The organism is Nocardia sp. NPDC049935, from assembly GCF_055586645.1.
In genome coordinates, this window is the sequence record NZ_JBVJHV010000001.1 from 1704503 (window position 1) to 1762173 (window position 57671).

The 57671-nt window shown below is 70.5% G+C and carries 36 protein-coding genes and 2 pseudogenes (1 of these 38 cut by a window edge); 17 read left to right on the forward strand and 21 right to left on the reverse strand.

The window, feature by feature from the left end:
- Positions 1-74 precede the first annotated feature (74 nt).
- Positions 75-965: an alpha/beta fold hydrolase gene (locus ACZ6SF_RS07780; RefSeq protein WP_466061185.1), complete on the forward strand. Its 891-nt coding sequence runs from the start codon at positions 75-77 to the stop codon at positions 963-965.
- A 164-nt stretch (positions 966-1129) separates the two neighbouring features.
- Positions 1130-2020: an alpha/beta fold hydrolase gene (locus ACZ6SF_RS07785; RefSeq protein WP_466061186.1), complete on the forward strand. Its 891-nt coding sequence runs from the start codon at positions 1130-1132 to the stop codon at positions 2018-2020.
- Here the strand turns inward: ACZ6SF_RS07785 and ACZ6SF_RS07790 are convergent.
- Entirely contained in the window at positions 1968-3011 is a 1044-nt protein-coding gene (locus ACZ6SF_RS07790) for an MsnO8 family LLM class oxidoreductase (protein ID WP_466061187.1), read from the reverse strand. The genes ACZ6SF_RS07785 and ACZ6SF_RS07790 overlap by 53 nt on opposite strands.
- 226 nt (positions 3012-3237) lie before the next feature.
- Between ACZ6SF_RS07790 and ACZ6SF_RS07795 the strand changes: the two genes are divergently transcribed.
- From ACZ6SF_RS07795 to ACZ6SF_RS07820, 6 genes are all read left to right on the forward strand, one after another.
- On the forward strand, positions 3238-3573 hold the full coding sequence (locus ACZ6SF_RS07795) for a histone-like nucleoid-structuring protein Lsr2 (protein ID WP_466061188.1): 336 nt from the start codon (positions 3238-3240) through the stop codon (positions 3571-3573).
- Positions 3574-3846: 273 nt separating this feature from the next.
- Positions 3847-4908, forward strand: coding sequence for an alpha/beta hydrolase (locus tag ACZ6SF_RS07800; RefSeq protein ID WP_466061189.1), 1062 nt, complete (start codon positions 3847-3849; stop codon positions 4906-4908).
- 142 nt (positions 4909-5050) lie between these two features.
- A complete protein-coding gene (locus tag ACZ6SF_RS07805) occupies positions 5051-6043 on the forward strand; it encodes a fused (3R)-hydroxyacyl-ACP dehydratase subunits HadA/HadB (protein ID WP_466061190.1) in 993 nt (330 codons plus the stop codon).
- A gap of 74 nt (positions 6044-6117) precedes the next feature.
- The gene (locus tag ACZ6SF_RS07810) at positions 6118-6570 is read left to right on the forward strand and encodes an SgcJ/EcaC family oxidoreductase (RefSeq protein WP_466061191.1); all 453 of its coding nucleotides are present in this window, start codon (positions 6118-6120) and stop codon (positions 6568-6570) included.
- Between the two features lie 88 nt (positions 6571-6658).
- On the forward strand, positions 6659-6961 hold the full coding sequence (locus ACZ6SF_RS07815; RefSeq protein WP_466061192.1) for a hypothetical protein: 303 nt from the start codon (positions 6659-6661) through the stop codon (positions 6959-6961).
- Positions 6951-7280 carry a hypothetical protein gene (locus tag ACZ6SF_RS07820; protein WP_466061193.1) on the forward strand — a complete coding sequence of 110 codons (330 nt, stop codon included), beginning with the start codon at positions 6951-6953 and terminating at the stop codon, positions 7278-7280. Before ACZ6SF_RS07815 ends, ACZ6SF_RS07820 begins: the two co-directional genes overlap by 11 nt.
- An 80-nt stretch (positions 7281-7360) precedes the next feature.
- On the opposite strand, the gene ACZ6SF_RS07825 is transcribed toward ACZ6SF_RS07820, so the two are convergent.
- The 4 genes from ACZ6SF_RS07825 to ACZ6SF_RS07840 all read right to left on the reverse strand — a co-directional run bounded on the left by ACZ6SF_RS07825 (position 7361) and on the right by ACZ6SF_RS07840 (position 11550).
- The gene (locus tag ACZ6SF_RS07825) at positions 7361-8191 is read right to left on the reverse strand and encodes a hypothetical protein (protein WP_466061194.1); all 831 of its coding nucleotides are present in this window, start codon (positions 8189-8191) and stop codon (positions 7361-7363) included.
- A 201-nt stretch (positions 8192-8392) separates the two neighbouring features.
- Entirely contained in the window at positions 8393-8725 is a 333-nt protein-coding gene (locus ACZ6SF_RS07830; protein ID WP_466061195.1) for a hypothetical protein, read from the reverse strand.
- 76 nt (positions 8726-8801) lie between these two features.
- Positions 8802-10838: an ATP-binding protein gene (locus ACZ6SF_RS07835; protein ID WP_466061196.1), complete on the reverse strand. Its 2037-nt coding sequence runs from the start codon at positions 10836-10838 to the stop codon at positions 8802-8804.
- A gap of 271 nt (positions 10839-11109) precedes the next feature.
- Positions 11110-11550, reverse strand: a complete 441-nt coding sequence (locus ACZ6SF_RS07840; RefSeq protein WP_466061197.1) for an ATP-binding protein — start codon at positions 11548-11550, stop codon at positions 11110-11112.
- 325 nt (positions 11551-11875) lie between these two features.
- On the opposite strand from ACZ6SF_RS07840, the gene ACZ6SF_RS07845 reads away from it, so the two are divergent.
- Positions 11876-12238, forward strand: a complete 363-nt coding sequence (locus tag ACZ6SF_RS07845) for an STAS domain-containing protein (protein WP_466061198.1) — start codon at positions 11876-11878, stop codon at positions 12236-12238.
- A 13-nt stretch (positions 12239-12251) separates the two neighbouring features.
- Here the strand turns inward: ACZ6SF_RS07845 and ACZ6SF_RS07850 are convergent, their stop codons facing one another.
- The 3 genes from ACZ6SF_RS07850 to ACZ6SF_RS07860 are packed head-to-tail and all read right to left on the reverse strand — an operon-like array spanning position 12252 to position 15600.
- On the reverse strand, positions 12252-12695 hold the full coding sequence (locus ACZ6SF_RS07850) for a response regulator (RefSeq protein ID WP_466061199.1): 444 nt from the start codon (positions 12693-12695) through the stop codon (positions 12252-12254).
- Entirely contained in the window at positions 12692-14353 is a 1662-nt protein-coding gene (locus ACZ6SF_RS07855; RefSeq protein WP_466061200.1) for a sensor histidine kinase, read from the reverse strand. Before ACZ6SF_RS07855 ends, ACZ6SF_RS07850 begins: the two co-directional genes overlap by 4 nt.
- Positions 14350-15600, reverse strand: coding sequence for a PP2C family protein-serine/threonine phosphatase (locus ACZ6SF_RS07860; RefSeq protein WP_466061372.1), 1251 nt, complete (start codon positions 15598-15600; stop codon positions 14350-14352). Before ACZ6SF_RS07860 ends, ACZ6SF_RS07855 begins: the two co-directional genes overlap by 4 nt.
- A gap of 722 nt (positions 15601-16322) precedes the next feature.
- On the opposite strand from ACZ6SF_RS07860, the gene ACZ6SF_RS07865 reads away from it, so the two are divergent.
- Together ACZ6SF_RS07865 and ACZ6SF_RS07870 are read left to right on the forward strand one after the other, a co-directional pair.
- Entirely contained in the window at positions 16323-17072 is a 750-nt protein-coding gene (locus tag ACZ6SF_RS07865) for an MHYT domain-containing protein (protein ID WP_466061201.1), read from the forward strand.
- A 274-nt stretch (positions 17073-17346) separates the two neighbouring features.
- Positions 17347-18084, forward strand: coding sequence for an SDR family oxidoreductase (locus ACZ6SF_RS07870; RefSeq protein WP_466061202.1), 738 nt, complete (start codon positions 17347-17349; stop codon positions 18082-18084).
- A 15-nt stretch (positions 18085-18099) separates the two neighbouring features.
- Here ACZ6SF_RS07870 and ACZ6SF_RS07875 read toward each other — a convergent pair whose 3' ends face one another.
- Together ACZ6SF_RS07875 and ACZ6SF_RS07880 are read right to left on the reverse strand one after the other, a co-directional pair.
- A complete protein-coding gene (locus tag ACZ6SF_RS07875) occupies positions 18100-18600 on the reverse strand; it encodes a flavin reductase family protein (RefSeq protein WP_466061203.1) in 501 nt (166 codons plus the stop codon).
- Between the two features lie 38 nt (positions 18601-18638).
- The gene (locus tag ACZ6SF_RS07880) at positions 18639-19052 is read right to left on the reverse strand and encodes a DUF302 domain-containing protein (RefSeq protein WP_466061204.1); all 414 of its coding nucleotides are present in this window, start codon (positions 19050-19052) and stop codon (positions 18639-18641) included.
- A gap of 271 nt (positions 19053-19323) precedes the next feature.
- Between ACZ6SF_RS07880 and ACZ6SF_RS07885 the strand changes: the two genes are divergently transcribed.
- On the forward strand, positions 19324-20397 hold the full coding sequence (locus ACZ6SF_RS07885; RefSeq protein ID WP_466061205.1) for a class I SAM-dependent methyltransferase: 1074 nt from the start codon (positions 19324-19326) through the stop codon (positions 20395-20397).
- 22 nt (positions 20398-20419) lie between these two features.
- Here the strand turns inward: ACZ6SF_RS07885 and ACZ6SF_RS07890 are convergent, their stop codons facing one another.
- Genes ACZ6SF_RS07890 through ACZ6SF_RS07915 form a run of 6 tightly spaced genes read right to left on the reverse strand, consistent with a single transcriptional unit; the run spans position 20420 to position 27257 of the window.
- Positions 20420-21673 (reverse strand): allantoate amidohydrolase, encoded by a 1254-nt coding sequence (locus ACZ6SF_RS07890; RefSeq protein WP_466061373.1) that lies wholly within the window; start codon positions 21671-21673, stop codon positions 20420-20422.
- 11 nt (positions 21674-21684) lie between these two features.
- A complete protein-coding gene (locus ACZ6SF_RS07895; RefSeq protein ID WP_466061206.1) occupies positions 21685-23010 on the reverse strand; it encodes an FMN-binding glutamate synthase family protein in 1326 nt (441 codons plus the stop codon).
- A gap of 19 nt (positions 23011-23029) precedes the next feature.
- On the reverse strand, positions 23030-23758 hold the full coding sequence (locus tag ACZ6SF_RS07900; RefSeq protein ID WP_466061207.1) for a protein glxC: 729 nt from the start codon (positions 23756-23758) through the stop codon (positions 23030-23032).
- On the reverse strand, positions 23743-24642 hold the full coding sequence (locus ACZ6SF_RS07905) for a class II glutamine amidotransferase (RefSeq protein WP_466061208.1): 900 nt from the start codon (positions 24640-24642) through the stop codon (positions 23743-23745). The genes ACZ6SF_RS07900 and ACZ6SF_RS07905 overlap by 16 nt, the downstream gene beginning before the upstream one ends.
- 27 nt (positions 24643-24669) lie before the next feature.
- A complete protein-coding gene (gene glnT, locus ACZ6SF_RS07910; RefSeq protein WP_466061209.1) occupies positions 24670-26025 on the reverse strand; it encodes a type III glutamate--ammonia ligase in 1356 nt (451 codons plus the stop codon).
- A gap of 41 nt (positions 26026-26066) precedes the next feature.
- Positions 26067-27257 carry an NAD(P)/FAD-dependent oxidoreductase gene (locus tag ACZ6SF_RS07915; protein ID WP_466061210.1) on the reverse strand — a complete coding sequence of 397 codons (1191 nt, stop codon included), beginning with the start codon at positions 27255-27257 and terminating at the stop codon, positions 26067-26069.
- A gap of 247 nt (positions 27258-27504) precedes the next feature.
- On the opposite strand from ACZ6SF_RS07915, the gene ACZ6SF_RS07920 reads away from it, so the two are divergent.
- Positions 27505-28863, forward strand: coding sequence for an ammonium transporter (locus ACZ6SF_RS07920; RefSeq protein WP_466061211.1), 1359 nt, complete (start codon positions 27505-27507; stop codon positions 28861-28863).
- Between the two features lie 51 nt (positions 28864-28914).
- Here ACZ6SF_RS07920 and ACZ6SF_RS07925 read toward each other — a convergent pair whose 3' ends face one another.
- Positions 28915-29589: a helix-turn-helix domain-containing protein gene (locus ACZ6SF_RS07925; protein ID WP_466061212.1), complete on the reverse strand. Its 675-nt coding sequence runs from the start codon at positions 29587-29589 to the stop codon at positions 28915-28917.
- 203 nt (positions 29590-29792) lie between these two features.
- Here ACZ6SF_RS07925 and ACZ6SF_RS07930 point away from each other — a divergent pair, with 203 nt between their 5' ends.
- From ACZ6SF_RS07930 to ACZ6SF_RS07945, 4 genes and pseudogenes are all read left to right on the forward strand, one after another.
- A complete protein-coding gene (locus ACZ6SF_RS07930; protein ID WP_466061213.1) occupies positions 29793-30176 on the forward strand; it encodes a cupin domain-containing protein in 384 nt (127 codons plus the stop codon).
- 6 nt (positions 30177-30182) lie between these two features.
- Positions 30183-30710, forward strand: a complete 528-nt coding sequence (locus ACZ6SF_RS07935) for a dimethylamine monooxygenase subunit DmmA family protein (RefSeq protein ID WP_466061214.1) — start codon at positions 30183-30185, stop codon at positions 30708-30710.
- On the forward strand, positions 30707-31654 hold the full coding sequence (locus tag ACZ6SF_RS07940) for a PDR/VanB family oxidoreductase (protein WP_466061215.1): 948 nt from the start codon (positions 30707-30709) through the stop codon (positions 31652-31654). The genes ACZ6SF_RS07935 and ACZ6SF_RS07940 overlap by 4 nt, the downstream gene beginning before the upstream one ends.
- Positions 31651-32655, forward strand: a pseudogene (locus ACZ6SF_RS07945) (heme-dependent oxidative N-demethylase family protein); the annotation flags it as partial. The gene ACZ6SF_RS07940 and the pseudogene ACZ6SF_RS07945, both read left to right, overlap by 4 nt.
- 29 nt (positions 32656-32684) lie before the next feature.
- On the opposite strand, the pseudogene ACZ6SF_RS07950 reads toward ACZ6SF_RS07945, so the two are convergent.
- The 4 genes and pseudogenes from ACZ6SF_RS07950 to ACZ6SF_RS07965 all read right to left on the reverse strand — a co-directional run.
- A pseudogene (locus ACZ6SF_RS07950) lies at positions 32685-34447 on the reverse strand (penicillin-binding transpeptidase domain-containing protein).
- Between the two features lie 40 nt (positions 34448-34487).
- Positions 34488-34703 (reverse strand): MbtH family protein, encoded by a 216-nt coding sequence (locus tag ACZ6SF_RS07955; RefSeq protein WP_466061216.1) that lies wholly within the window; start codon positions 34701-34703, stop codon positions 34488-34490.
- A 56-nt stretch (positions 34704-34759) separates the two neighbouring features.
- Complete coding sequence (locus ACZ6SF_RS07960) at positions 34760-35560, reverse strand: FkbM family methyltransferase (RefSeq protein ID WP_466061217.1); 801 nt, start codon at positions 35558-35560, stop codon at positions 34760-34762.
- Positions 35554-57671 carry the 3' portion of a non-ribosomal peptide synthetase gene (locus tag ACZ6SF_RS07965; protein WP_466061218.1) on the reverse strand. 2317 nt of this gene lie beyond the right edge of the window, so only the last 22118 of its 24435 coding nucleotides appear in the window; its start codon lies off the right edge, out of view; its stop codon occupies positions 35554-35556. The genes ACZ6SF_RS07960 and ACZ6SF_RS07965 overlap by 7 nt, the downstream gene beginning before the upstream one ends.

A 57671-nucleotide genomic window follows, 5' to 3' on the forward strand; every position in this document is an offset into this window, starting at 1 on the left:
CGGCACGCCGACACCCCCGCCGACGCGCCCGCGACGTCCTCGACCGGCGCCCCGCGGCGGTGCATGCTGTGGGGATGGACGAGTTCGCGAACTGGAGGTCGAACGGGCAGCGCTTCACCCATCGCGGGCACCAGATCTTCTGGCAGACGGGCGGAACCGGTTCCGGCGGCGCGCTGCTGTGCCTGCACGGGTTCCCGACCGCGTCCTGGGATTGGCATCTGGTCTGGCCCGATCTGTGCGAACGTTTCGCCCCGGTGCTGGCGCCGGACCTGATCGGCTTCGGCTGGTCGGCCAAACCGCAGCAGTACGACTATTCGATCGCCGACCAGGCCGATCTGTCCGAACAACTGCTGCGGGAGCAGGGTGTCGGGCGATTCCACATCCTGGCCCACGACTACGGCGATACCGTCGCCCAGGAACTACTGGCCCGCGATGCCGAACGCCGGGCGGCCGGGGACACCTCGCTGGTCGTCGAATCGGTCTGCCTGCTCAACGGCGGCCTGTTCCCCGAGGCCCACCGGCCCCGGCCCATCCAGCGCCTGCTCGCGAGCCCCCTCGGACCACTCGTCGGCCGGTTCGGCAACGAGAAGACCTTCGCGCACAGCCTGGCGGCGGTTTTCGGGCCCGACAGCCGGCCCGACGACCAGCAGATGCACCGCTTCTGGCTGCTCTGGTGCAGCAAACACGGAAAACGCAACGGCCACAAGGTGATGCACTATCTCGCCGAACGCCGCGCCCGGCGGGAACGGTGGGTCGGCGCGCTGGCCCGGCCGCAGGTCCCGGTCCGGTTCGTCGACGGCGTCCTCGATCCGGTGTCCGGTGCGCGCATGGTGCGCCGCTACCGGCAACTGGTGGCCGAACCCGATGTGGTCGAACTGGACGCGGTCGGGCACTATCCGCAGCTCGAGGCCCCCGCCGAGACCATGCGCGCGTTCCAGGAGTTCCACGGCACCCGGGTGGGCTGACCGAGTGCCGTTCCGGCACACCACCGCAACACGTGACCGGTCCGGGCGCCGCGTGCGTGCGGCAGGCCACCGGCGCTGCTAGCGTCGCGGGCAGGTTCCATCCGATCGCCGGGGGTGCGGGGGCGCGTTCGCGGCGGCGATCCCGCAGTGAGGTGACACCGGAAGTGGTCGATATACAACACGGGCCCGGGGCGGCCCGGCATACCCAGGGCGTACCGGAATGGGTGACCACCCGCGACGGCCGGCGCCTGCACACCATGGTCCTGCCGGGCCCGGACGAGGGCGGCGGCGCGACAGTGGTGTTCGAGGCGGGCGCGGCGGCGACGCGTTCCTCGTGGGGGCTGGTGCAGCCCGCGGTCGGGCGCTTCACCCGCGCGGTGGTCTACGACAGGTCGGGGCTGGGTCTCAGCCCCGCCGACCCCGGCGGCCGCGACCTCGACCGGATGGCCGCCGATCTGGTCGATGTTCTCGATCATTTCGGCGAGGGCCCGTTCGTCCTGGTCGGGCACAGCGCCGGTGGACCGATCGTCCGAGCGGCGGCGGCCCGGCGGCCCGCCGCCGTGACCGGGCTGGTCCTCGTCGATCCCACCGACGAGGCAGCGCAGATGCTGTTCGGCCGGGCGTTCCGGCGCGCCGAACGGGTGATGCTCACCGTCAACGGCGTCCTCGCGCGGGCGGGCGTGCTCGGAGCGTTCTTCCGCGGGATGCGGAAAGCCGTGCCGGAGGATGTCCGAGCCGATCTGGAACGCGAGGCGTTCGAGCCCGGGATCATCCGCACCCAGGCGGCGCAGTGCCGGACCTACCTCGACGATCTCGAGCGCTGGCGCGATACCCCGCCCGACCTGGGCGATATTCCGGTCACTGTGGTGTCGGGCGGCCGCGCGGGCGACGGGATGAACACCCGGATCCGCGCGGTCGCGAACGCCTCCCATGCCCACCGGGCCGCACAGTCCCCGGCCGGGCGGCATATCGTCGCGCACGAATCCGGGCACTACGCCCCGATCACCGAACCGCGACTGCTGGCGGCCGAGATCCGGCGGCTGGCGATTCCGTGACCGGATGCGCGGTGGACCGGCCGTGGACGATCCGGGCCAGCGCGGCGTCGGAGGCGGCCAGCGCGGCACGGTCGTAGGTCGAGGTCGTGGCGAGCAGTTCGGTGGCCCCGGTGCGCTCGGCGAGCTGTTCGAGCCGGCGGCGCACCGTCGCCGGCGATCCCGCCGTCGCGGCATCCAGGTTCGCCTCCACCCGGCGCCGGGTCTGATCGCTCCACCGCCGGGATCCGATCGACGGCGCCGGTTCCAGTGGCGGGAATTCGCCCGTCCTGCGCGATTCGGCCATCGCCCATGCCTCGGGTAACGCCAGGTCCCGGGCCTGTTCGTCGGATTCCGCGACGAAGACGTCCAGGGCGACCATGATCTCGGGTCGCGGCGTGCGCGGGCCCGGTACGAACTCGCGCCGGTAGCGCGCCAGCGCGGCATCCAGTTCGGCACTGTGCAGAATCGGGCCGCCCAGTACCGCGGGTAATCCGAGCCGGGCGGCGATCTCCAGCCCCCGGGCGGTGGCCAGGACGAAGACCGGCGGGGGGCTGGAGATCGCCGGATGGGCGGTCACCGCCGCGGTCCCGTCCAGATAGCCGAGCAGTTCCGCGATATCGGCCTCGAACCGGTCGGGCTCCCCCGCGCCCTGTCGCATGGCCCGGCGCACCGGAGCGGTGAAGGCCGGGGAACGACCAAGCCCGAGATCGACACGACCCGGGTACAGCGCCTCGAGCACGAGGAATTGCTCGGCGACCACCAGCGGCTGGTGATACGGCAGCATCACCCCGCCGGAACCGATACGGATCGAGGAGGTGCGCGCGCCGAGCGCGGCCATCAGCACCGGCGGCGAGCCGGAGGCGATACCCGGTACGGCGTGATGTTCGGCCACCCAGAACCGGCGGTATCCGGATGCCTCCGCGGCGACCGCCCGCGCGACGGTATGTGTGAGGGCGGCGGTTTCCGGCTCACCGGTCCGGGTCCGCGACCGATCCAGTAGCGACAACTCCATCTCCGGGCCAACACCGGGCCCGCCGACCGTCTTCCCGCACCGGCCCCGAGACCCGCGTTCACCGGCCCGGTCTGTCGTCACCGGCCGTATCGCCGCACCGAACTCGTACTGGCCCACCGCATTAGCACACCCACCGTAATCGGGTTACCGGGTGCCTCCGATTCGGACCGGCCGCGGCGATTCGCCTACGATTGTCGAGATCATCTGCCCACCCCCGGAGGATTGTATGGCGCGCAAGGTCATCGTTGAGCTGGTCGACGACTTCGACGGCAGTTCCCAGGCCGAGGAAACGGTCACACTGGCTCTCGACGGTGTCGCCTACGAGATCGATCTCTCGGCCGCGAATGCCGAGAAGCTGCGCGGCATCCTCGGCGCGTGGGCGACCCATGCCCGCAAGGTCGGCGGCCGGGCCCCGAAGGGTAAGCGGCATCTCCCGGCGGCCGGCGGGAATCAGCAGACCCAGGCCATCCGCGAATGGGCCCGTAAGAACGGGATCGATGTGTCGAGCCGCGGGCGGATCTCCGCCGAGGTCGTCGATGCGTACAAGAAGGCTCATCAGTAGCCGGTGGCGATCGGGCGGCCGATGGGTCGCCGCCACGTGGTCGCGCCCGCCCGCCGGCGCCGGACCGGGACGGTCCGGTCATACCGGCGACCGGTTCGCCGCGAGTAAGATCACAAACAGGTAACGACGCGTTCATCCGGAACGACACCCGGACCGTATGCCGAGGCCGTGGCAGGGCCACGCGATCGTCGGCATCGGCCGGAACCGCGAGGCCGGGCATTCGCCCACCTCGTCCGGCCCTGTGCTCAACCGGATGAAAGGCCCTGCTCTGCCATGCCCACCCCGTCGTTCCGGCCCGCCGTGGGCCGCCGCTTCTGGCCGGCCACGGCCGCCCTCGCCGCAATGATCCTGACCCTGTCGCTGTTCAGCGGTGGCACACCGGCCGCCCGGGCCGCGTTCGATCCGTCCGGAACGGATTTCTGGGTCGATTCGAGCATGGGCCCGGTCAAATCGCGGATCTTCCGCGCCGCGGACGGCAACACCTCCCGCGTCGTCTACGCCCTGGACGGTATGCGGGCCCGCGAGGATCTCAGCGGCTGGGAAATCGATACCGATATCGCCCGGGAATTCACCAAGTGGAATATCAACGTGGTGATGCCCGTGGGCGGGCGGTCGAGTTTCTACACCGACTGGAACGCACCCAGTAATTTCCTGGGCGTACCGCCCGGATCGGGCTCGGGCAACGGCTCCTCGTCGGGATCGGCGTCGGGATCGGGCGGTCTGCAGGTGCTGTCGGACGGGCCGGGAAAGTCGACCCGCTACACCTGGGAGACATTCCTCACCCGGGAACTGCCCACCGCGTTACGGGACCGCCTGGGCTTCGCCGCTCAGCGCAACGGCGTGTTCGGCCTGTCCATGGGCGGTAGCGCCGCGCTCACCCTGGCCGCGCAGTATCCCGCCCAGTTCAGCTTCGCCGGCTCCTACTCCGGGTATCTGAACATCTCGGCGCCGGGTATGCGCGAGGCGATCCGGGTCGCGATGATCGACGCCGGCGGGTACAACGTGGACGCCATGGCCGCCCCGTGGGATCCCAAATGGCTGCGGATCGACCCCTTCGTCGCGGCACCGAGGCTGGTCGCGAACAACACCCGGCTCTGGGTCTCGGCGGCGAGCGGGATCCCGGCCGCGACCGACGCTCCGAGTATCAACACCGTCAACGGTATGGCACTCGAGGCGCTCGCCCTGGTGAACACCCGGGCCTTCCAGGTCCGGATGGCGACGCTGGGCGCGGGCAATGTGCATTACGACTTCCCCGCGTACGGTATCCATGCCTGGAACAACTGGGCCGACCAGGCGTTGCGGATGCTGCCCGATCTGTCCGCGAATATCGGATGAACCCCCGGTAGGCAAACGGCCCGAGCCCGCGCGCATCCACTGCCGCGGCGACGTTCGAGAGGTAGAGTGCGCCATCGTGCCACCCGATGATGTAATTGTTTCTCCCCCTGCGGAATTCACCCCGGTCGAATCCGCTCCCGTTATGCCGGTAGGCGACAGCTATCACGCTCGGGACCACTATGTCGTCGGGCGGGAGAAAATCCGCGAATTCGCCCGCGCGGTACAGGATCATCACCCGGTGCACTGGTCCGAGGACGCCGGTATCGAATTCGGTTACGGCGGACTCATCGCCCCGCCGACATTCTTCTCGGTCCCCGGATTCCTGGCCCAGACGCAGATGTTCGAATCGGTGATGGCCGGCTACGACCTCAGCCAGATCATGCAGACCGACCAGGTCGTGCGATATCACAGACCGATCCGGGCCGGCGACCATCTGCATTTCGAGATCCGCCTCGACTCGTTCCGGCAGGCCTTCGGCGGCGATCTGATCGGATTCGAGAGCCTGGTCACCGACGCCCGCGGCGAGCCCGTGCTGTCCTCACAGATCAGCATTGTCGGCCGCACGGGCATCGAGTCCGGCCTCGCCGATATCGGCGAGCGGGTCCTCATGCACGGTTTCCGGCCGGGCAGCGCGATACCGGCGCCGGCGCGGGCCACGAACCCGGTTCGGGCCGGCCGCGGTGGCGGATCACCGGCCCCGGCCCCGGCCGGCCCCTTCGCCACACCGTTCGAGTCCGTCGCCGTGGGCGACGAACTGCCCCCGCGAACCGTCCGGCTGAACCAGGGCGATCTGGTGAACTACGCCGGGGTGTCCGGGGATCCCAACCCGATCCACTGGAGCCAGGAGGTCGCCGGCCTCGTCGAACTCGACGCACCAGTCGCGCACGGCATGCTGACGATCGGCCTCGGCGCCGGGTTCGTGACCTCGTGGCTGGGCGATCCGGGTGCGATGCGCGAATACGCGGTCCGGCTCACCAGCCCGGTATTCGTCACCCGGGAGGGCGCCGAGGTGGAGTTCACCGGCAAGGTCAAGAGTACGGATCCGGACCTGCGTACCGCGACGATCGCGATTACCGCGAAACACCGGGGGCGCCGGATCTTCGGCCGGGCCACCGCCACGGTCCAGCTTCGCTGACCGACGCGGGATACCGGGGGGCAGCACTCATGCCGACTTGACCTGAACAAAGATTCAGGTTCGAGACTTACCGCATGAGCGAAACCCCGCATACCGCCCGGCCCACCGTCGAGGACACCACCACCGATCACACCCCCGATATCACCGAGATCGAACGCCTCGTCGCCGACGTCGAGGCCGGATACAACACCAACGACGCCGCCCTCATGGTCGGCGGATTCACCGAGAACGCCGCCGCCGGCAATGCGGTCGGCGCGGTGATCCGCGGCTATCCCGCGCTCCTGGATTCCGGGCAGCGCGGCCTGGCCGGGTTCCTCCGCGACGCCTATGTCCGATACGACGTGGGCGATATCGTCTTCCTCCGCCCCGATATCGCCATCGCCCACAAGTCCGCACGGGCGACCACCGCCGACGGCACACTCCTCGACCTCGAACCGGCGATGGTCGCGCTGTACGTGCTGGTCCGCGAGGAGGGCCGCTGGTGGGTGGCGGCCCGGCAGAACACCCCGGTCCCGGCACGGTCCTGATCGCCCCGGTATGCCGGCCCCGGTTCGGGGTTCGGCGGCCCGGGGCGCTGGGCCGGTGGGTAATACCGGAGTATTATCGTGGGCACCCGTGGCACATGGGCAGTACGAATGGTGGATTGGAGCGTACGAGCTTCTCGACCGCAGTGGAGTCGAGCCCTGGGAAGTGATGGAGGTGCTGTACTCCCCGCAGCGATGGCCCCGCACGGCGACCAGCCGCGAGGGACTACCGATTCCGACCGTCTGGGGGCGCACCGGCGACGGCCGCGCGCTCGTGGTGGTCCTGCGGTGGTTGCGCGCCGATTCCCGCTGGCAGATTCTGTTCGCCCTGCCGATGCGACCACGTCAACTCGCCGAGTACACCGCATGGGAGGCGAACCGCGATGATCGATAACGACCCCGTCCCCGGTTTTCCGCGCACACCGGAGGCCGCCGGGGATTTCCTGGATTCGCTCGGCTACGACGATGCCGCGCCGGCGCCGTCCCTGCCGCCGGCCTCCGATCGGATCGAGCAGGGCATGGTGCCCACCTCGTTCAAATGGTCACCCGAGATGCGCGACCGCGTCCGGCGCAAGGCCGCCGAACACGGAATGACCGCCTCCATGCTGATCCGCCAGTATGTGGAGATGGGCCTGATGAGCGAACAGCCGCAGCGGATGATCCCGCTCGCGGACGCGGTCCGCGCGCTCACCAGCCTCCCGAACTCCGCCTGAGGGCATCGCGCCCGTCCGGCGGAGTTCCCGCCGGACGCGCTCCGGTACCCGCACCGGAGCCGCGGCGCGGTACGCGGTGCTCAGCCCCGGACCGCACCGGGCTCGGGAGCGGCCAGTTCCGGAGCCGGGGCCAGCGCCCGCGGCGGCGCGCTCAGCGCGTGTGCCGCGCCGAGCCCGGCGCCGATACCCGCGCCGATGCTCGCCAGCGGTACCGACATCAGCGCCGCGCCGTAGGCCGCGCCCACCGGGACCGCCGCGAGCCCGATCGGCGCGAACGGAGCGCCGACGGCGAACCCGATCGCACCGCCGACACCGGCCCCGATCGCCGCGAACGGAGCCGAGGCCACCGCACCCGCGGCGGCGCCCAGCGCGGCGGCGCCCAGCGTCTGCCCCGCGACCCGATCCGAGCGGGTGCGTTCCATCCCGACCGAATCGAGGAAGGTGGCGAAATTCGCCTCCGTGATCGCGGCACCGTCGTTGATCTGCACAGCGTGCTCACGGGGCAGCCACTCCGGCGACTGCACCTGCACGTCCCCGAACCGCAGGGCTCCCGGCGGCGGCGCGATCGGCGGCACCGGATCGACCGGGCCCGGCGCGTGCAGCGCTTCCAGTGGTGACAGATACTCCCCCGCCGGTACCGGGCGCGCCCACTGCAGCGAGCTCAGGGTGTCATCGGGGATATGGCGCCCGAGATAGGGCCGCACATTGGGAGCCTCGGCGTAGGGCCACTGCTCCGTATCCGCCGCCTCCTCGCCGGCCGCGGCGGGAACGCTCTCGGCGACCGGCGTGGAGAACACCGCGGGGTCGGCGTAGTCGGTGGTGCCCACCGGACTCCCGGCGCCGGTTTCGGCGTTCGCCGTACCGTTGCCGACCAGTGCGAGAACCACCGGGACCGCCCCCGCCACGACCATGGACCCCATCTTCCGCCGACGCGGACTGACTGCTCTGTGCTTGCCGGTGCCCATCTATCGCCTTTCATCCTGAAAGAGATGTTGTCGTTTCACATTCGGATCCACGCCCCGGCCCGGATGGGTCGGGGACGCCGCGTGGAACCCGGAAAACGCCTACCACCACTACTTTCAGGAATGTTCAGGCCACTGGATGCCGGTGCGTCAGGGTGCCGGACAGGACGGCCGGCACGGGGCCGGAGTGGGAGTGCCCGCGGGGATCGGCTCGGAGCCGAAATCGGCGGTGCTCACCAGGATCATCACCAACAGCGCCACACCGACCACGAAGCCGAAGATCAGAACGGTGGGCCACAACCAGCTGCCGCGCATGGGATTCTCCTCGGTGATCGGCACCACCGGGGCCGCCGAGCCCTCGGGGTTCACCAGATCGTCGGCGTCGATCGGGTTCATCGGGTTGAGCGGACTCGACGGGTCGAGCGGGTCCGCCGGGTTGACCGGGGTCACCGGGTTGTAGTCGGTGCCGTCGTTATCGGCCATCAAGCCACCTCCAGTGGGTATCGCGGACCGTATACCCGAATCCGGGCGCGGGTCACCGGATCCGGGCGGGTTCCGGTCAGCCCGCGGTCGCGCCGGAGGCGCCGGTATCGCGCTGATCACCCAGGCGCATGGCGTCGACCCGGTCGAGGAAATCGCGATGCGCGCGCAATGTCGAGTCGAGCAGTTCACGCCAGGTGCGCCGATCGATGCGGTGATCACTGCCGAGCGAGGACAGCGAGGCCGGCCGGAGCCGGTCGATATGGTCGACGATGAAGGTCAGCCGGCGCCGTGGGAACTGCCGGCCGATCCGCGGATTCTCGTCCAGGAACGTCTCCAGCATATGCAGGTAGTTGACGGCGCGACTGTATTCCTCGTCGGTGAGCCGGTAGTCCATCCGTTTGATCTCGACGATCCACAATTCACCGGAATCGTGCAGCAGCACGAAATCGGGCTCCCGCTTCTCGCTGCCGATGGCCGTGGTGACCAGGGCGGTACCCGTCTGCTGGTGGTACCAGCGTTCGAACGCGCCGCGAACCCTTTTCAGCGATTCGTTCATACCCAGCGGCGTCCATTCGGGAGCCAGCAACCACGGTGCGCGTTCGATCAATTCCTGGAACGGCCGCTCCAGTGAGTACCGATCGTCGATGAGGGACTGCAGCCTGTTCACCACCGCCACCCGCTCCGAGGCGATCTGACCCAGGGAATACACTTCGGCGACCCGGGCCGTTTCGAACAGGGCGATAACGATATCGAGCCTGTTACCGGTGTCCTCCGCGACTTCTTTGAGGGTTTCCAGCAGACTGCGCTGGGGCCCCAGCGACAGTGCGAGCCGCACGATCCCGGCGATATGGTCCTCGTCCTCGAGCGCGGCCCGATCCTTGTTGTCGACCAGGATCCGCGCCGCGTCCATGACCGATTTCCGGAAGATACGGTCCTGCGGTGCGATCGCCTGCAGGGTGCTGTGAATTTCCGACCGCTGCAGGAATTCCTCCCAGACACGCTTTTTCACCGAGTTCTCGCCGAGCCGGCCGAGTTCGCGGATCAGATTCCGGCCCCAGGACGCCAGCGCCTCACCACGCTCGGAATTCCAGATGATGTCCTGACGGTCGGACCGCACCAGATCCTCTTCGTCGTCGAGCCAGTCGACATGAATCGCGCCCACCAGATACGAACGCAACTTGAACTCACCGGTGAAACCCGCGGGGACCGCGAAATCGCGGGTCTGTGCCACCAGTTTCCCGCGCGCGTAGATCCGCACCCCGGCCATCGCATCGTCGCGGTAGGGCTGTTTCGCGTAGGCGATCCAGCCCGTCACCGGCAGGAACCGGGCCCCGAGTTCCACCGGGCGGTCACCGAGGTCGATCCGGGTCTCCTCCATGACATCGACCGGCAGATCCCGCAGCACGAACCGCTGGACCTGATCGCCGGCGGCGACGCTGTTGCGTACCTCGACCTGCCAGTCCCGGCGTTCGAGCCCGAAGCGGGCGGCGAGCTGACGGCTCAGCTCGGGCCCGGAGGCCACCCGCTTGCGCAGGAAATCCCGCAGGATGATCGTGGTGCCGCGCTCGGTGCCCAGGGTGCCGTCCAGCGGCCCGGGGCGGGGGTGATAGTCACGCTCGGTATCGGAGAGCATCTCGTCGAGGCTCATCACGATATTCGCGACCCGCCACCCCTGCTCGCCCCGCTCCGGATCGGCGCCGCCGACCGAGATCACCTCGATGGTGCGGCAGATCCCGAAGGCCGCCAGTTTGCCTATCCCCTTCCGGCCCATCACCGGACGGCTCCGGTACCGGGACAGATCGCTCCCGGTCCGGATCCGCCGGTCGGAGCCGACCCGCAGATAGTGGTCGTTGATCTCGGCGGCGGTCATCCCGTGGCCGTTGTCCCGGACGATTATTCGATACGGTTCGTGTTCGGCGGCTCGGACCGTCCCCGCGAGCGTCACTCCCCAGGGCAGCGATACCTCGACCCGGGTCGCGTCGGCATCGTAGGAATTGGCGATCAATTCGGCCAGCACCGCGGAAACCCGGTCGTACAGCCGGATACCGAGTTTGTCGATGGTCAGCCGGCTGATCCGCATCGTGTACTTCGGCGAGTCGGTCTCGTCGGTCATCTGGGCTCCGATCGCCCGGCGCATTCCTGCGCGTGAAATCCGCTGTCCTCCATTTTTCTTCGCGGAATCGACCGGAAGCCCAATACCGGACAAAGAATTCATAACGGGCGAATACGCCGATAATCCATACGCTGCGGCGAATTTCGGCCCACCCGAGGGATTCACCGATAATCGGTAACCGCGCGGACACCCTCCGGGCGTGTTCCGTTCCCCCGGAATTCGGCATATGCCCGGATCCCTCCCGTGGAAACCCCCGTGCCGAGAATCGGCGTCAATCGATCGGCAGGCCGTCCGGGCGCGCCAGCGGTATCCGCATATCGACGGTCGTACCGCGCGACGAGGACACGACCTCTACATCGGGAATCAGCGCCCGGATGATCGCCATACCGCGCCCGCGGGCGGTATTCGGGCCGTGATCGGGTGTCTTCCAGCTGCCCCTGTCGGTGACCGTGACGCGCAGCCCCGACGGATCGGCCGAGTAGGACAGCCGGATCGTGCCGCCGTCGCCGCGGTGGCCGTGTTCGACGGCGTTGGCGCAGGCCTCCCCCACCGCCAGCAGGATGTCGTAGGCCAGGCGCTCGTCGAGCGCGATACCGGACAGCCAGGCCTGCACCGCATGCCGGACGCGGACCAGCTCCTCGGGTCTGGCCGGGAACTCCAGGGCCGTTCTGCGCGGCGGATCGGCCAGTCCGGGCGGGCGTGATCTCGTCACCTCATCGCCTCCTAGTAGGTCTCGCCGGCGGACGGCGTAGGCGGTACCGGTCCGCGGCTTCGAGTGCGTGCTCGCGATAGCCATACCCATTCGGCGACCCCGCATGCGATCGAGCGGCGGTGATCACTGTCCCGGTCACCCGGCCGGCCCGCCGATACCACCGCGGCGGGTGGTAGCCCTGCTGACCTGGACGGCTGCGGTGACTACCGGGGCCCGGATCGGGTAAGTTGACTGCGGATACCGCTTACGGCCCTGCCGCGATCCGCGGCGGGGCCTCGATGCTGCAGAGGTGAGAAGTGGCGTATTGCGAGCTGGGAGGCCGACGGTGAGCGGCGACAGCGCGTCCCGCATACTCGATGTGCGGGAGCACACCGAGGACGGCATCGCGATCGTCACCGTGCACGGTGAAGTGGATATGGCCTCGGCCCCGCAGTTGCAGTCGGCGCTCGAGGAGATCCAGCGCGGCGGGAAACCGATGATCGTGGATATGTCCGAGGTCGGGTTCCTCGGTTCGGCCGGGCTGAGCGTGCTCCTGGTGATCTCCGAGGCCGCCGCCCAGGGCGGGCTGCGGGTGGTGGCCTCCGAGGCCGTCCGCCGGCCCATCGAGCTCACCGGTCTGGACAAGCTGCTGGCGGTCTACGGCTCGCTCGACGCGGCGCTGGCCCCGGAGACCGGCGCCGCGTCCTGATTCCGTCCCGCGGCTACTGGCCGCGGGGCAGCCGCACCACCTGCACGAAGAAATCGTCGATCTGCTTGATCGCCGCCACGAACTGGTCGAGATCGACCGGTTTGGTGACGTAGGCGTTGGCGTGCAGTTTGTAGCTGCGCAGGATGTCCTCCTCCGCGGCCGAGGTGGTGAGCACGACCACCGGGATATGGGCGAGATCGGGATCGGCCTTGATCTTCTCGAGGACCTGCCGGCCGTCGTATCTCGGCAGGTTCAGATCGAGCAGGATGAGATCGGGGCGGGGCGCGTCGCCGTATTCGCCGTTCCGGTAGAGGAAATCCAGGGCTTCCTGGCCGTCGTGGGCGACATGCAGCGTATTGCCGATCTTGTTGTCCTCGAACGCCTCCCTGGTCATCAGCTCGTCACCCGGATCGTCCTCGACGAGCAGGATATCGATCGGCTGTCCGGGTATCGTCATGCTTTCGCTCCTTCGTGGGCGGGTGGGGTCGCGGCGTCGGAGCCGTCGGGTTCGGCGGTGGCAGCGGTATCCGCGGCCACCGGTTCGGCATCGGCGGACCGCAGAGTGAAACAGATCCTGGTGCCGCCGGTGTGGCCGGTATCGATCCAGATCCGGCCACCGTGGTATTCGACGATCTTCTTGCAGACCGCCAGCCCGATTCCGGTTCCGCTGTACTCGTCGCGCGCGTGCAGGCGCTGGAAGATGACGAAGACCTTCTCCGCGAACTCCGGTGCGATCCCGATACCGTTGTCGGTCACCGAGAAGACCTCCTCCGGTGATTCACCGTCGCGCCGGTCGATCTCGATGCGGACCACCGGCGCGAGATCCGGAGTGCGGAATTTGATCGCGTTGCTGACCAGGTTCTGCCACAGCATGGTGAGCAGGGTGGGGTCGCCGACGATCTCGGGCAGTTCGGCGGGTCGTTCGACCACGGCGCCGGTGTCCTCGATCGAGGTCGACAGATTGTTCAGCGCCTTGTCCAGCGGCCGGTCCAGCCACACCGGCTCGGCGGTGTCACCGACCCGGCCGACCCGGGAGAAGGTCAGTAGATCGTTGATCAGGACCTGCATTCGTTTGGCCCCGTCGACCGCGAAGTCGATGTACTGCTTGCCGCGATCGTCGAGCCGGTCGGCGTAGCGCTTCTCCAGCAGCTGACAGAACGAGGCCACCTTCCGCAGGGGTTCCTGCAGATCATGGGAGGCCACATAGGCGAACTGCTCCAGTTCGGCATTGGAACGCCGCAGCTCCTCGGCCTGCAGATCCAGTTCGGCCTTCTGCTGTCGTAACTGCGCACTGCTCGACTGTGACGACGCGAGTTCGGCGACGATGCGCCGCCGCATACCCTCGACCGCCTCGGCGACCTGCGCGACATCGGCGGGTCCCCGGGGATCGATGTGATGGTCGAATTCCCCGTTGCCCACCCGCAGCGAGGATTCGGTGAGTTCGGCGAGCGGGCGGACGACGAGCCGGCGCAGCAGCACGGTCAGCACGGTGCCGGTCAGCAGGAACACCAGCACCATGCCCAGCAGCACCAGGTTGCGAATCGTCCGTGAACGTTCCAGGGCGTCGCGGTCGGCCTCGACCGCCGCCACCAGATGATCGTTCTGGGCGGTGAAAACGGTACGGAGCTGGTCGAACACGGTTTTGGCGCGGACCGCGGTGGCGGCCGCGCGTTCCTGGGCGCCGCTGACGGTACCGGTCGCGGCCAGTGGATCGGCGTAGTCGGTGCGCCACTGCTGCGACAGTTGTTCGATGGCGTCCACATCGGCGAGCAGATCGTCCCGGTCGGCCAGGAGCTCGCGCAATCGCGCGGTGGCGCGGGCCTGATCGCGCCGGCCTTCGGTATAGGGCTCCAGGAATTGCGGATCGGCGGCGATCGCGTATCCCCGCAGCCCCGTCTCCTGATTGACCAGGGCGCTCTGTAACCGGTAGGCCTCGGCGGAGGCGGGCTGCGTCTCCTCGACCAGGCGGTCGGTCACGGCGACCGTATCGGCGATGACCCGTGCGCCGGCCAGAGCGCCGAGCAGGACCACCAGAATCATCAGCACGAAGACCAGCTGGAACCAGGCGCGCGCGGTCAGTCTGCCGACGACCGTCCGAGAGTCGGTTGCCGTCATGGGCGCGTCCCTTTCCGCGCCGGGTTCCAGCGCACGTTCATGATGGCCAGATCATCGTCCAGGCCACCGGCGTCGACGGCCAGGGCCTCGACCCGGCCGATCAGCTCGTCCACGAAATCCTCCGGATGACACCCGGGAATGGTCCGGGCGACCCTCAGCAGACCGTCTTCGCCGAGCCGCTCCCCCCGGTCGCCCACCCGGCCCTCGAACAGACCGTCGGTGAAAAGGGTCAGCCCGGCATCGTCGGCGAGATCCATCTCGGTGGCCGGCCATTCCGCGCGGCCGGGCATGAAACCCAGGGCCGCACCGCCCGGGACCTCGAGCCAGCTCAGCTCGCCGCCGGAGTGGTGCAGCATCCCGGGATGCCCGGCGCGCCGGATCCGGACCCGCCCGGCCGCCGGATCGAACACCAGGCTGGTGGCGGTCGCGAAGGTCTGCCGATCGGTTCGCTCGGCGAGCAGCACTTCCTCCAGCAGCCGCAACCGGCGCTCACCGGTCACCCCGGTGAGAACCAGGGTCCGCCAGGCCAGCCGCAACGCGACCCCCGCGGCCGCGGCATCGGGACCGTGCCCGGAGACATCGCCGATCACGGCATGCACCGATCCGTCACCGACCTGCACGACATCGAAGAAATCGCCGCCCAGCAGCGAATGCGCGCGGCCGGGCCGGTACCGCGACACCACCTCCACGGTTCGTTCGGCGCCGAGCAGCGGAGTCGGCAGCAGCCCGCGTTCGAGCCGGGCGTTCTCCGCGGCGCGCATCTGGCTGGCCTGCAGTGCCGCGCTGGTCCGTTCCGCTTGTTTACGCTGGATCGCGTAGCGCACCGCGCGGGCGAACAATTCCGGTTCCACCCGGCCCTTGACCAGGTAGTCCTGCGCGCCGGAGGCCAGTGCCGCCAGGCCCGTGCGTTCCTGGTCGAGGCCGGTCATCACCACCACGGCGACCTGATCGTTGTGCGCGCGGACCCCCGCCAGCGCGTCGAGACCCTGGGCATCGGGCAGACCGAGGTCGAGCAGGACACAGTCGGGGACCTCCGCCCGCAGCCGATCACCGGCCTCGGCGACCGAGCGCACCCACACCAACCGCATATCGGCTGCCGCGTCGGCGACCAGTTCCTCGACGAGCAGGGCATCGCCGGCGTCGTCCTCGACCAGCAGCACGACCGGTTCCCGCGGCGACCCGCCGGCCTCCTCGACCGGCCCGAGCCCGGCGCCGAAGGTATCACCTCGCACGCTCACCACCGGCATATCGGCAGGTGCGCGCGCTCGGGGCGAGAAGACACCGATATCGTCCGGGTCTCCGTCCACGAACAGCGCGGATCCCCGCGGCTGGCACCGACACCTTGGCCTCCGATCACACAGGAAACGGCGCCGAGCCGCGCCCACTCACTCAGCGGCCGGTTGCTGGACCGAGAGGCAGCATGATCGTAGCGGATACGAGGACGCGGCAGCGATACGGAGCACGCGGTCCACGGATCCCCCGACGGCGGCCGGATGGATACCCGGCGCCGCGGTTTCCGGAGGTGTACGCCGGATGGCCCATCGAGGTCTACGTCGCTATTGCGCCAGGTCATCGGCTCGCGCCACAGGTGCCCGCGGCCGCGGACGGCTCAGTTATGAACCGGTTATCGAGACGGCGGGACCCGCCTGCGGAGAGGGACCGACACCTCCGGAGGGAGCGCCGTTCCGGCGGGGCACAGCGCGCCGCGCCGTCCCGCGTGGTCATGAACACCGGGCATCCGGCACACTTTTCGGCGGACCCGGCCCGCCGTCCGAACCCGTTCGGGCGGACGGGAACTCGCCCACCGGGAAACGCACTATTGCGGATTCACGATGACGCCCGAGCCGAATGTGATTGATACCACTGGCTTTCAAGCAAATGATCAGCACACGGCACCGGCCCTGTTGTCGTACGGTCGAGGCCCGCGAAACACCGAATAACCGGATCGCCCGGCACAACCTGGATGGACATGCTGCACCTCGAACACTTCGCGTTCGGCTGGCTCACACCGGCTCTCGCGTTCTTCCTGTCGGCAACGGGCTGCGCGATCGGACTGCAGTGCACCAAACAGGCGCGGCTCGGCCGCCGGCGATTCGGCTGGCTGGTGCTGGCCGCCTTCGCGATCGGCGGAACCGGGATCTGGGTCATGCATTTCATCGCGATGCTGGGATTTGCGATCGACGGCGCGCAGATCCGCTTCGACGTCCCGTTCACGGTGCTCAGCGCGGTGATCGCGGTCGTGGTCGTGGGTATCGGCCTGTATCTGGCCAGTTCGCCGCGGGCGGGCGTCGTGACCCTGGCGGCCGGTGGCGTGATCACCGGGCTGGGGATCGGCGCCATGCACTACACCGGGATGTACGCCATGAAAACCGACGCGCATATCGACTACGACGGGGTGCGGGTGGCGCTCTCCCTGGTGATCGCCGTGGTCGCGGCGACGGCCACGCTCTGGTTCAGCGTGCGGTCCTGGGGGGTGGTGTCCACGGTGGGCGCGGCCCTGGTGATGGCCGCCGCCATCGCGACCATGCACTACACCGGGATGTCGGCGATGCACGCGCATCCGGTCAGCGGCGCCCCCGATCCGCAGGGCGCCGAGGCGTTCCAGGTGCTGGGCCCGCTCCTGGGCGGCCTCAGCATCCTGACGCTGGTCCTGCTCATCGGGGTGACCATGGCGTTGACGAATCCGCACGGATCGCCGCGGACCGGCAGCTCCGCCTGACCGTCCGGGCCGGTCCGCGCGATCAGCCGAACAGGCCCCGTACGAACGGCACCGAATCCGGCAGCGAGGCATCAACCGTCGCACTGTGAAACGACGAGCGTCGGCGGCACACGGCCCGGCGCGGGATCTGTGCAGGTCTCGAATTCATCAACTCCCGCGCACCCCGTTCCGCTGCGAGTTCGCTGGTGGAAAGCTGTACGCCGATGCCGGCGCTCCTTTCGACCACTGCGAACCCGGCCCGACCCCACGGCCGGGCCGCGAAAGGTTGAGAATCATGAAGCTGACAGTCATCGGCGGTACCGGGCGAATCGGCTCACAGGTCGTCGGAAAACTGACCGCGGCCGGTCACGAGGTCGTTCCGGCGGCACCGTCCACGGGCGTGGACCTGATCACCGGCGAGGGAATCGACGCGGCGGTGGCCGGGGCCGACGTCGTGGTCAACCTGGCGAACTCACCGACGTTCGATGAGGCGTCGCTGGACTTCTTCCGCGTCTCGGCCGGAAATCTGCTCGCCGCGGGCGAGCGCGCGGGCGTCGGGCACCAGGTCGTCCTGTCCATCGTCGGCGTGGACCGGGTGCCGCAGCTGGACTACTACCGCGCCAAGACCCTGCAGGAGGAACTGGTCGCGAAGGGCCCGACGCCGTATTCGATCGTCCGCGCGACGCAGTTCTTCGAGTTCGTGGACTCGGTACTGGGCTGGACCACCGACGGGAACACCGTCCGGCTGCCCACGACCCGGCTACAGCCGATGGCCGCCGCCGATGTCGTCGACGCGGTGGTCGGCGTCGCCACCGGGACTCCGCTGCAGGGGATCCGGGAAGTGGCCGGGCCGGATGTGTTCCCCCTCGACGATCTGGGCCGGATCACACTGGCCGCGCAGCGCGACGACCGGATCGTGGTCACCGACGAGACCGCGGGGATGTTCGGCGCGGTGGAGGGCGATGTCCTGATCGCGGGCCCGGATGCGCACCTGGCGCCCACGCACTACCGGGACTGGATCCGGACGGCCTGACGCCCGGGCCCCCGATCAGGCCGGGTGGCCCGGTTCCAGCGAGCCCATATGACGCATCCGCAAGGCCGGCGGCGCGGACTCCGGCACGTGGCCCTCCTCCGGCGCCAGCAGGAGTCCGAGGTGGTCGCCGAAATCATGGCGCGCGAGGATACGCCCGCAGAACCAGGCGAGGGCGTCACGCAGCACCGGTACCCCGTGCGGGCCGGGATCCCAGGCGCACCGGGCGAATTTGTCGATCTCGTCGCCGGTCCGGCCGCCGAACAGTTCTGCCAGGGCGCGGGCGCCGGAATCGAGAAGGTGCACGGCGGCGTACCCGGCGTCCCCCGCCACCCGGTGAGTGTGGTTGGTCTCGGAGATACAGATCAGGAATCGAGGTGGGTCGATACCGACCTGCGACGCGAATCCCACCAGGCATCCGGCCCGCCGGGTCCCGTCGTCGAGCGTGACCACGTAGACCGGGGCGTCGGCGGCGGCCACGAAGGCGTCGAACGCGCGGTGGTCGCGGTTGTCCGGCATGGCCCGTGTATACCAGGCCGCGCCGGAACGCCGGACCGTCAGGCGGTGGCCGGATCCGCGGTCAGGGTGGCCAGCGCCGCCCGGAGTTTGGCGGCCGCCTCCGCGGCGACGGGCCGCAGTTCCGGTTCGCCGGTGACCTCGACCATCACATCGGGGTTCATGGCCTCGACCAGGATCGTCGCGGCGTCCGCGGGATCCCGGCGGACCACCACGTTGCACGGCAGCAGCAGGCCGATACGCCGGTCCACACCGACCGCTCGATGCGCCAGCGGCGGATTACAGGCGCCGAGGATGAGATAGTCCTCCATCTCCACACCGATCTTGCGGTGCAGGGTGGCGCGCATATCGATTTCGGTCAGCACGCCGAAACCCTGATCGGCGAGCACGGTGCGGGTGCGTTCGACCGCATCCGCGAACGAGGTGTGCAGCACGGCGGACAGGGCGAGGGTCATGGGTGCGCCTCCTTCGGCTCCGAGTACGAGGTTTCCCGGCGTGCGATGGACCGGACAACGGCTCGTCGACTTCTCCACGGGCAGCGGTCGCGGATATCGCCCGCGAGCCCGGCAGCAACCGGATCCACGCGTATCCGCGCACTGAGGCCGACTATACCCCCTAGGGTATTTACCCGGACTCACGGGGCGGCGGCCCACTGGCCCGGCACCTCCCGCGACCCGCGTGTAGCAATACGCTATTACCGCAGGTGATGATCGGTAGTCTCGGGATATGAGCGCCGACAGCGATACCGCACCGGCGGTGGCCGACCGAATCTTCCACGCCGTCCTCGGCGCCGTCGATATGCTCGCGATCTATCTCGGCGACCGTCTCGGCTGGTATCGCAGCCTGGCCGCCGACGGGCCCGCGACCGCGGGGGAACTCGCCACACGCACCGCGACCCATCCCCGTTACGCCCGGGAATGGCTGGAACAGCAGGCCGTCACCGGTCTGCTCACCGTGCACCGCGACGGTCCGGCCGACGAGCGGGTGTTCGCCATCTCGCCGGCCACGGCCGAGGTGCTGACCGACCCCCACAGCCTCGAATACCTGGCGCCGATCGCGCGCCTGTTCGGCGCGGCGGGGCCCGCGCTGCCGAAACTGCTCGAGGCCTATCGCACCGGCGGCGGTGTCGGCTGGGACGAACTCGGCGACGATGCCCGCTACGGCCAGGCCGACGGTAACCGTCCCTGGTACGAGCACCGCCTCGCCGCGGCCCTGGCGACCGTGCCCGAAGTGGACACCGTCCTGCGCGGCCCCGGTGCCCGCATCCTGGATATCGGCTGCGGCGCCGGGTGGTCGGCGCTCGCGCTGGCTCGCGCCTATCCGGAGGCCCGGGTACTCGGGGTCGATATCGACGCGCCCTCGGTCGAGGCGGCGCGGCACAATGCCGCCGCGTCCGGTCTCGGCGAGCGGGCCGAGTTCCGGGTATCCGACGCCGCGCGGCTGCCCGCGGGCGACGCCGATATCGCGTTCGCCTTCGAATGTGTGCACGATATGCCGCGCCCGGTGGAGGTGCTGGCGGCGGTCCGGCGGGCACTGGCGCCGGGCGGATCCCTGGTGGTGATGGACGAGGCGGTCGCCGACGAATTCGCCCCGGACGGCGGCGACCTCGAACGGCTGATGTACGGCTTCAGCCTGTTCGTCTGCCTGCCCGACGGGATGTCGAGCCCGCCGAGTGTGGGCACCGGCACCGTGATGCGGCCCGCCACGCTACGCCGGTACGCTCTCGACGCGGGTTTCACCACCGTCGACGTCCTGCCCATCCAGGATTTCGGCTTCTGGCGCTTCTACCGCCTCACCTGACACCGGCCGGCGCGCGTCCGTCTCACCCCGGTGCCGCGGCCGCCGCGCCGTCGGGACCCACCCAGTCGGCCATGACCTCGGCCAGCGCCCGCACTCCGGCGTGACAGTCCGAATCCCGCGCGAACTCGGCGGGCGAATGCGAGACCCCGGTGGGATTGCGCACGAACAGCATCGCCGTCGGCACCACCTCCGAGAGGATCCCGGCATCGTGCCCGGCGGCGGTCGGCAGGACCGGAACCTCGCCGAGGTGGGCCAGCGCCCGCGCTATGCGGGCGCGGGTGGGAGCGGGGAATTCGACGACAGGGGTGACGGATTCGGCCTCGATCCGCAGGCCGATCCCGGACGCCGCGGCGTCCCGGCCCGCCTGGTCGCCGATATCGGCGACCAGGCGGCGCAGTGTGTCCTCGTCGGCGGCCCGGGCGTCGAGCCAGGCCAGAACCTCCGAGGCGATGGCGTTGGCGCCGTTGGGCAGTACCCGCACCTTGCCGAAGGTCGCCACCGCCGCATGGAGTTCGGCGGCGCGGCGGGCCGTGAGAACGGTGCCGGCATAGGTGAGCATCGGATCGCGCCGGTCGGGCAACCGGGTCGCTCCCGCGTGATTGGCCTCACCGGTGAACGCGAAGACCCACCGCCCGTGCGGCCAGATGGAGGAGGCCACCGCCACCGGATGGCCCAGAACGTCCAGGGCGCGGCCCTGTTCGACGTGCAGTTCCACGAACACCCCCACCCGGCGCGCCAGCGCCGGGTCCGGACCCAGACTGCGCGGGTCACGCCCGGCCCGGGTCAATGCCTCGGCGAGGGCGAGCCCGTCGGTATCACGCAGGCCCAGCGCCCGGTCCGGGGCCAGTGCCCCGGTGCTCAGTTGCGACCCCACACAGGCCACCCCGAACCGGGCGCCCTCCTCGTCGCTGAACGCCACCACCGCCACCGGCCGCCGGGGCACGATCCCGCGCGCCCGGATCTCGTCGACGGCGGCGAAGGCGCTCACGATACCCAGCGGCCCGTCGAACGCGCCGCCGTCGGGCACCGAATCCAGATGCGAGCCGGTGACGAAGGCGTCGACGGGGTCACCGGTCCATCCCGGCGGCAGCCACCACGCCCACAGATTGCCGTTGCGATCCGCCTCCACCGTCATCCCGCGGGCCGCCGCGCAGCCGGTGAACCATTCGCGCAGGGTGAGATCGGCATCGTTCCAGGCGTAGCGCCGGTACCCCCCGGTATCCGGGGACCGCCCGATATCGGCGATCTCCTGCCAGAGGGTATCGAAGGCCCGCACCGTCGAACCCGTCATATCCGCCCCGGAATCCAGGTCGTACCGGCCAGCGGCACCCCCGCCATCGCGGCGGCCTCGACGGTCAGCGCCACCAGATCCTCCGGTTCGAGATTGCGCAGATGCGATTTGCCGCAGGCGCGGGCCAGTGTCTGCGCCTCCATGGTGAGCACCCGCAGATAGTTCGCCAGCCGCTGCCCGGCGGCCACCGGATCGAGGTTGCGGGCGAGTTCGGGGTCCTGGGTGGTGATACCGGCCGGGTCGCGGCCCGCCTGGAAATCGTCGTAGCAGCCGGCGGCCGAGCCGAGGGCGGCGTACTGCTCGGCGTAGCGCGGGCTGTTGTCCCCGAGTGCGATGAGTGCGGCGGTCCCGATCGCCACCGCGTCCGCGCCCAGGGCCATCGCCTTGGCGACGTCGGCGCCGCTGCGGATCCCGCCCGATACGATGAGCTGCACCTTCCGGTGCATATCGAGTTCCTGCAGCGCCCGTACCGCCTGCGGCAGGGCCGCGAGCGTCGGGATGCCGACGTGTTCGATGAACACGTCCTGGGTCGCGGCGGTACCGCCCTGCATACCGTCGACCACCACGACATCGGCGCCGGCCTGCACCGCGAGTTTCACGTCGTAGTAGGTCCGGGTCGCCCCGACCTTCACATAGACCGGTGTGCGCCAGCCGGTGATCTCACGCAGCTCGATGATCTTGATCGCGAGATCGTCGGGCCCGGTCCAGTCCGGGTGCCGGCAGGCCGAGCGCTGATCCACCCCCTGCGGCAGGGTGCGCATCCGGGCCACCCGCTCGGTGATCTTCTGTCCCAGCAACATCCCGCCGCCGCCGGGTTTGGCACCCTGCCCGAGCACGATCTCGATGGCGTCGGCCTTGCGCAGATCGTCGGGATTCATCCCGTACCGCGATGGAAGATACTGGTAGACGAGCTTTTCCGATTGACCGCGTTCTTCGGCGGTCATACCGCCGTCACCGGTGGTCGTGGAGGTGCCCACCGCGCTCGCGCCCCGCCCGAGCGCCTCCTTCGCCGGACCCGACAGCGCCCCGAAACTCATCCCGGCGATGGTGACCGGGATATCGAGATGCAACGGCTTCTCGGCGTAGCGGTCACCGAGTACGACATCGGTATCGCACCGCTCCCGGTACCCCTCGAGCGGATAGCGGGACATGGAGGCGCCCAGGAACAGCAGATCGTCGAAATGCGGTAGCGGGCGTTTGGCGCCCCACCCCCGGATATCGTAGATACCCGTCTCGGCCGCGCGCTGGATCTCGGCGATCACCGGACGCGGGAAGGTTGCGGATTCACGCAGGGCCGGATTCGGCGGTGCGGGAGTGGTCATAGCGGTCTCCTGGTTCGGCTCAGTAGGCGCCGAGGTTGTCGACGTGGAAGTTGTAGAGGGTGCGCGCCGAGCCGTAGCGGGTGAAATCGCCCGGGTCGGCGTCGAATCCGGCTGCCGCGAGCAGTTCGCGCAATTCGGCCAGATGTTCGGCCCGCATCGGCTTCTCGACACAGTCCGCGCCGAGCGAGGCGACCGTGCCGCGGACGTAGATCCGCGCCTCGTACAGCGAATCACCCAGCGCCGCACCGGCGTCGCCGCAGACGACCAGGCGTCCGGCCTGCCCCATGAAGGCGCTCATATGCCCGATATCGCCGCCGACCACGATATCCACGCCCTTCATCGAGATACCGCAGCGCGCGGCCGCGTTCCCCTCGATCACCAGGAGCCCGCCGTGGGCGGTGGCGCCGGCCGACTGGGAGGCGTCGCCGGTGACCCGGACGGTCCCCGACATCATGTTCTCCGCCAGGCCCACCCCCGCGTTGCCGTGCACCGTGATATCGGCCCGCTGATTCATTCCCGCGCAGTAGTAGCCGACATGGCCCTGCACGGTGACCTCGATATCGTCGTCGAGCCCGCAGGCCACGGCATGCGCGCCCCGCGGCGCCGTGAGGGTCACCCGGCGCGGGGCGCCGGCGGCGTGCAATACGGCGTTGACCTCCCGGACCGTGTGAATTCCCAGGTCCAGGAATACCGCCGCCTCGGGTTCGGCGCGGGTGACGGGCGCCGCGGCGCTCACTGTCGGTGCCATACGTAGATCTCCTCCGGTTCGGGTTCGAAGAGGCGGGCCCGGTCCACGCCGGGCAGCGCGGCCAGCGCCCGGAATTCCGAGGCCATGGCCACCCACCGCTCGGTTTCGGCGACCACCGCGGGTTTGCAGGCGATCGGATCGCGCACCACCGCGAAGGATTCACTCGTCGCGACCAGCAGGGTGTAGAAGCCGTCGAAACGTTCGGCGAGCAGGCGCAGCGCCTTGTCCAGATCGGCGCCCTCGGCCAGTTGCCGGGCGATGAAGCGGGCGCCCACCTCGGTGTCGTTCGCACTGTCGAATACGACCCCGGCCCGTTCGAGTTCGTGCGCGACGCTCATATGGTTCGAGAACGACCCGTTGTGCACCAGGCACTGATCGGGCCCGACCGAGAACGGATGCGAACCCGCCGCCGTGACAGCCGATTCGGTGGCCATCCGGGTGTGGGCCACGCCCTGCCAGCCCGCCGCCGACGGCAGCCCGAACCGGCGGGCGAGCGCACTCGGATCACCGACACCCTTGAGCACCGCGAGGTCGTGACCGGACCCGATGACCCGGGCCGTCGGCGCCGCCCGGCGGGCCGCCTCGACCAGGGTCCGGGTATCGGTGTCGGCGTAGAGCAGGGTGGTCGGTTCCAGGTCGATACCGGTGACCAGCGCGCCGATATCGATACCGATCTCCGCGGCCAGTTCCCCGGCGGATACCGGCGCGTCGAGCAGGCTGACGGTCACCGCGCCCGGCGGCGACCACGCCGGATCACCGTAGATGGCCATACCGGCCGAATCCGGGCCGCGCTCGCACATCTGGTCGAGCATGCCGGTGAGCAGTTCGCCCAGCCGGGGATAGAGCGCCGGATCGCGCAGGTGCAGGCCGACTATTCCGCACATCGATAACTCCTCGTACTGTCGCGAATATCAGAAAGCGGTCAGGTATTCGTCGATTTCCCAGGCGGATACGGTGTTGTGCCAGGCGAAGAATTCCTCCCGTTTGAGCCGGGAGAAGTATTCGCCGACACCCGCACCCGCACCGTCGAGAGCCCCGGACACCACCGGATCGGCGTCGAGCGCGTCCATCGCGTGCAACAGGGTCATCGGCAGCATGTCGCCGCCGGGCCCGGCACCGGGGGCGCCGGGGTCGAGTTCGCGGGCGATCCCGTCCAGCCCGGCCGCCACCCCGGCGGCGACGGCCAGATACGGGTTGGCCGAACCGTCTCCGCCGCGCAGTTCCACCCGGTTCCCGTCGGGGACCCGGAGATAGTGGGTGCGGTCGTTTCCGCCGTAGGTGGCGTACCGGGGCGACCAGGTGGCGCCGCTGCTGGTGGAGACCGCGCCCAGCCGTTTGTAGGAGTTCACCGTCGGGGCCAGCACCGCCTGCAGGGCGCAGGCGTGCTCGAGCAGCCCGCCGATGAAGGAATAGGCGAGCGGCGACAGTCCCAGGCCGCGGGTATCGGCACCGTCGGGAAACAGCGACTTCTCCGCGTCCCACAGCGACAGGTGCAGATGCATCCCGGAGCCGGTGCGGTCGGCGAAAGGTTTGGGCATGAAGGTGGCCCGCATACCGCGTTTCTCGGCGATCACCGAGAGCAGATATCGCGCGGTGATCACCCGGTCGGCGGTCGTCATGGCCTCGGCGTAAGCGAAGTTCTGTTCGAACTGGCCGTTGGCGTCCTCGTGATCGCTGGCGTAGTTGCCCCAGCCCAGGGTGTTCATAGCGGCCGAGATCTCGGTGAGGTGGTCGTACATCCGGGTCACGTCGCGAGCGTCGTAACACGGCTGCCGGCTGGTGTCGGAGCGGTCCGCGGTGTGCAGGGTGCCGTCGGCGTCCCGATTCACCAGGAAGTATTCGATCTCCGCGCCGACCTTCACGGTCAGCCCGCGCGCCGCGGCACGCCGCAGCGCCTCGGCCAGGACGACCCGCGGCGCGAACGGCCAGGGCTTGCCCTCGACATGCGGATCGCAGTGCACCAGCGCCAATCCCGGGCGGACGAACGGGATCGGGGTGAACGAGGCCGGATCCGGGACCGCGACCAGATCGGGGTCGGCGGGCCGCTGACCCATCGTGCCGGCGGCGTACCCGGCGAATCCCGCGCCGTCGGCCTCGAGCTGGTCCACCGCTTCGACCGGCACCAATTTGGCGCACGGTTTTCCCGACAGCGTCGTGAACAGCGCGAGGATGTAATCGATACCCCCGGCCCGGGCCAGCGCGCCGAGTGTCGCGGGCGCGGCGGCGGGGGCGCCGGAGACCGGCGCGGGTGCGGTGTCGAGTGCCATGGGAACTCCAGGTGGTCGATCGGTCGAAAGGTGGTCGAGGCTCAGCGCATCTCCCCCGCGCCCGCGTACGGGTGCGGACTCACCAGGGGCGCGCCCTCGGCGAAACGGGAGTAGCGGAAGTCGGCGGCGTCGACGCCGGGGAGGTCGGTTTTTCCGGCGGTGAGCAGATCGGCCGCCAGCCGCCCCACGGCGGGCGAGATCTTGTAGCCGTGCCCGGAGAAACCCGTGGCCAGGAACAGCCCGTCTACGGGCGCGGGCCCGATGATCGGGTTGTAGTCGGGGGTCACGTCGTAGGCGCCGACGTAGGACCCGGTGATCCGCGGATCGGGCATCCCCGGCAGCCGGTGACCGAGTTTGCCGATCACGGTGTCGACGGTGCCCTCGTCCGCGCGGTTCACGTAGCGATCGGGGTCGATGTACTCCGGGGCCCGATGATCGGAATTGCCCACCAGCAGTTCGCCGTTGGGTTCCCGGCACAGATACGACAGCCCGGCCAGGTCGGAGAGCACCGGGACCCGCGGCAGCGGCGCGCCCTGATCCACCAGGATCAGTTGCGCGCGCTGGGCGCGCACGTCCACCTCCACCCCGGCGCTCACCGCGAGACCGGGCGTCCACGGCCCCGCGGCCAGAACCACCGTCCCGGCGTGGATCTCGGTTCCGTCACCGAGCCGGACCCCCACCACCGCGCCGTCCGGTCCGGTGATCAGCTCCCAGACCGGTGTGGTCTGCCGGAGACAGACGCCGAGCCGGCGGGCGGCGGCGCCGAACGCCATACCCGCGAGGTAGGCCTCACCGCGACCGCCGAGCGGTTCGTAGGCGAAGGCCGCGAAATCCTCGACGTACAGACCGGGCCACAACTGGGCCATCTCCGCGTGGTCGATGAACCGGACGTCGATGCCGAGCCCCTGCATCATGGCGACATTGGCGCGCAGCGGGGCGATATTGTCCGCGCCCACGCCCACCACATAGCCGCACTGCTGATAACCCATATCGTCGCCGAACAACTCGGCGGCCCGGGTGAAGACGTCCACCCCGTACCAGGCCATGGCCGCCAGTGAGGGCACGCCGTAGTGGCAGCGCACCACACCGCTGGACTTACCGGTCATCCCCGAGCACAGGGTGTCCCGTTCCAGCACCACGACGTCGGTTTCCCCCCGGTCGGCCAGCGACCACGCGATGGCCAGCCCCTCGAGCCCGCCGCCGACGATCACGTAGTTATGGGTTTCCCTCACCGGCATCCTCGCTTGAGTTTCCTGTGACTATCTTCTGTCCTTTCTCATGAAACTCTCGCCAGATGACAGCCGGGTTACGTCCGGGTCAGTACCGCGTCACGTGAAAACTGGTGCGCAACGGGGCGGGAGTTAACACGAAAGTCACCCGCGGATCGATTTCCGCAACGTAACGGGACGTCTACTGATAGACGAACCGGTCCACTATCGCGAGACGATCGGCACCGGACGCAACGAAGATGAGGGAAACATGACAGAAGCCATCGCCGCGGCCGATACCGCGTGGATACTCGCGGCATTCGCCGCCGTCAGCCTGATGGTGCCCGGCCTCGCCATGTTCTACGGCGGCATGGTCGGCATCAAGAACACACTCAATATGGCCATGATGACCTTCGGCGCGTTCGCCGTGGTCGGAGTGCTGTGGATCCTCTTCGGATACTCGGCCGTCCTGGGCAACTCACTCGGCGGCATCGGCCTGCTCGGCGACCCGTTCGAATACTTCGGCTCCTCCGATATGCTCACCGCGCCCGCCGAACCCGGCCTGCCGCCGGCTCTGGTCTCGGGCTTCCAGTTGCTGTTCGCCGTGATCACCGTGGCCCTCATCTCCGGCGCGGTGGCCGACCGGATGAAATTCGGCGCCTGGATGCTGTTCGCCGGAATCTGGGCGACGCTCGTGTACTTCCCGGTGGCGCACTGGGTCTTCGCGTTCGACTCCGAGGACGGATCGGTGGTCGGCGGCTGGATCGCCAATACGCTGGGCGCGATCGACTTCGCCGGTGGTACCGCCGTCCACATCAACGCGGGCGTCGCGGCACTGGCGCTGGTGCTGATCCTCGGTAAACGCGGCCTGTTCCCGAATCCGCCGCGGCCGCACAACCTTCCGCTGACGATGCTCGGATCCGGCATGCTGCTGTTCGGCTGGTTCGGGTTCAACGGCGGCTCCGCTCTCGCGGCGGGTAACAGCGCCTCGGTGGTCGTCCTGAACACCGTCGCCGCCGCGTCGGCGGGTATCTGCGGCTGGCTGATCGTGGAGAAACTGCGCGCCGGGCACGCCACCTCGCTGGGCGCCGGCTCCGGACTCATCGCCGCGCTCGTCGGAATCACCCCCGCCTGCGGCGCCGTCTCCCCGATCGGCGCGCTGATCATCGGCGCGGCGGCCGGCGCGGTGTGCTGCCTGGCGGTATCGCTGAAATTCCGGTTCGGCGTGGACGATTCCCTCGACGTGGTCGGCATCCACCTCGTCGGCGGTATCCTCGGCACCGTTCTCATCGGCCTGCTCGCCGACCCCGCGGCGCCCAACGGCGTCGCCGGGCTCTTCTACGGCGGCGGAGTCGATGTGCTCTGGCGTCAGGTCGTGGCGGTGCTCGCCGTCCTCGCGTTCACCTTCGTGGTCACCGTCGTCATCGCGAAGGTCATCGATATGACGCTGGGCCTGCGGGTCCCGGCCGAAAGCGAGCTCGAGGGCCTGGACGTCTCGGTCCACGGCGAGATGGCCTATGTCCTGGAACTCGCCGCGGCCGAAGCCGGGAAGCCGGTCCGGCCCGCCGAGGCGGTGGCCGCGGCCGAATCGCTCACCGCCGACGCGGCCCGCGCGCACGTGAACGACTGACACCCCGCCCGTGACGGGCCGGTCCCCCTCCTTCCCCGGGGACCGGCCCGTTCACTTCTCCTCGTGATTGTCCGGATAGGCGGTCACCGCGAGGAAACGAATCGGTAGCCGCACCAGATCGTTGGGGCCGTGGATCCCCTCCCCGTCGAGCAGCAGCGAATCCCCCGGCCGCAGCGTGTACTCCGCCGTCCCGTGGCCGTAGACCATCACCCCCTCGAGCATGTAGATCAACTCCGTGCCCGCGTGCTGGAAACGCGGGAACACCTCACTGTCACTGGTGAGCGTCACCAGCACCGGTTCCAGCCGCTTGTGCTGGCCGCGCAGCGAACCGAGCAGTTCGTAGTGGTGCCCGATCCGGGTGCCGCGACCGACGATCACCGCCCCCTGCCCCGCCGCGACGTAGACGGCCTCCCGGACGGTGTCGGCATCACGGAACAACGAGGTCACCGGCACATCGAGGCCGGCGGCGAGCCGGGCCAGGGTCGAAAGACTGCACGAGGTCTGCGCGTTCTCGATCTTCGACAGCATCGCCTTGGAGATGCCGACCTTGGCGGCCATATCGGCGACCGACAGCCCGCTGGACCGGCGCAGGGCCCGGACCTGCCGCGCGATCGCCGCCTCCAGATCACCGCCGGTGGGCGGGGCGCCGATCACCTCTCGCTGCACCGGCGCCGGATCACCGGTGTCGCGGTGGATCTGCTGGGTTCTCGGCGTGCTATCGGTCATCGACCAACTCTAGTCGAGGTTTCCTGCTAGTGGACAGCGGCACGCGTCACAGTCGTGCGGCCGATCCATTACGACGCCGAACCCGCACAGCACAGCGATGATTTCGACTCTCAACGTCCGCGTTACGGAAAGGAAATATCGCACGAGTTTCATTGAATGAAACACAGATTCTTCAGGTGATCCATCTCGGCAGTAGGAGAACGATGAACACAGCGGACGCGCCCACCCCACCCTTCCGCGTGACCAGCGGCGCCTGGAAAGACCTGCCGCGAATGCCCGTCGCGGAGTTCCCTGGCACCGAGGGCTTCATCGGCGATGTGTACGTCAACCCCGACAACAGTGTGATGTGCAGCGGATACTTCGAACTCCGCCATACCGACGCTCCCCTGTACTACGAATACGAGTACGACGAGATGAAGGTGGTGCTCGAGGGCGAATTCCTGCTGGAGAACAAGGAGACGGGTCAATCGCTGATCGCCCGGGCCCACGACGCGATCTTCTTCCCCAAGGGCTCGAAGATCTACTTCAGCACCCCCGGTTACGCACTGGCCTTCTACGCCGGGCATCGCGGCGCCGACCTGCTGTGAGCCCCGATGTCCCAGATCAGCTACTCCAGTATCCCGGCCTGGGCACGGAACCCGGTGCCCGCCGACGACCCGCCGCCCGACCGCACCGGCACCGGGTATCTGCTCGCCGGCGTCGGCTCCGCCGCGCGGACCACGGTGCGGGACTGGTCCCGTGAACTGCGGCCCGCACCGGTCCGCACCCTGCTCACCGACGATCCCGGCGACGGCGCACGGCTCCTCGCCGCGGCACTGCGCGAAACCACCGTGGGCGCCCGCGTGTGGATCACCGGGCCGGCCGGCGCCTGTCTGCGGCTGCGCGCCGCCGCGACCGCGGCCGGGGTGGAGGACGACGAACTGCGCGTCCTGGTCACCGGCGCCGGCACCCACGATGTTTTCTGCGCGCACTGCACGACGGTGACCGCGGTATCCCAGGGTGTCGGCGATATCGCCGGATGTTCGGGCTGCGGGCGCGATCTCGTGGTCTATCACCACGTGTCCCGCCGGACCGGAGAATTCCTCGGCTTCGCGGCCGACGGCGAACGGTGGACGCCGTGACCGCCGCGCGGGAGCTGACCCTCGTCGTCACCGGCATCGCCGACCCCGTCCCCGGAGTCCGGGTGCTCACCCTCGCGGACACCGGCGGCGCCCGCCTGCCGGGTTTCGTCCCCGGCAGCCATCTGACCGTGCGGGTGAACGGCCGCGCCAACGCCTACAGCCTCACCTCGGACGGTCTCGACCCCGCCGACTACGCGATCTCGGTGCTGCGTGTGGCCGGGGGACGTGGCGGTTCCCGCACACTGCACACCCTCAGGGCCGGCGATACGCTGGCCGCCCGGCCGCCGCGCAGCGCCTTCCCGCCGGTCGCCCGGGCAGCGAAACATCTCCTGATCGCCGGCGGTATCGGTATCACCCCGATCCTGTCGCATCTGCGGGCGGCCCGGCGGTGGGGCCGGGAGGTGCAGGTGCTCTACACCTTCCGGGCGGGATACGGCGCCCATGTACCCGAGGTGGCGGAGCTGGGCGGAGCCGCGGCCGAACTGTTCACCGGGCGGGCCGCGTTCGCGGCGCGGCTCGGCACGGTCCTCACCACACAACCGATGGGTACGCATCTCTACGTCTGCGGTCCCCCCGCCCTGATCGACGACGTGATCGCCGCGGCGGCCGCCGCCGGCTGGCCGCGCTCACGGATCCATGCCGAACGGTTCCGCGATGACACCGCCGGGACCGGGGATCCGTTCACCGTCGCGCTCACCGGATCGGGCCGTACCGTCGCGGTGCCCTCCGGTACCAGCCTGCTCGATGCCCTGGAAACGAGCGGACTCGAGATCCCCAGCCTGTGCCGGCAGGGCGTCTGCGGCGAATGCCGGATACCGCTGGGCTCCGGCGAACCGGTCCACCGCGATCTCTATCTCACCGACCGGGAGAAGGAGTCCGGTGCGGCGATCATGCCCTGTGTCTCCCGGGCCCGTCGAGACACCGTTCTGGAGGTACCGCTGTGACCACCGCGTCGCGTACATCACCGCTGTCCGGGTTCCCGTTCCCGTTCCCGGCCGATTCCTATCGCTACAGCACCAATGTCGAACCCGCGCGGCGCCCGGTCCGGACGGAGGCCGGGCACTGGGGCGCCACGCTCGTCGATATCGACGGTGAATACCACCGGGAGATCGGCGAACGCGCCGCGATCCTGGCGGCCGACCCCACCCGCCACGCGGTGCTCCCGCATATGCGGCCCGCCGCCTGGGACGCGATGCTCACCCTGATGCGCGAACTGGCGGCCGCCTACCCGCACGCGATGCGATTGCGGCGGGGCGCCGGGCAGACCTGGCGCTGGGAGAACGATCTCCTCGGCATCGACCGGGAGTTCGTGTACGGCGACGACACCGGCCTGCCCGATGATCCGCTGCGCTATATCTGCGGGCAGCTGCAGGAGGACGTGGTGCTCCTGGACGAGCGCGCCGGGCAGCTGTTCGCCGACGCCGGCGTGGTGACCTTCGCCGCGGATTGGAGTTTCGGGTTCGACGTGGGGATGAGCTTCCTCGAGATCCACGGCCCGGTGCCCCGGATCCGGCGCGAGGGCGTGATCACCCGGGCGCACGAATTCCTGCTCCGCCTGCAACCCCACGAACCCTACCGGCGCACCAACTGGACGCTGACCGTCGGCCGCAGACTGGATGTCTCCACCGAGCGCTATCCCGAATGGGGCCCGGACCGCGAGATGATCCGGCACGCCGGCGACGAGACCTTCGGCCGACTCGTCCATCTGCGCGTCGAGGTCCAGCACCTGCTCCGGCTACCCGACTCCGGTGCGGTGCTGTTCCTGATCCGCACCTATCTGCTGCCGTTGGCCGACCTGGCCGCGGTCGAACCCTGGCGCCGCCGCACCGCGGCCGTACTGGCCGAGCTCCCCGACGATATGGCCGATTACAAGGGCATCATCAAATACCGTGCGCGGGCGGCACAGTGGTTGCGTGCCGCGGCGCCGGGCCCGGACACGCCGCCGGCGATCCGGGAATAACGCCGCTCACGGGATCATCGCGGCGCCCGCAGCATCCGTCCCGCCGCCTCCACCGCGGGCCCGGAACTTCCGGCATCGGCCACGAATACGGCGAACGCGAGATCGTCCTGGATCCCGATGAACCAGCCGTGCGCGGAGGTGTTGTCACCGTATTCGGCGGTCCCGGTCTTCCCGAGCAATCCCGGGATATCGGCCAGCTGGGTGGCGGTTCCGGCGGTGACGGTTTCCCGCATCATCGTCTTCACCTGGTCGGTGACCGCCGGGGGCAGCGGCGCCGGGGTGCGATCCGGGGTGCCCGGCGAGCCCGCCACCACGACCGGCGCCGGCGGCGATCCGTGCGCGACCGAAGCGGCCACCAGTGCCATCCCGAACGGGGACGCGGTCACCCGGCCCTGGCCGATACTCGATTCCACCCGCTGCGCCGGATTCTCCGCGGGGGGCACATGCCGGTGACCGTGGTCAGCCCGGGCGTCACATAGTCCACGCCGAGACCGAGACGTTCGGCGGTGCTCGTCAACGCGTCCGGCGGCAGCCGCACCGCGAGCCCGGCCATGGTGGTGTTGCAGGAGCGCGCGAAGGCGGTGTGCAGGGGCACCTGCCCGAGATCGAAGCTGTCGTCGTTGGGGATGCGGCGGCCCTCGATATCCGCGACCCCCGGGCACGGGAGCACCGTATCGGGCGTGGCGAGACCGGCGTCGAGGACCGCGGCGGTGGTGATCGTCTTGAAGGTCGACCCGGGCGGATACAGGCCGGTGAGCGCGATCGGGCCCTGCGCGTCGGCCGCGCCGTTCTGCGCCGCGGCGAGGACCTCCCCGGTCGACGGACGCAGGGCGACGATCGCGGCCGGTGCGGCCACCGGGTCCAGAGCGCTGTCGGCGGCGCGCTGCAGGCCGATATCGATGGTGGACCGGATATCGGTGGTCGGCCGCGGGTCCGCTCCGGCGATCCGCTGCACCTCGTCGCCGCTCCCAGCGCGCACCGTCCAGCCCGCCGCCGCGTCGGCCTGTTGCTGCCAGAGTTCGCTCAGCCCCGACAGGGTCGGTGAAGCCAGATTCTTATCCGTGGTGAGCAGCCGGGTCTGCGGGGCCAGGGTGACGCCGGCGGTCGCGGCCAGGCGGTCGCGGATCGGTGCGATATCGGCCTCCCGCAGGCTGATCGCGGTGACCGGTTTACCCTGGGCGGCGGCCAGATCGGCGTTCAGGGACGCGGTGGTGATACCCGGGGCCAGCGGTGCGAGCAGTCCGGCGACGGCGCCGGTATCGGCGCCCGGCGCGAGCTGGACCAGCGTGACCACCTGCTGGGTCAGCAGATCACCGCCGGCCGCGTCGAGTACGCGGGCGGGTTCGGGATACACCGGCGCCGCCGACAGCGCGCCGGTCTCGAGACCCGGTGCGACGGTCGCCGGATTCCACCGGACCCGCCAGCCCGCATCGGTCTCCGCGGCGCTGCCGGTGGTGCGGTATTTCCACTCCCCGGTGTTCCCGGCGACCGGCTTCCAGGTGGCGTCGAGGGTGAAGGTGTCGTCCTCGACGCCGCTCACCTCGAAGGTCACCTCCTTGCCCAGACCGTCGTAGAGACCGGTGAGGCTGTCCGCGGCGCGAGCCGGGTCGTCGGTGAGATCGGCGGCGGCGCGGATATCGTCGGCGGTCAGCGCGGCCGCGAAACTCCGGGCGACGGTATCGGGTTCGGGCGGTCCCGAGGAACACCCCGTCAGCGCCGGACCGAGCGCGGTCAGCAGGACCGCCGACAGGACGAGGACTTTCCGATCGGTGCGCATCACCCTCGACTGTATCGCCGGTGCGCGGCCGCCCGGCCCGCTATCGCCCGGCCGTCGCGTCGCGGAGGCTGCCGGGCCGCATATCGGTCCAGTTCCGTTCGACGTATTCGAGACAGGCGGTACGGGTGCTGTCCCCGAACACCACCCGCCAGCCGTGCGGTACCTCCGCGAACGCGGGCCACAGCGAATGCTGCTCTTCATCGTTGGTGAGGACGAAGAACCGGCCGTCCTCGTCGTCGAAAGGGTTCGTGCTCATATCGGTCTCCCCACTTCCGTGTTCGTCGGTTGTCGTCGTGAATGCGCCGCGGCCGGTCACTCGGCCCGGACGGCGTAGACCTCGTGCAGATCGGTACCGCGCAGATTCGGGTCCTGCCGGGTATCGGCGGACAATCCGTGCCGGTCCAGCAGTTCCCGGACCCGGCCGAGCCGGCCGTCCGTATCGTGGACCTCGGCGACGACGGTCCGGATACGCGGCCAGTCCGAATCGGCGATACCGCGCAGGACATCCAGTTCGGCCCGCTCGACATCGATCTTGAGCAGCCCGACCTCGGCGCCGTCACCGTGCGCGGCGAGCAGTGCCGACACCGTGGTGACGGGCACCTCGATGCGCTCGCCCCGGTGCAGCTCGGCGGTGATCAGCCCGATCGCGGCCTCGTCGAGACCGCTGTTGCGCAGGAAGGTCCGGGTGGCGTCGTCGTCCTGCTCCCGGTCGGCGTAGAACCCCGAATTGGCCGGCGCCTGCGGATACCAGGTGAGCGGCAGCACGCCCGGTTCGGCGCCGAGCGCCGTCCGCAGGGCCGTGCCCTCGGGCACGTGCTCGCTCATATTGTGTTCCAGGCATTCGAAGGTCACCGGAACGGGTTCCGCGGCGAGCACCCGGACTCCCGGGCAGGCCGCGGCGAACAGCATGGCGCTCAACCCGATATTGGCGCCCACGTCGAGGACGAGATCCCCGGGCCGTAGCCGGGCGGCGGCCCGGCGATAGAACCCGGTGGCCGCGGTCACCTCGCCCCATAGGAACCGGGCCTCGGCCGGACTCGGGCACCGCACCGTCCGCCCGTCGTCGAGCCGCAGGGTCTGCGGGGTGTTTCGTGTCGTGCCGGTGTTCAGCATTGATCCGCGATCCTTTCTATGGCCGATCCGACGACGGCGAGCGCCTCCGGACCGCTCATCTCGAGATGGCGTGCGTCCACGACCGTGTTGTGCACCGTTCCGGTGACCACGTCGCGCCAGGACCGGGCCAGCGCGCCCGGATCGGAACGGTCCCGGCCGGCGGTGAAGAAGTGCAGGTCACCGTCGAAGGTCTCCGGCCGGTACCGGCCGGAGATTCCCGCGGCGGTCTCGAAACTCGCCATCACCCGGTCGACCTGTTCGGCGCCGAACATCCCGGTACCGACGACCTGCTCGCGGACGACGGCCCAGGCCTGTTCCGGGGTGTCGGCCCGCACCTCGGCGCCGAGATCGAACAGTTCGCGCCAGCCCCCCAGCAGATCGGCCACGATCGCCCCGGCCGGACGCGGCGCGGCCGCCTCATCCTCCGGGGTGTCCCCGCCGGTTCCGCTGTCGAGCAGGGCCAGCAGCGCGACCCGGGCACCCTGCTGCTGCAACAGGACCGCGACGGCGTGCGCGATCTGCCCGCCCAGCGACCAGCCGAGCAGGTGATAAGGCCCGTCGGGCCGCACCCGGCGGATCTCGGCGGCATAGCGCCGCGCCAGGTGGTCCACCGATTCCGCGAGCGGTTCCCCGGCGACCACATGCGGGTCCTGCAACCCGTAGACCGGCCGGTCCGGGTGCAGATATTCGGCGAGGCCACCGTAGAACCAGGCCAGACCGCCCGCGGGATGCACGCAGAAGATCGGCGCGCGGTCCCCGGTGGCGCGCAACGGGAGCAGCACCTGCAGACCGGAACCGCCGGATGTCTCGTCGGCCCGCCGCGCCAGCGCCCGGGGCGTGGCGTCGTCGAACATCCAGGGCAGGGCCAGTGTCACACCGTGGTCGCGCAATTCGGTCACCACCATGGTGGCCAGCAGCGAATTCCCGCCCAGATCGAAGAATCCGTCGGTCACCCCCACCCGCGTGACGCCCAGGATCCGCGCGTACACCTCGCTGATGGCCTTCTCGGTCGCGGTCGCCGGTGCGACGAATTCCTTTCCGGCGGCCGCGAAGTCCGGGACGGGCAGCGCCGCGCGGTCCAGTTTGCCGTTCACCGTGAGCGGCAGGCCGGGCAGCACCATCACCACCGCGGGCACCATATAGCCGGTGAGAACCTCGGCGGCGGTCCGCCGCACCGCGGCCGGATCCGGATCCTGACCCGCGGCGGCCACCACATAACCGATCAGCTGTTCCACCTCCCGTTCGTGGCGGTGCACGGCCGCGGCGGCCCGGGTCACCCCGGGATGGCGGAGCAGGGCCGATTCGACCTCGCCCAGTTCGACGCGGTATCCACGCAACTGGATCTGGGCGTCGGCGCGCCCCGCGTACACCAGTTCCGGCCCGGAGACGCCGTCGCGCCACCGGCCGATATCACCGGACCGGTAGAGCCGGGCGCCGGCCGGGCCGTACGGATCGGCCACGAACCGGCCCGCGGTGAGGGCGGGGGCACCCAGATAGCCGCGGGACAGCTGGTCGCCGGCCACATAGATCTCGCCGGGCATGCCGATGGGTACCGGCCGCAACCGGTCGTCCAGCAGATACACCCGCATACCGGGCAGCGGGGTCCCGATCCCGGCCACCGCCGCCGCGGTGATCTCGGCGGCGGTGACATGCACGGTGGTCTCGGTGATGCCGTACATGTTCACCAGCCGCGGCGCGGTGGGCCGGTAGGTGCCGAACCAGCCGGTCAGCCGGGTCGCGTCGAGCGCTTCGCCGCCGAATACGACATAGCGCAGCGGCAGGTCACCGCATTCCGGGTCCCGCGCGCGGCGTTCCCGTTCCGCGGCCGCGAAACCGTAGAAGGCCGACGGTGTCTGACTCAGCACCGTCACCCCCTCCCGTTCGACCAGTTCGACCAGCGCCTCCGGCGTCCGGGCCACATCGTGGTCCACGACCACCAGCCGGCCGCCGCCGAGCAGGGCGCCCCACATCTCCCACACCGCGAAATCGAAGGCGTAGGAATGGAACATCGTCCAGACGTCGGCGGGGCCGGTATCGAAGCGCCGGGCCGCATTGGTGAACAGGGTGACCGCCTGGCGGTGTGCCACCGCCACCCCCTTGGGCCTGCCCGTGGAACCCGATGTGTAGATCACGTAGGCCACGGTGTCCGGCCGGGCCCGGGACGGGACGGTATCCGCGGACCCCGGCTGTTCGGCGCAGTCGGCCGTCAGCAGCACGGGCGCCGCGCAATCCGGTACGGCGCCGGCCGTCTCCGGCGCCGCGAGGACCGCCACGGGCCGGGCGTCGTCCAGTACGAACCGCAATCGCTCCGGTGGGTAGGCCACGTCCAGCGGCAGATACCCGGCGCCGGTCCGCACCACGGCCAGCAGTCCGGCGACCAGATCCACCGACCGCGGCAGTGCCACCGCCACCAGGGTTTCCGGTCCGGCGCCGAGCGCGACCAGCCGCGCCGCGACGGCGCCGGCCCGCCGATCCAGTTCCGCGTAGGTCAGGGCGGACTCTCCGTCGGAGACCGCGACCGCGTCCGGGCTGTCCGCGACCCGGGCGGCGAACAGGTCCGCCAGTGTCGTCTCCGGAACCTCCGTGCCGGGGGTTCCGGCCACCGCGAACAGCAGTTCCCGCTGCGCCGCGTCCACCAGTTCGATATCGCCGACGACGATCTCCGGGTGGGCGGTCACCTGTTCCAGAATCCGTACGAGGGCGCCGGCGAACCGGTCCATCGTCTGCTCGGTGAACAGATCCGTGGCATAGGTGAGCCGGCCCGCCATACCGTCGGGTTCGCCGTGTTCGTCGAACCGTTCGACGAGTTTGACGTTCAGGTCCGCCTGCGCCTGTTCGTAACCGCTGTCCACCGGTTCCACAACGAGGTCCGGCAGGCGCAGTGCGGCCCCCGCGAGACTCTGGACATCGAGGGTCACCTGGTAGAGCGGCAGATGCGCGGTCGAGCGTGGCGGGTTGAGGGCCTCCACGACCTGTTCGAAGGGCACCTCGGAATGCCCGAGCGCGGCCAGATCCGCCTCCCGGGTGGCGGCCAGCAGCGCGCCGAACGATTGCCGCGGCGGTACCTGCGTGCGCAGGACCAGCGTATTCACGAACATGCCGATGAGATCGTCGAGTTCGCGCGCCCCGCGCCCGGCCACCGGGGTGCCCACGGCGATATCGGTGACGCCGGCCAGCCGCGCCAGCAGCACCGACAGCGCGGCGTGCAGCACCATGAACACGGTCGCGTCGGCGGCCCGTGCGACGGCCCCGATCCGGGTCGCCAGCTCGGCGGAGATCTCGAATTCGACCGCTCGCCCGCGCAGCGAGGCCACCGGCGGACGCGGCAGATCGGTGGGCAGTTCGAGCAGCTCCGGCAACCCGGCCAGGGTCTGCTTCCAGAAGCGGAGCTGGCGGGCCAGCACCGAGTCCGGATCGTCCTCGGCGCCCAGCACCTCGTGCTGCCACAGCGCGTAGTCCGCGTACTGGACCGGCAGCGGCGGCCAATCCGGGGTGGTCCCCGCGCGGCTCGCCAGGTAGGCCGCCGCCACATCGCGGGCCAGCGGCAGCATGGACTGCCCGTCGGCGCAGATGTGATGCACCGTGATCATCAGGACGTGTTCGCGCTCGCCGAGCGCGAACAGCTCGATCCGCAACGGCGGCGCCTGCGTCACATCGAAGCCCGCCGTGACCGCGGCGTGGGCGCGCTCGGCCAGTTGCTCGGCGCCGACCGGGACCGGGACGAGTTCCGGCGCGACCCGCTCCGCCGCCACGGTCACCTGATGCGCGATCCCGTCGGTCATCGGGAATCTGGTCCGCAACGATTCGTGGCGGTCGATCACCAGCAGGCAGGCCCGGCGCAGCGCGCTCGGATCCAGGTCACCGCGCAGCCTCATCACCAGCGGGATGTTGTAGGCGCCCACGGTGGTGTCGAACTGGTTGAGGAACCACATCCGCTGCTGGGCGGGCGAGAGCGGGACGAGCTCCGGGCGCGGCCGCGCGATCAGCGGCGCCCGCCGGTCGGGCCCGAAGCCGGCCACGGCGGCCGCGAGTCCGGCGACGGTGGCGGCCTCGAACAGATCGCGGACACCCACCCGCACGCCGAACGCCGTGCTCAGCTGGGCGGCGACACGGGTCGCGGACAGGGAGTTGCCGCCGAGGTCGAAGAAACTGTCGGTGACACCCACCGGGCCGGTGCCGAGCACCGCCTCGAAGACCTCCGCGACGCGGCGCTCGGTCTCGGTGCGCGGCGCCACCCGTTCCCGCCCGGCGCCGAAATCCGGTGCGGGCAGTGCCCGGCGATCGAGTTTGCCGGTGGTGGTCAGCGGCAGCCGCGCGAGGGTGACGAAGGTATCGGGAACCATATGCGCCGGCAACCGGTCCCGGACGGCGGACCGGATCGCGTCCGGATCCGGGTCCGGCGCACCGGCCAGATAACCGACCAGCCGGTCGACACCCCGGTCGTCGCGGCGCAGGACGACCACCGCCTGCTCCACTCCCGGCAGCGCGGCCAGGACCGTCTCGATCTCGCCGAGTTCGATCCGCTGTCCGCGGATCTTCACCTGGAAATCGCTGCGGCCCAGGTATTCCAGCGTGCCCTCGGGCATCCAGCGCACCAGATCGCCGGTGCGATACATCCGCGACCCCGGCTCCGCGAACGGATCCGCGACGAAGGCGCCGGCGGTGGCCACGGGACGGTTCACATAGCCGCGGGCGACCTGCGGACCGGCCAGATACAGCTCCCCCACCACCCCGGTCGGTACCGGGCGCAGCCACCGGTCCAGTACCAGCGCCTCGACCCCGCGCAGCGGAGCGCCGATGGTCACGGGCCGGCCGGGAACCAGCTCACCGCTCATACAGGCCAGGACGGTGGTCTCGGTCGGGCCGTACCCGTTGAGCAGACGCCGGCCCGGCGCCCAGGTGGTGACGGTGTCCGCCGTCACCGCTTCGCCGCCGGCCGCCAGTACCCGCAGCGAGCGCGCGGCCGCGGGGTCCAGGGTGGCGAGCACACTCGGAGTGAAGAACGCATGCGAAACCCGCTGCGCGCGCAGCAGTTCCGACAGCTCCGGCCCGGCGAACACCTCCGGCGGCGGCAGGACCAGCGCCGCACCGCTGGTATGGGCCAGCAGGACCTCGAGCACCACCACATCGAATCCGGGTGCCGAGGCGTGCACGATCCGCGATCCGCTGTCGACGGCGAACCGGTACCGCTGTTCGGCCGCGAAATTCGCCAGCCCCTCGTGCGGGAGCGCGACCCCCTTCGGGATACCGGTCGACCCCGAGGTGTAGATCACGTAGGCGGTGTCGAGCAGATGGGTGGTGCGGATACCGTCGGCGGCGCCGATCGGATCCGGTGCGGTGGCCTCGATCGCCGCGCGGGTCGCCGGATCGTCCAGCACCACCGGATGAACCGGGCCCGGTACCAGCGCCCGCTGCGCGGTGGTGGTGATCGCGACCCGCACCCCGGCGTCCGCGACCATGACCGCCACCCGTTCGGCGGGGTTGCGGGTGTCCACGGCGACGAATCCGGCGCCGGCCTTCGTCACCGCCCAGAGACCGGTGACGAACTCCGCCGACCGGGGCAGGATCAGCGCGACATGGTCGCCGGTACACACCCCCGCTCCGATCAGATATCGCGCGAGCCGCGAGGACCGGGTATCCAGTTCGGCGTAGGAGACCGTGCGGTCACCGGAGACCAGGGCCGGCGCACCCGGATCGAGCGCGGCTCCCGCGACGAGCAGTCCCGCCAGGGTGCGGGGCCGTTCGACCACCGGAGGGCCGGAGGCCGGGACCAGTGCGGCGCGTTCGGCGCCGGACAGCAGATCCAGCGCCGCCAGTTCGGTATCCGGCGCGGTGATCACCGCCCGCAGCACCGTCTCGAGCCGGGCGGCGAGCCCGGCGGCCGTCGTATCGTCGACGCGGGCGCGCTGATAGCGCAGCCGCAGATACAGCCGGTCGGTGTGATGGGCCTGCACCATCAGCGGATAGTGCGCGGCGTCGCGGCCCTCGGCCGAAACCACCCGCATCCCGTCGATGTCGGTGTCGCCGAGACCACTGCTGTCGACCGGATAGGACTCGAACACGACCAGGGTGTCGAACAGATTCGGCATCCCGGCCGCACCCAGGATCCGGGACAGTTCCAGATAGTGGTGATCGAGCAACCGGGTGTTGGCCGCCTGCAACCGGTTCAGCGCCGCGGCGACCGACCGGTCCCGGGCGAGATCCACCGCCACCGGGATCGTATTGATGAACAGCCCGATCATGGATTCCACGCCGGGCAACTCGGCGGGCCGGCCCGATACCGTGGCCCCGAACGCGACGCGCTCGGAACCGGTGAGGTTGCCCAGTACCACCGCCCAAGCGAATTGCACGATCGTGGCCATGGTGACCGCGTTCTCGCGGGCGAACTCCGCCAGTGCGGCCGTGGCGGCCCGGTCGAGGACCAGCGGCAGATCGGCCGGGATATCGGCCACCGTGGCGATCGCGGGATCGGTGACCAGCGTGGGTTCGGTGATCTCGCGCAGCGCCTCGCGCCATACGCCGAGGCCCGCCTCGTGGTCGCGGGTGTCCAGCCAGTCCAGATAGTCACGGTAGGGCGGCACCGGCGGCAGCAGCGCCGGATCCGCGCCGACCGCGTACAACGCGATCAGTTCCCGGCACAGCAGCGGCAGCGACCACCCGTCCAGCAGCAGATGGTGCGCGGTCAGCACCAGCCGGTGGGCGCCGGGCTCCACCTCGGCGAGCAGGAACCGCAACAGCGGCGGATCCGCCGGATCGAAGACGGCCGACCGTTCCGCCTCGATCATTTCGTCCAGTTCCGCGGCGTCCCGGCATGTTTCGGCGGTACGCCAGCGCAGCGCGCTCACCGCCGGGACGACCTGTACCGCGACGCCCGCGGCGGTCCGGGTGAAGGCCGCCCGCAGATTCGGGTGCCGCCGCAGCAGTGCCGCCGCGGCGCGTTCGAGCCGGTTCGCGTCGACGGTACCGGCCAGCCCCAGTACCGACTGCGCGGTGTAGACATCCAGTTCGCCCGCCGCGAATTCGGCATGGAACAGCAGTCCGGCCTGGAGCGGCGCGGGCGCCCAGACGTCGGTGAGCGTTCCGTACCGTCCGGCGAACGCGTCCAGATCGGCCTGGGTGACCTCGACCGAGGCGATATCGGACCGGGACAGACCCCAGTCCGCGCCGCCGCGGGCGGCCGCGGCGATTTCGGTGAGGGCGTCGGTCCAGGCGCCGGCGAGTTCGGCCACCGCCTCGCGCCGGAGCAGCCGTGCGGCGTAGCCGATCTGGGCCGACAGGACCGGTCCCGCCTGGATGTCCTCGATATGGGCATCGATCGTGAGGGCCGCCGCGGCCGGCATCTCCGGATCGAACGCGGCACGCCGGTCGAACTGTTCCCCGGTCGGTACCCACGCGACCCCGGACAGCGCCGCGAGATCGACCCCGGCCCGGCCCAGATAGTTGAACCCGATCTGCGGTTCCGGCGCTGTCGCGAGCCGCGGACCGGCCTCCGGATCGAGATAGCGCAACAGCCCGTACCCGATGCCCTTGTCGGGAATCGCGCGCAACTGGTCCTTCACCGATTTCACCGCCGCCCGCACGTCGGCGTCACCGATACCGGTCAGGTCCAGCGCGACGGGGTAGGCGCTGGTGAACCAGCCCACGGTGCGCGCGAGGTCGGCGCCCGCGACGATCTGCTCTTCGCGCCCGTGCCCCTCGAGCAGCACCGTGACGCCCGCGTGGCTGCCGCCGCGACGGCGCCGCCACCGGGTCACCGCCATCGTCAGCGCGCCCAGCAGAGCATCGTCGGTGCTGCCGCGCACCGCGGCGGGGACCTCGTCGAGCAGGGCCGAGGTGACCTCCGGCGGCACCGAGACCGCCAGGTACCGCACCGTGGCCTGGGTGTCGAGAGCCGGATCCACCGGCGCGGACCCGAGCAGCGGATCCTCGGCGGTGCTCATCCGCAGCCACAGGTCGAGTTCGCCGCCGCGGCGGGCCGCCGCCGCGGGCAGGGCCTGCGCCCACCGGCGCATGGAAGTGCCCGGCGCGGGCAGTTCGAAGTTGTGGCCGTCCCGGATCCGCTGCCAGGCGGTGGCGAAATCGGGCAGCAGGATCCGCCAGGACACACCGTCCACCGCCAGGTGGTGGATCACCACCAGCGCCCGGCCTTCGGCATCGACGCCCGGCTCCGGCAGCAGGCACACGATCTGCAGCATCCGGCCTTCGGACGGGTCGAGCCGGTCGGACGCGGCGGCACTCGCCGCCTCCGCGACCGCGGCGAACCCGGCGCCACCCGGCGCTTCGCCCGCCCCGAATCGCCGCACGAAGACCGCGTCCCCGGCGTCGACCGCACCGGGCGGCAGCACCTCCAGACGTCCGCCGCGCAGGCGGGAACGCAACATATCGTGCCGGTCGAGCAGTGCCCGCACCGTGGCGGTGACCTCCTCGGCCTGTGCGTCGGCGGGCAGCCGCACCAGTGTGGACTGGGCGAAACGCCTGGCGGCGCCGAGCCGTTCACCGAACCACGACACGATGGGGGTGGGGGCGATCTCGCCGACCCCGCCGCCGGGCAGTTCGTCGAGCGCCACCCGGCCGGCGGTCTCGGCGACCCGCGCGAGTTCGCGCACGGTCTTGCGTTCGAAGATATCGCGGGCCCGGACCAGCACCCCCGCCGCTTTCAGTCGCGACGCCAGCTGGATCGACATGATCGAATCGCCGCCGAGCGCGAAGAACGACGTGGTGGCGCCCACCGAATCCACGCCGAGCACCTCGGCGAAGGCGGCGGCGATCGTATCCTCCAGCGCACCGGCCGGCGCCACGGTATCCGCGTCGGCGACCTCGAACACCGGGTCCGGCAGCGCCTTCCGGTCCACTTTGCCCGTGGCCGACAGCGGCATCCGCTCCAGCACGGTGATCGCCGACGGGATCATATGCGCCGGAAGGGTGCCCGCGAGCCGCCCCGGAACCGCCGCCGGATCGATCACGGCGCCCGGATCGGCGACGAGATAGGCGGCGAGCACGGATTGCCCGCCGGGACCGGGACGGCTCACCGTGACCGCCGCCGCGACTTCGGCGAGCGCGACCAGCGCGGCGTCGATCTCACCGAGCTCGATCCGCTGCCCGCGGATCTTGATCTGGAAATCGACGCGGCCGATGTATTCCAGTGTGCGGCGCCCGGTCCAGCGGACGATATCGCCGGTGCGATACATCCGTGCGCCCGGTTCGCCGTAGGGATTCGCGACGAACGCGGCCGCCGTCTGTCCCGGGCGGTTCAGATATCCTCGCGCCAGCGCGGGCCCGGACAGGTACAGCTCTCCGGGGACCCCCGGTGGCACCGGGCGCAGCCGGGTATCGAGGACCACCGCCCCCGCACCCCGGATCGGCCCGCCGATATCGATATCGTCGCCCGGCAGCACCGGCTCGCTCATGGTGATGACGATGGTCGTCTCGGTGGGACCGTAGATATTGTGCAGCTGCCGGTCCGGCGCCCAGGTCGCCACGAGTTCCGGCGGCATCCGCTCCCCGCCGATCGCCAGCACCCGCACCGGTTCGATCTCGGCCGGCGCCAGCGTCGCCAGCACACTCGGCGTCAGGAACGCGTGCGTGACCTCGTGCGCCCGGATCAGCCGCGCCAGTTCGGGGCCGGCGTAGACGTCCGGCGGCGAGACCACCAGCGCCGCCCCGGCCGCACACGCCATCAGGGCCTCGAGCAGTACCGCGTCGAACGCGGGCGACGCCACATGCAGGATCCGCGCCGAGGTGTCGACCCCGTACCGGACCCGCTGCGCGGCCGCGAAATCCGCCAGCCCCGCATGGGTGACCACCACGCCCTTCGGCATACCGGTGGACCCGGACGTGTAGATCACATAGGCGGCATCCTCGATACGGGTCGCGCGAGGCGGGACCGGGACGCCACGGCCGGTGTATTCCTCGAGCTCGGCGGCGGTCCGTGGATCGTCGAGCACCGACCACCGGACCTCCCCGGGCAGTGCCGGGCGGGCGTCGGCCACGGTGACACCCAGGACGACTCCGGAGTCGCGGATCATATGCGCGATCCGGTCCGCCGGATATCGCAGATCCACGGGCACGAAGGTGGCCCCGGTTTTCGCGATCGCCCACAGGGCGATCTGGTAGTCGACGGAACGGGGTACGGCGAGGGCCGCGAAGACGCCCGGGGCGGCACCCCGGGTGGCCAGCAGGGCGGCCAGCGCGTCCGACCGGCGGTCGAGTTCGGCGTAGGTGAGGGTTCCGCTCTCCCCCACCAGCGCGACGGCCCCCGGATACGCGGCCACCGCGGCCGTCAGCAGATCGGGCAGCAGGCAGGGCCGCTCGGCCGTACCGCCGCGGGCCGGGACCAGTGCCCGGGCCTCGGCCGCGCCCAGCAGATCGATATCGCCCACCGCCGTCCCCGGATCACCGGTCACGGCCTCGAGGATCCGGACGAACCTGTCGGCGAGCGATTCCGCCGTGGCGGCCCGGAAGAGATCGGTGGCGTAGACGATCTCGCCCGAGATCCCGGCCGGACGGTCGTGCTCGAACCGCTCACCGAGTACCACAGTCAGATCGGTTTTCGCCTGCGCCGACCCGGGGTCGAGCACGTCCACCTCGAGACCGGGCAGTTCGAACCGCGCACCGCCCATGTCCTGCAGTCCGAACATCACCTGGAACAGCGGGGTGTAGGCCGTGGACCGTGGGCGTTCGAGCAGGTCCACGAGCCGTTCGTAGGGCAGTTCCGCATGCGCGAGCGCCTCGACGTCGACCTCCCGGACCTCGCCCAGCAGGTCCTGGAACGACCGGGCCGCGCTGATCGGCGTACGCAGCACCACGGTGTTGACGAACATCCCGACCAGATCGTCCAGCGCCCGGTGGCCACGTCCGGCGACCGGTGTGCCGATACAGATATCCCCGGTCTGCGCGGTCCGGGCGAGCAGTACCGCCAGCGCCGTATGCAGGACGACGAACGGGGTGACCCCTTCGCGCCGCGCCAGGCGCACCACCTCGTCGTGCAGGCGGGCCGGGATCTCGAAGCGGACCGCCGCGCCCGCGGTCGACACCACCGCGGGCCGTGGCCGGTCGGTGGGCAGTTCGAGCAGTTCCGGAGCATCGCCGAGCGTCGCGGTCCAGTAGTCGATCTGGCGCGCGATCAGCGAATCCGCATCGTCCTCGGCGCCCAGCAGGTCCCGCTGCCACAGGGCGTAGTCGGCGTACTGGACCGGCAGCGGGGCCCAGCCCGGTGCCCGGCCGCGGGTCCGGGCCTCGTAGGCGGTGAACACATCGCGCGCCAGCGCGGCCATCGAGGCGCCGTCGACGGCGATGTGATGGGCGACGAGGACGAGCACATGCTCCTCCGGTCCGCGTCGGTACAGCCCGATGCGCAGCGGAACCGCCTGCGCCACATCGAATCCGGCACCGGTGACCTGCCGGATACGTGCGCTCAGCGCGGCCTCGCCGGATACCGGTTCCGGATCCGGGATCAGATCCGCGCAGGCCTCGTCGGCGGTCCGGATCACCTGGCACGGTTCCCCGCCGACCGCCGGGTACACCGTGCGCAGGGGTTCGTGCCGGTCCAGGACATCGCGGAAGGCCGCGCGCAGCGCGGTGAGGTCCAGCGGCCCGGTCAGCGCGGCGGCGAAGCAGATGTTGTACGCCGCCGAGGCGGTATCGAACTGGTTCAGGAACCACATCCGGCGCTGCGCGGCGGCCGGCGGGATCACCTCCAGACGGGGTCGCGGTGCCAGCGGCACCGTTCCCGACGGTGTCCGGGCGGCGAGACGTGTGGCGAGACCGGCGATCGTCGGCTCGTCGAAGATATCGCGGATCCCGATATCGATGCCCAGGGCTGTCGCGCCCCGCGCCGCGATCTGTGCGGCCGACAGCGAGTTCACCCCGATTTCGAACAGGTTCGCCGTCACGCTCACCCGTTCGGTGCCGGTGATCTCGGCGATCACCCGCGTGAGCGTCTCCTCCCGGCCGGTGCGGGGCGCGACGAATTCCGTTTCCGTCGCTTCCGTGACCGGACGGGGCAGGGCGGATCGGTCCACTTTCCCGTTGGGGGTAAGGGGAATCGTGTCGAGGATCTGCACCGTGGCGGGTACGAGGTAGGACGGCAACGACCGCGAGAGCCGATCGCGCAGGTCGCGTCCGTCGATCTCGGCATCCGGCGCCACGGTCGCATAGCCCGTTATCCGGTCCGGAGTCGCGACCACAACGGCCCGGACCACCTCCGGCTGCGCGCACAGCGCCGCCTCGATATCCCCGGGTTCGACCCGCTGCCCACGAACCTTCACCTGGAAGTCACCGCGGCCCAGGTACTCCAGCTCGCCGTCGCGGGTCCAGCGGACCAGATCGCCGGTGCGGTACAGCCGTTCGCCGGGCGCCCCGAGCGGATGGGCCACGAACGCCGCGCCGGTGAGGCCCGGGCGCCCCTGATAGCCACGCGCGAGCTGCACGCCGGAGACGTAGAGTTCGCCGGTCGCACCCCGCGGCACCGGCCGCAGCCGCGAGTCCAGGACGTAGACCCGCATATCCGAGACCGGGGCGCCGATCGGCACCGTCGCCCGGTCGGTGACGCCGGTCCGGCAGCGCCGCGACGTCACGACCTCCGCCTCGGCGGGCCCGTACCAGTTCACCAGTTCGGCGCCGGTGAAGATCTCGGCCGCGGCGTCGACGGTGCGCTGCGCCAGCGCCTCTCCGGCGGCGAACACGCGGCGCACCGACGGCAGCGGTGTCCCGGTGAGTTCCAGCAGTACATCGAGCATCGACGGCACGAAATGCATGGTGGTGACGGCGTTCTCGGCGGCCACCGCGGCGAGATAGCGGGGATCGCGGTGCCCGCCGGGTTCGGCGATCACGATCCGCGCCCCGGTCTGCAGCGGCCAGAACAGTTCCCAGACCGCGATATCGAAGGTGACCGGCGTCTTGTACAGCACCGCGTCGGACCCGTCGTGCGGCCACTGCCGTTGCGCCCACGCCAGCTGCCCCACCGTGGCGGCATGGGTGAGCGTCACGCCCTTGGGGGTGCCGGTGGAACCTGAGGTGAACAGGATGTAGGCCGGATTGGCGGCCCGCAGCGGCGCGCGTCGCTGCGCATCGGTGACCGGCGCTTCGGACAGCGCACCCGTATCCAGGTGGTCCGTCCGCACCGCCTCGTACCCGGCCGGCAGTCCGGGCCCGCCCTCCGGACCGGTGAGCACCAGCAGCGGCCGGGCCGCGGCCACGATCGCGGCGATCCGGGCCGCCGGATGCTCCGGATCGATCGGCAGGAACGCGGCACCGGTCTTCAGCACGGCGTACAGCGCGGTGACCTGCTCGATCGATCGCGGTATCGCCACCGCCACCACGGTTTCCGGTCCCGCGCCGCGGGTGATGAGCCGGCGGGCGAGGCGGTTGACGCGGCTGTCGAAATCCCGGTAGGTCAGCACGGTGCCGTCCGGACCGCACAGCGCGGGTGCGCCGGGAGTCCGGGTCACCTGATCGTCGAACGCGTCGACCAGGGTCCGGCCGGTGGTGGCGGGTCCCGCGGTGTCGTTCCACGTTTCCAGGATCAGCCGGCGCTCGTCGGCGTCCAGCAGGTCGATCTCCCCGACCCGTGTCCCGGGATCGGCGGAGACCGCGCCGAGTACCCGGACGAACCGGTCGGCGAAGCGGCGCACGGTGTCGGCGTCGAACAGATCGGTGGCGTAGGTGAGTCGCACCGACATCCCGGCCGGCTCGTACTCGGCGCCTTGGTCCTCGGCCACCATGAGCAGCAGGTCGTAGATCGCCGCGCTGTCCCCGGGATCGATGTTCTCGACGGTGAGCCCGGGGAGTTCCACGCGCCCCCGCGCCATGTTCTGATAGGCCAGCATCACCTGGAACAGCGGTGTATGCGCGGTCGACCGGGCGGGGCGCAGTTCCTCCACCAGTTGTTCGAACGGGACGCCCGCGTGATCGAACGCCTCGATATCGGCGCGGCGCACCTGATCGAGCACCTCGCCCACGCGCTGCCCGGGGTTCACCCGGGTCCGCATCACCAGGGTGTTGACGAACATCCCGATCAGGGGGTCCAGGCTCCGGTGGCCACGACCGGCGTGCGGTACGCCGATACCGATATCTTCGCTGCCCGACAGCGCCGACAGCAGTACCGCCAGCGCGGTGTGCACCACCATGAACGGTGTCGCCCCGGCCTGCCGGGCCGCGCTCTCCACCCGCGCCCGCAGTTCCGCGGGTATCGCCACGTGGACGACGGCGCCGCGCTGGGTGCGTTCCCGCGGCCGCGGCCGGTCCGCGGGCAGCTCCAGGACATCGGGCATCCCGGCCAGCCGCTCCCGCCAGTAGGCGATATCGCGGGCCGCGCGGGATCCGGCGTCCCGCGGGGAACCGAGCACTTCGCGCTGCCAGATCGCATAGTCGGCGAACTGGAGCGGCAGCGGCGCCCAGTCCGGCGCCAGCCCGGCGGCGCGGGCCCGGTACGCGGTGACGAGATCGGTGGCCAGCGGCGCCATCGAGTATCCGTCACAGCTGATGTGGTGCGCGGCCAGGGCGACGACCCAGGCCGTATCGCAGAGCTGATACACCGCGACCCGGACCGGGACCGCTTTCGTGACATCGAACCCGGTGCCCGAGAAGTGGGCCAGCCGGCGCGCGAGATCGCGTTCGCCGAGCGGTTCCGGGGTCAGATCCCACTGTGCGACGACGGGCGCGGTGTCGAGCACGACCTGGCCGGGAACGCCGTCCACGGCCGGGTAGACGGTCCGCAGGCTCTCGTGCCGCTCGACGAGATCGGCGACCGCCGCGGCCAGGGCGCCCGGTTCGAGGACACCCTCGAGCCGCAGGGCCAGCGACACGACATAGGCCGCGGAATCGGGTTCGAACTGGTCGAGGAACCACATGCGGGTCTGCGCGGGGGACAGCGGAACACGGTCCGGCCGTGGGCGCGCGACCGGCGCCGGGATACCGGGCTCGGCGCGCAGATCCGTGATCCGCTCGGCGAGATCGGCGACCGTGGAGGCCTCGAATATCACCGGCACCGCGACGGTGACATCCAGGATTTCGCCCACCCGGCTCAGCGCGCGGGTCGCCAGCAGTGAATTCCCGCCGAGATCGAAGAAATCGGCCTCGGCGCCGATATCCGGCCGCCCCAGCAGCTCGCCGAAAACGGCGGCGACGGTCTGTTCGACGAGCCCGCGCGGGGCACGGGACTCCACCGCGCGCGCCTGCGGCGCGGGCAGCGCCCGGTAGTCGACCTTCCCGTTGGCCGTGAGCGGTATGGCCTCGACCGTCTGCACCGCCGAGGGCACCATATATCCGGGCAGCCGGCCGGCCAGGAAACGCCGCAACCCGGCGTCGTCGACCGGCCCGTCCGCGACCACATGGGCGATCAGGCTCTGCTCACCGTTCTCGGTGCGCACCTGCGCGACCGCGGTTTCCACGCCGTCGTGCGCGACCAGCGCCGCCTCCACCTCGCCCAGTTCGATCCGCAGGCCGCGCAGTTTGACCTGGGTATCGGTGCGGCCGATATAGCGCAGCGCGCCGGCGGAATCCCAGCGCACCAGATCGCCGGTGCGGTACAGGCGCTCCCCGGGCGCGCCCAGCGGGTCGGCGACGAAGCTCGCGCAGGTCGGCGCAGGTCGCCCGATATAGCCCCGGGCCAGCTGGACTCCGCCCAGATACAGTTCGCCGATCACCCCGGGAACAACGGGACGCAGGCGCGAATCCAGTACCCGTACCGTCACATTCGCTTCCGGCAGGCCGATCGGCACCGCGGGCCCGTCCAGGACGCCGATACGATGAGCGGTCACACTCACCGCCGCCTCGGTGGGGCCGTAGAGGTTGTCGATCCGGATATCGCCGAGGTCGCGGAAGCGCCGCACCGTATCGGCGGGCAGGGCTTCCCCGATGCACAGCACCCGGCGCAGATCGGGGTAGGTGTATCGGGCCGCCGGTTCGAGGAACGCCGCCAGCAGCGACGGGACGAAATCCACGGTGGTCACGCGGTACTCGGCCAGCAGCCGTGCCACCTGTGCGGGGTCACGGTGGGCGTCCGGGCCGGCCACCACCAGGGTGGCCCCGCAGGTCGGCGCCGAGAACAGCTCCCAGACCGACAGATCGAAGGTCGCCGGGGTGCGCAGCAGCATCACATCGCTGTCGCCCAGTCCGTAGTGCGCACGCAGCCAGCGCAGCTGGTTGGCCACCGCGCGATGCGGCACCGCCACCCCCTTGGGCTCACCCGTGGATCCGGACGTGAAGATCACATAGGCGAGGTCCCGGGGGTCCAGCGGCCGGATCCGGTCGGCGTCGGTGACCGGTGCCGGATCGGCCGGTTCGGCGGCGAGGTCCGCGAACGACCAGACGTCGGTGCCATCCGGCAGATCCACGCCGTCACCGGGCCGGGTGAGCACCGCGACGGGCCGCGCGGTCGCCAGGACGGTGCGGATCCGCGCGGCCGGATGCTCCGGGTCCAGCGGCAGATAGGCCGCACCGGCCGCGTGCACGGCGTACAGCGCTGTCAGCAGGTCGCTGCCGCGGCACATCGCGACGCCGACCACCGCGCCCGGGCCGATCCCCCGTCCGATCAGGGTGCGGGCCAGCGCATTCACTCGTCCGGCGAAGGTCACGTAGTCGAGACGCGCGCCGGTGTCCGTATCGATCAGCGCGGTCTGCCGCGGGGTGCGCGCGGCCTGTTCGGCGAACAGCGCCGCGACCGTGGTGTCCGCCGCGGTGACCACCGCGCCGGCCGCACGCGCCCGCGATTCCTGCCGCTCCCGCTCGGTCAGCAGATCGATATCGCCGACCGCGGCGCCGGGATCGGCGAGGACCGCGCGCAACAGCAGCAGATAGCGGTCGAAGATCGCGGCGACCGACGATTCGTCGAACAGGTCGGTGGCGTAACCGAATTCCACGCCGAGACCGCTCGGTTCGCCGTCGGGCCGCAGATCGTCCACCAGTTGCAGATGCAGATCGTATTTGGCCACACTCGGATCGGCCAGCTGCGCCTCGACGGTGAGGCCCTCGAACTCCAGGGTGGGGATCTCGATGTTCTGGAAGGAGAACCCCACCTGGGTCAGCGGTGCGTGCGCGGTGGAACGCCGCGGGTTCAGCACCTCCACCAGGCGCTCGAACGGGATATCGGCGTTCTCGAAGGCGCCGAGATCGGCGGCGCGCGCCCGGTCCAGGATCGCCAGGAACGATGCCCCGGATTCGACCCGGGTGCGCAGGACCAGCGTATTGACGAACATCCCGACCAGCCCGTCGAGCCCGGGTTCACCGCGACCCGCGATCGGGGTGCCGACCGCGATATCGTCGCTCCCGGACAGCCGGGCCAGCAACGCCGCGTACGCGGCGTGCAGCACCATGAACACGGTCATCTCGTGTTCGGCGGCCAGGGTGAGCACGGCCCGGTGGATATCGGCGGGCAGGGTCGCCGTGACGGTCGCGCCGCGGAAGGATTGGGCCGCGGGCCGGGGACGGTCGGTGGGCAGGTCCAGGACCTCGGGCAGATCGGCGAGCGTCGCCCGCCAGTAACCGGTTTGCCCGGCGGCCGCGCTGTGCGGATCGTCCTCGGTGCCCAGCAGTTCGCGCTGCCACAGCGTGTAATCGGCGTACTGCACCGGTAGCGGCGACCAGGCCGGCGCGTCATCACGGACCCGCGCCCGGTACGCCGCCGTGAGGTCGGCGGCCAAGGGCGCCAGCGACGATCCGTCGAAGGCGATGTGGTGGACCACCAGCGCCAGGATGTGTTCGGCCGGGCCGGTGCGCAGCAGGGTGATACGCACCGGGGCCTCCCGGGTGACATCGAATCCCGCCGACACCTCCGCGGCGAGGCGCGCTTCGACCCGATCCGCCCCGATATCCTCCGGATCGGGCGCGGTGCACGCGTCCGCGGCCGGCACGATCACCTGATGCGGTCCGGTATCGGAGTCCGGGTAGCGGGTCCGCAGCGTTTCGTGACGGTCGAGCACATCGGTGAGCGTGGCCCGCAGCGCCGCCACGTCCAGTGTCCCGGTCAGCCGCAGCACCACCGCGATGTTGTACAGCGGTGAGGTCGTGTCCATCTGGTTGAGGAACCACATCCGGGCCTGGGCCGCGGACAGCGGAATCCGGCCGGGTCGCGGCCGCGGCCCCAGCGGTGTACGGCCGGTCGCCGCTCCGGCCCGGATCCGGTCGGCCAGCGCGGCCGGGGTCGGTGCGTCGAACAGGGTCCGCAACGCCAGACCCACACCGGTGGCGGCGCCCAGTCGCGCGACGACCCGGGTGGCCGACAGCGAGTTCCCGCCCAGCTCGAAGAAACTGTCGAAGGCGCCGACCCGGTCGACACCCAGGACTTCGGCGTACACCCGCGCCACCGTCGCCTCCGCCGCATCGCGCGCGGCGACGAATTCCGCGGCGGTGGTACCGAATGTGGGTTCGGGCAGGGCCGCCCGATCGATCTTCCCGACCGGGGACAGCGGCAGCGCGTCGAGCACCACCACCGCCCCGGGGACCATATGGGAGGGCAGCCACTGCGCGGCATAACCGAGCAGTTCGGCGGTGTCGACCACGGTGTGGGGCACCACATAGGTCGCCAGGCGGGTGTCGCCGCCGGTCCCCGCTCCCACCGTCACCGCGACCTTCACCGCCGGATGCGCCGCGAGGACGGCGTCGATCTCGCCGAGTTCGATCCGCTGACCGCGGATCTTGACCTGGAAGTCGGTGCGGCCGGCGTATTCGATCGTGCCGTCCGCGGTCCACCGGGCCAGGTCTCCGGTGCGGTACATCCGCGCGCCGGGGCGGCCGCAGGCTCCCGCGACGAACGCCGTGGCGGTCGCCGCCGGCCGGGCCAGGTAGCCCCGTGCCAGTTGCACGCCCGAGATGTAGAGCTGCCCGGTGACCCCCACCGGGACCGGCCGCAGATTCGAGTCCAGGATCATCGCCTCGATACCGCGGATCGGCCCGCCCAGGGTCACCCGCTCCCCCGCCACCAGCGGATCGCTGATGGCGACCATGATCGTGGTCTCGGTCGGGCCGTACCCGTTGTAGAGCCGCCGGCCCGGCGCCCAGACCGCGACCGTCTCCGGCGGTACGGCCTCACCGCCGGCCACGAGCACCCGCAACGTCTCCAGACCGGCCGGTGCGAGGGTCGCCAGCACCGTGGGCGTGATGAAGGCGTGGGTCACCCGCTGGGTCCGGATCAGGCCCGCCAGCTCGGGTCCCGCGAACACATCCGGCGGGCACACCACCAGCGCCGCGCCGTTCGCATGCGCCATCAGCAGTTCCAGCATCACGGCATCGAAGCCGGGCGCCGCCAGCTGCAGGACCCGCGCGCCGTCGTCGACCCGATAGCGTTCACGTTGTTCGGCCGCGAAATTCGCGAGCCCTTCGTGGGTGACCGCGACGCCCTTGGGAATTCCGGTGGATCCCGAGGTGTAGAGCACATACGCCGTATCCGCGGTGCGGGACGGCCGGAGGCGATCGGCATCGGTCACCGGGGCCGCCGATTCCGGGGCGGTGCCGGGTTCGTCCAGCGGCACCGTGGTCACGGCGGCGGGCAGCATATCCCGGGTCGCCGTGACGGTGAGCGCGATCCGGATTCCGGCGTCGGAGATCAGCAGGGTCATACGTTCGGCCGGGTTCCGGGGGTCCAGCGGTACGAAGGCCGCGCCGGTGCGGGCCACCGCCCATATCCCCACCACGAACTCCACCGACCGCGCCGCGGCGAGCCCGATATGGTCGCCGGGACCGGCGCCCAGGGCGAGCAGCCGGCGCGCGATCCGGTTCGACCACGCGTCCAGTTCCGCGTAGCTCACGGTGCGATCACCGCAGATCACCGCCACCGCGTCCGGTTCCCGGACCGCGAGCACATCGGCCAGCCCCCGGGCGGGTTCGGCCGGGGCGCCCGACGCGGGCGCCAGGGCCGCCCGTTCGCCGGGCGACAGCACATCCAGCCGGGCCACCGGACGCCCGGGATCCGCGACGACCGCCGCCAGCACACGGAGGAACCGCGCACCGAACTCGTCGACGGTGGCGCGTTCGAACAGATCGGTGGCGTAGTCGAAGCGCAGGGCCACCGCACCGTCGCGGGCGGCGTTCTCGGCGACGGTGACGATCAGATCCACCTTGGCCGGCTGCGGCCCGGGATCCATGACCTCCACCGTCAGATCGGGCAGTTCGAGACTCGGCCGGTCCATGTTCTCGAAGGCGAGATACACCTGGCACAGCGGCGCGAAGGCCCCGGAGTCCCGGGGGGCGACCGCCTCCACCACCCGTTCGTAGGGCAGATCGCTGTTGGCGAAGGCATCGACGTCGATATCCTTGACGCGTGCCAGGAATTCGGTGAACGTCTCCGCCGCGCGGATCTCGGTGCGCAGCGGCACCGTATTGACGAACATCCCGATCAGCGGTTCCAGTGCCCGTTCGCCGCGGCCCGCGACGGGTGTCCCGACGGTGATGTCCTCCGAGCCCGACAGCCGCGCCAGCAGTACCGCGAGGGCGGCGTGGACGACCATGAAGGTGGTGACCCCGGCCGCACGGGCGAGATTCCGGATTCCGGCGAAAGTTTCGGCCGGCACCACGGTAGCGGCCGTATCGCCCCGCATCGAGCGGTGCGCGGGCCGGGCGTGGTCGGCGGGAAGTTCGAGCAGCGCGGGTTTACCGGCCAGCCGCCGCATCCAGTAGTCCAGCTGGCGCGCCGCCACCGAATCGGGTGTGTCCTCGGTACCCAGCAGATCGCGGTGCCACGCACTGTAATCGGGGTACTGGATCGTCAGCGGTGTCCACTCGGGCGATTTCCCGTGCGAGCGCGCCTCGTACGCCTGGGCCACATCGGCGGCCAGCGGGCGCAGCGACGCACCGTCGCAGCAGATGTGGTGCAGGACCAGAACGAGGATATGGCACCGGCGATCGGCCGCCAGCAGGGTCGCCCGGACCGGCGGCCGCGCACTCACATCGAGCCCGGCCGAGGCCAGTTCGCCGATCCGGCCGGCGATATCGTCGGCGGGCACCGGGGTGAGTTCGAACCCGCGGACCACCTCGTCGGCGGACAGCACCCGCTGCGTTCCCATCCCGTCGACGGCGGGATAGACGGTGCGCAGCGATTCGTGCCGTTCGATCACATCCGTCAGCGCCGCGCGCAGCGCCGGCCGGTCGAGCCGGCCGTTCAGCCGGACCACCAGCGGGATGTTGTAGACCGCCGAACCCGGATCGGCCTGATTGATCAGCCACATCCGGTTCTGTGCCGGTGCCAGGGCGACGGGATGCGTCCGTGGCCGTGCGCGCAGCGGCGGGCGGACCCGGCGCCCCGCGGCGCCCATCCGGGCCGCCAGCCCGGCGACGGTCGGGGTGCCGAACAGATCCCGGACCGACACCTCGCAGCCGGCGAGTTCCGCGATCCGCACCGCGGCGCCGGTCGCGGTCAGCGAGTTGCCGCCCAGTTCGAAGAAGCTGTCCAGCGCCCCGACCCGCTCGATCCCCAGCACCTCGGCGAAGACGTCGGCGATCGTCTCCTCCATACCGGGTCGCGGCGCCAGGTACGCGACGGCCGAATCGAAGGCCGGATCGGGCAGCGCCCGGTGGTCGATCTTGCCGTTCACCGTGAGCGGCAGCGCGGGCAGGACGACGACGGCCGCCGGCACCATGTATTCCGGCAGCACCCGCGCCACCTGCGCGCGCAGGACCTCGGCCGCGCAGCCGGCGTCCCCGGCGGGGACCACATACGCGACCAGCGCCGCGGCGTCCGATTCCCGGTTGCGCACCACCACCGCCGCGGCCGCCACCGTCTCGTGGGTGAGCAGCGCGTTACGGACCTCGTCGAGTTCGATGCGGAAGCCGCGCAATTGCACCTGCTGATCGGCGCGACCGCGATATTCCAGCCCGCCCCGATGGTTACGCCGCGCGACGTCACCGCTGCGGTACAGCCGGGTGCCCGGGGCGCCGAAGGGATCGGCGACGAAACGGGACGCGCTCAATCCCGGACGCGCGAGATACCCCCGCGACAGCTGCGCCCCGGAGACGTACACCTCGCCCCACGCCCCGAGCGGTACCGGCCGCAACCGGTCGTCGAGGAGATAGGTCCGCAGGCCGGGCAGGGCGGGCCCGATCGCGCTGGGCGCGCCCGGTACGGCGTGACGCGCGGTCAGGCCGAGATAGGTGACGAAAACGGTGGTCTCGGTGATGCCGT

What these genes read in the sequence shown, in the direction of transcription:
- ACZ6SF_RS07780 (WP_466061185.1), top strand. Translation starts at nt 75, where the DNA reads ATGGACGAGTTCGCGAACTGGAGGTCGAACGGGCAGCGCTTCACCCAT.
- ACZ6SF_RS07790 (WP_466061187.1), bottom strand. Translation starts at nt 3,011, where the DNA reads ATGGAGTTGTCGCTACTGGATCGGTCGCGGACCCGGACCGGTGAGCCG.
- ACZ6SF_RS07795 (WP_466061188.1), top strand. Translation starts at nt 3,238, where the DNA reads ATGGCGCGCAAGGTCATCGTTGAGCTGGTCGACGACTTCGACGGCAGT.
- ACZ6SF_RS07800 (WP_466061189.1), top strand. Translation starts at nt 3,847, where the DNA reads ATGCCCACCCCGTCGTTCCGGCCCGCCGTGGGCCGCCGCTTCTGGCCG.
- ACZ6SF_RS07805 (WP_466061190.1), top strand. Translation starts at nt 5,051, where the DNA reads ATGCCGGTAGGCGACAGCTATCACGCTCGGGACCACTATGTCGTCGGG.
- ACZ6SF_RS07810 (WP_466061191.1), top strand. Translation starts at nt 6,118, where the DNA reads ATGAGCGAAACCCCGCATACCGCCCGGCCCACCGTCGAGGACACCACC.
- ACZ6SF_RS07820 (WP_466061193.1), top strand. Translation starts at nt 6,951, where the DNA reads ATGATCGATAACGACCCCGTCCCCGGTTTTCCGCGCACACCGGAGGCC.
- ACZ6SF_RS07825 (WP_466061194.1), bottom strand. Translation starts at nt 8,191, where the DNA reads ATGGTCGTGGCGGGGGCGGTCCCGGTGGTTCTCGCACTGGTCGGCAAC.
- ACZ6SF_RS07830 (WP_466061195.1), bottom strand. Translation starts at nt 8,725, where the DNA reads ATGGCCGATAACGACGGCACCGACTACAACCCGGTGACCCCGGTCAAC.
- ACZ6SF_RS07835 (WP_466061196.1), bottom strand. Translation starts at nt 10,838, where the DNA reads ATGACCGACGAGACCGACTCGCCGAAGTACACGATGCGGATCAGCCGG.
- ACZ6SF_RS07850 (WP_466061199.1), bottom strand. Translation starts at nt 12,695, where the DNA reads ATGACGATACCCGGACAGCCGATCGATATCCTGCTCGTCGAGGACGAT.
- ACZ6SF_RS07855 (WP_466061200.1), bottom strand. Translation starts at nt 14,353, where the DNA reads ATGACGGCAACCGACTCTCGGACGGTCGTCGGCAGACTGACCGCGCGC.
- ACZ6SF_RS07860 (WP_466061372.1), bottom strand. Translation starts at nt 15,600, where the DNA reads ATGCCGGTGGTGAGCGTGCGAGGTGATACCTTCGGCGCCGGGCTCGGG.
- ACZ6SF_RS07865 (WP_466061201.1), top strand. Translation starts at nt 16,323, where the DNA reads ATGCTGCACCTCGAACACTTCGCGTTCGGCTGGCTCACACCGGCTCTC.
- ACZ6SF_RS07870 (WP_466061202.1), top strand. Translation starts at nt 17,347, where the DNA reads ATGAAGCTGACAGTCATCGGCGGTACCGGGCGAATCGGCTCACAGGTC.
- ACZ6SF_RS07875 (WP_466061203.1), bottom strand. Translation starts at nt 18,600, where the DNA reads ATGCCGGACAACCGCGACCACCGCGCGTTCGACGCCTTCGTGGCCGCC.
- ACZ6SF_RS07880 (WP_466061204.1), bottom strand. Translation starts at nt 19,052, where the DNA reads ATGACCCTCGCCCTGTCCGCCGTGCTGCACACCTCGTTCGCGGATGCG.
- ACZ6SF_RS07885 (WP_466061205.1), top strand. Translation starts at nt 19,324, where the DNA reads ATGAGCGCCGACAGCGATACCGCACCGGCGGTGGCCGACCGAATCTTC.
- ACZ6SF_RS07895 (WP_466061206.1), bottom strand. Translation starts at nt 23,010, where the DNA reads ATGACCACTCCCGCACCGCCGAATCCGGCCCTGCGTGAATCCGCAACC.
- ACZ6SF_RS07900 (WP_466061207.1), bottom strand. Translation starts at nt 23,758, where the DNA reads ATGGCACCGACAGTGAGCGCCGCGGCGCCCGTCACCCGCGCCGAACCC.
- ACZ6SF_RS07905 (WP_466061208.1), bottom strand. Translation starts at nt 24,642, where the DNA reads ATGTGCGGAATAGTCGGCCTGCACCTGCGCGATCCGGCGCTCTATCCC.
- glnT (WP_466061209.1), bottom strand. Translation starts at nt 26,025, where the DNA reads ATGGCACTCGACACCGCACCCGCGCCGGTCTCCGGCGCCCCCGCCGCC.
- ACZ6SF_RS07920 (WP_466061211.1), top strand. Translation starts at nt 27,505, where the DNA reads ATGACAGAAGCCATCGCCGCGGCCGATACCGCGTGGATACTCGCGGCA.
- ACZ6SF_RS07925 (WP_466061212.1), bottom strand. Translation starts at nt 29,589, where the DNA reads ATGACCGATAGCACGCCGAGAACCCAGCAGATCCACCGCGACACCGGT.
- ACZ6SF_RS07930 (WP_466061213.1), top strand. Translation starts at nt 29,793, where the DNA reads ATGAACACAGCGGACGCGCCCACCCCACCCTTCCGCGTGACCAGCGGC.
- ACZ6SF_RS07935 (WP_466061214.1), top strand. Translation starts at nt 30,183, where the DNA reads ATGTCCCAGATCAGCTACTCCAGTATCCCGGCCTGGGCACGGAACCCG.
- ACZ6SF_RS07955 (WP_466061216.1), bottom strand. Translation starts at nt 34,703, where the DNA reads ATGAGCACGAACCCTTTCGACGACGAGGACGGCCGGTTCTTCGTCCTC.
- ACZ6SF_RS07960 (WP_466061217.1), bottom strand. Translation starts at nt 35,560, where the DNA reads ATGCTGAACACCGGCACGACACGAAACACCCCGCAGACCCTGCGGCTC.